The following is a 57,671-nucleotide window of genomic DNA, read 5'->3' on the forward strand; positions in this document are numbered from 1 at the left end:
TGGTAAGACCAATGTCGGCTGTGGCGTGGAATGCCCACGGGCCACACTGATCATCGGCAGCGCCGCAAGCGCCCCTCTCTTGCATGCCGCGCACCGGCATTCCAGCGCTCGGCGCCGCCTTTCACCATTGCCGCAAGGACACTTCCATGCGTTACGCCCCTGTCCGCCAACCCCGTATCGCCGATGTACTCACCGAGCGCCTCGAAAGCATGATCATCGAAGGCAGCCTGAAACCCGGCGAGCGCCTGCCACCGGAGCGCACCCTGGCCGAGCAGTTCGAGGTCTCGCGCCCCTCCGTGCGGGAGGCCATCCAGAAGCTGGCCGCGCGCGGACTGCTGACTTCACGCCAGGGCGGCGGCACCTACGTCTCTGAAGAGCTGGCGCGCGCCTGGTCGGACCCGCTCAGCGCGCTGCTGGGTCGCCACGGCGAGTTCAACCTCGACCTGCTGGAATTTCGCGATGCGCTGGAGGGCATCAGCGCCTACTACGCCGCCATGCGCTCCACACCTGCCGACAAGGCAATGCTGCGCCAGCGCTTCGAGGACCTGGAGAAGAGCTTCGAGGGACGTGACCCGGAGCGCGAGGCCGGTGCCGATGCCGCCTTCCACCTCGCCATCGCCGAGGCCGCGCACAACGTGGTGCTGCTGCACTCGATGCGCAGCCTGTTCCAGTTGCTGGAGAAGAGCATCGTGGCCAACCTGCGCCACCTGTTCGAGAAGCCGGAATCACGCCCGCGCCTGATCCAGCAGCACCGCAGCCTGTTCGAGGCGATCATGGAAGGCCGCGCCGAAGATGCACGCAACGCCGCCCATGAGCATCTGGTATTCGTCGAGGATTCACTGCTGGAACTGGAACGTGCCGAGACTCGTGCCCAGCGCGCCTTGCGCCGTGCCCAGGCGGCGCCGGATGGCTCATGACGCTCAGTCATGACGCTCTGGCTGAATATGAAGATCCGGATATGCAGAGCTTGAGATGAGGGCCTGAACATGAAGGCTTGCCGATGAAGGACACGCGCCTGCCCCAGCTGTGGCGTCTCGTTCTGGCGGTCGCGCTACCGCTGGGGCTGATGCTGTGCGTATGGCAGGCGGTCTCGATGGCGCGCAGCCAGGGTCTGGAGCGCCTGGGGCATGAGGCAGACAACGAACTGCGCCTGACCGCCGCCAGTCTGCGTGGCCAGCTGAATCGCCACGCCTATCTGCCCAGGCTGGTGGCAGAGAATGACCAGCTGCGCGATTTTCTCGATCACCCAGAAGACCCCAGCGCGGAAGTGGCGCTCAACCAGCGCCTGGACCGCATGCGTGAGCTGGCCGGCATCTCGGACCTCTATCTGGTCGATGACACCGGCACGACCATCGCCGCCAGCAACTGGCGCTCCGCCAACACCTTCATCGGTCAGAACTACCGCTTCCGCTCCTACTGGCAAGACGCCATCAATGGCGGCGAGGGGCGCTTCTACGGGCTGGGCACCAGCTCCGGTGAGCGCGGTTACTTCTTCAGCGCTGCCGTCACCAGCCCCCAGGGACGACGTGGCGTGGCCGTGGTCAAGGTGCAGATAGAGGCGCTGGAGGCGGCGTGGCTCGACCAGAATGCCGACATCATGGTCACTGATCCGCATGGCGTGATCTTCATCGCCAGCCAGGCGCAGCGGGTACTGCGCACGCTGGAGCCACTCAGCGAGGTGACACGCAACCGGCTGCTCGATACGCAGCGCTATGCCAATCAGCGCCTGCGTCCGCTGCGCCTGCATCATCGCGAGGCGCTACCGGAGCTGCTGGGCTCACCCCTTGAGTCGCGCCGCGACACGACCTCCATCGAACTGTTGCAGCTGACACCGGGGGATCTCTGGCAGCACGCCTGGTTGAGCCTGTCCCAGCCACTGCCGGACATCGGCTGGCGCCTGCATGTACTCAAGCCACTGGCTCCGCTGCGCAGCGGCATCTGGCAAGCGGCCGGACTCGCGGCCGGTGGTTATGCCTTGCTGTGTCTGCTGGCAGGGCTTGGCTGGCAGCGACTGCGCATCCTGCGTGAGCGTCGCCTGTTCGCAGAGCGCGAGCGCCAGAATCTCGCCAGCAGCCAGCAACGGGTGCGCGGCATCATCGACCGCACTCAGGCTGGCCTGTGCATCCTCGATGAGCGGGTGCGGCTGGTGTATCTCAATCCGACGGCCATTGCGCTGTTCGGCTCGCCCTTGAGTGCCGATGCCTCACCGGGCGACTCACTCCGCCAGCCCAGCGCCCGCGAAGGGCGTGATCTGCGCGAGCTTTTCCTGCCAGCCGAGCGCCACCTGCTGGACCGCCTGACCCAGGCCCGCTCCGTCGGGCCGCTGGAAGTGCATGGCCTGCGCGAGGGTGTCGCGGTACCACTGGAGCTTTCCTGCTCGCCGCTGCCCAGTCCCAACGGTCCGCGCTGGCTGGTCACGGTCTTCGATGTCAGCGAACGCCGTGCCCAGGCCGAACAGCTCGCCCAGGCACGCGATGCCTTCGAGCAACGGGTGGTCGAGCGCACCCGCGACCTCGCCGCCAGCAACACGCGCCTGAGTGCCGAAGTCGAGGAGCGCACCCGCGCCGAACGCGAGCTGCGCGAGACGCGTGATGAATTGATCCAGACCGCCAAGCTGGCGGTGCTGGGGGAACTGGCCGCCGGCATCAATCACGAGCTCAATCAGCCATTGGCCGCCATCCGCGCCTATGCCGAGAACGCCAGCGCCTTCCTCGCCCGCGCCCAGACCTCCCAGGTCGAGAGCAACCTGCGCCAGATCACCGAGCTGACCCAGCGCATGGGCGAGATCAGCGCGCAGCTGCGTCAGTTCTCACGCAAGAGCGGTGACCGCCTGGAGGCCATCGATCTCACCACCAGCCTCGACTATGCCCTGCGCCTGCTGCATGCACGCTGCGAGGCACTCGGCGTGACCCTCATTCGCGAAGCGAGTCCAAAGCTGGCGCGGGTGCGCGCCGAGCCGGTACGTCTGGAGCAGGTGTTGGTCAACCTGATCGGCAATGCACTGGATGCGCTGGCCGACTTGCCCCCCGAGCGCACGGAGCCCCCCAGCATCCAGCTCAACCTGCATGAGCAAGCGGGCAGCGCCGGCAGTCAGGTCGTGCTGGAAGTCCACGACAACGGCCCCGGCCTCGAGCCATCGCAACTGGTACGCGTGTTCGAACCCTTCTATACCCAGCGCGCCGACGGCCAGGGACTCGGGCTGGGGTTATCGATCAGCGCGCGTATCGTCGCCGACCTCGGCGGCACCCTCGAGGCGCATCCCTCGCCGCTGGGCGGCGCACTGTTCCGGCTGACGCTGCCGGCACTCTCGATGCCCTCACTGGCGATGCCCTCACAACCCCCGATGCCACCCACCGCCAACCATCCACAGGAGCCGTCATGAGCGACGTCACGAATACCGACATGCAGGTGCTGGTGGTGGATGACGAACCACACCTGCGCGACAGCCTGAGCCAGAGCCTGATGCTGGCCGATTACCGCACTCGCCCGCTGGCCAGTGCCGAGCAGGCACTGGCGATCCTGCGCGCCGAAGCGCCCTTCGAGGGTGTGGTGATCACGGACATTCGCATGCCGGGCATGGATGGCCTGAGCCTGCTGCACGCGGCGCATGCCGTGGATGACGAGCTGCCGGTGATCGTGATGACGGGACATGGCGACATCGATACCGCCGTCGCGGCCATGCAGGCCGGCGCCTGGGATTTCATCGAGAAGCCCTTCGATCGCGAGCGCATGCTCGATGGCGTGCGGCGTGCGGTGGCCGCCCGCCGGCTGGCGCTGGAGAACCGCTCGCTGCGCGAACAGCTGGATACCCAGCGCAACAGCGCCGGCCCCAGGCTGGTCGGCAGCAGTGACATCATGCAGCGCCTGGATGCTCAGGTGTCACGCCTGGCGGCGGTCGATGCCGACACCCTGCTGTATGGCGAGACCGGCGCCGGCAAGGACCGTGTCGCCCGCTGTCTGCACGAACGCAGCGCCCGCGCGAGCAAGCCCTTCGTGGCGCTCAACTGTGGCGGCATGCCGGAGACGTTGATCGAATCGGAACTGTTCGGCCATGAGAAAGGTGCCTTCACCGGTGCCAGCGAGCGCCGCATCGGCAAGCTGGAGCACGCCGACGGCGGCACCCTGTTTCTCGATGAGATCGAATCGATGCCGATGTCGTTGCAGATCAAGCTGTTGCGGGTGCTGCAGGAGCGCAGCATCGAGCGACTCGGCAGCAATACGCCACGCCCCATCGACATCCGCGTCATCGCCGCTACCAAGCGGGATCTGCGGGAAGCGGCCAGCGCCGGCGAGTTTCGCGAAGACCTCTACTACCGCCTGAACGTGGTCACGCTGTATCTGCCGCCACTGCGCGAGCATGCCGAGGATATCCTGCAGCTGTTCCGGCACTTCGCGATTCTGGCCAGCGAACGCACCAGCCTGGAAGTCCCGCCACTGGACGCCACCACCCTGCAGGCACTGCTGGCGCATGACTGGCCGGGCAACGTGCGTGAACTGAGAAACTGTGCAGAACGCCATGTGCTGCTGGGCGGACTGGAGGGCAACATCGGCGACAGCATGGCGGAAGGGCGACCGCTCACCGCGGGCACGAGTGGCCCGGCCGTGAACAGCACGGAAGCCGCAAGAGAGGCGGACAGAGAAGGCATCACCGCCGGCACGGGCGAGCGGCATGCTTCAGAAGCACCGAGGGAATCAGGCGAGCTGGGGGAACTGGAGCACAACGTGAAGGCAGCCACGCAGGCGCAATCGCTGCCGCAGCGCATGGAGGCGTTCGAGGCCGCGCTGATTCGCGAGGCCCTGGCGGCCAGCAAAGGTCAGGTGGTGATGGCCTGCGAACAGCTGGGGCTGCCGCGCAAGACGCTCTACGACAAGCTCAAGAAGCACGGCCTGAGCGCCGAGCCCTATCGTGCCTGATGCATCACAACCAAGGCATCACAACAGCAACTGAGATTCGCGCCGGCCTTCAGTCAGACGGTATCAGACGCCGGCCATCAGCCGTGACAGGCCTGCACCGAACACGGACAGCGGCCCCTGCAGATGCATGATGTCCACCAGTACCGACAATGGTGGCAGCCAGGGCGTCATGGCGGCGATCACCGCCACCATCGCCAGCGAGTTGCCCGGCTCACGATAATCGAACAGCTTGAAGGCGGTGCCGAAGCTGCGTTTCAGGCGTGCGCCGACCATGTCGACGCTGTACATCTCATCGAGCAGCAGGTGGATCATGGCACCGAACAACAGGGCCGCACCCTGCCACCAGGCCTGCTCTTCACTCTGGCCCAGCACATGCAGGCTGGCGGCCGTCACGCCCAGCGAGCACAGCAGTGACGCCAGCAGCGAGTGCCAGATACCGCGATGGACGGTGAAGCGCTTGAAGATGGCGCTGGCCACATAGCGCACGCCCAGATAGGTGGCGCCGCCCGCCATCATCAGCGGCCCCGCCAGCAGGCGGTCCTGCAGCAGCAGCACGCAGGCCATGGTCGCCAGTACCGCAAACAGCGTGAACAGGATACGGATGGCGCGCGAGTTGTCGGAGTCGATATCCGGCAGGATACCGCCGAAGGTGGTCAGGCTCGCCAGCGGAACCCCCTCCGCCAGCGACCACAGGCCGCCCTGCCAGCCCGCCGCCGCGACGATGCCGCCGGCAAAGGCCGCTACGGTGATATGGGTACGAAAATTGGCCATGAAATACGGGTCGCGAGCCCTCGACGATGTCACTGGACCAGACGCCACACGCTGGCACTGGATATACGTCCAGATTATGACGCAAGCATTTCATGAAAAACAATGGCTTGTCCTGGTTTGTGCGCGCCACTGCCACATCTGCCTTCTTAAGCTCGTGGAAAACCGACCCTGGCTTGCGGCAAATCCGCCCTTGGCTTGTGGAGAATCCGGCCCTGAAACGAGCACTCCCCCGCCGGCCTGAGCCGACGGGGGAGTGATCATTGCTGCGTCTGCCGCTCTGTGCGAGGGAGATTCAGTCGACGTAGTCTTCGGCCAGATGCTGATCCTTCAGCTTGACGTAGTTCACCGCCGAATAGGTGAAGAACTCACGCTCACTGTCCTTGATCGGGCGCAGTGCCTTGGCCGGGTTGCCGGCATACACATGTCCGCCCTCGAGGCGCTTGCCCGGCGGCACCAGCGCACCCGCCGCGATGATGACTTCATCTTCCACCACCACGCCGTCCATCACGATGGCGCCCATGCCGACCAGCACGCGGTCGTGAATGGTGCAGCCATGCAACACGGCCTTGTGACCGATGGTGACGTCATCGCCGATTTCCAGCGGATAGCCGCCCGGATTGAAATCACTGGCGTGGGTGATATGCAGTACCGCGCCATCCTGCACGCTGGTACGCGCACCGATGCGGATACGGTGCATATCGCCGCGAATCACCGCCAGCGGCCATACCGAGCTGTCATCCCCGAGGGCGACATCACCCAGCACCACACTGGCCGGATCGACGAAAACCCGCTCGCCCAGTCGCGGCGTCAGGCCCTTGAAGGATCTAATGCTCATGCCTTACCTCCTGAATTAGGCAACCAGCCTACTGCGCCAAACACCGGGATGCCAATAGCGCAACGGCCTGACTCGCGTTGCGATGTTTTCGACACCCCGTCCCGACGCCCCGCTTGCAGGCTCGCCATGCCCCGCGCATCGCGCCACGCCGTGCGCTGACTCAACGCCAGATTCACGTATCGATTGCGCAAGCGGGCTTACTTGAAGAAGCTCCAGCCCAGCACGACGACGACCAGCGGAATCGAGATCCAGCGCAGCACCCAGCGCCAGGTGCGGAAGAAGCCACGCGAGGTGCCGAGGCCTGCCAGCGCACGATTCTGCGGCATCACCCAGGCCGCGAAGATGGCGATCAGCAGCCCGCCGATCGGCAGGAAGAAGTCCGGCGGAATCGTCGTCACCGCATCGAAGACATTCATCTCGCCCAGCACGTGCACGTCCTTGAGGCTCGAGAAGGACAGCACCGACAACAGCCCCATCGCCCACACCGAGACACCGACCACCAGTGCCGCGTGGCGACGCTTGAGCCCCCAGCCCTCCAGCACCTCGACGATGGGCTCGGCGATGTTGATCGAGCTGGTCCAGGTCGCCAGCAGCAACAGCAGGAAGAACAGCGCCAGCAGCACGCTGCCGCCCGGCAGATTGGCGAAGGCGATCGGCAGGCTGACGAACATCAGGCCGGGGCCGGAGGCCGGGTCCATGCCCTGGCTGAAGACCGCCGCGAAGATGGCAATCCCCGCCAGCAGCGCCACGCCGATATCCAGTGCCGCCACGGCGATCGCGGCCGTCGGCAGACTCTGGCGCTCCGGCATGTAGGCGCCGTAGGCCATCAGGGCACAGGCCCCGACCGCCAGAGTGAAGAAGGCATGCCCCATGGCATTGAGCATCACGTCCAGCGTGATGGCACTCGGGTTGGGCATGAACAGCCAGCTCAGCGCGGGGCCGAAGCCGGGCGTGCTGATGCTGTAACCCGCCAACGCCAGCAGCAGCACGTAGAGCAGCGGCATCATCAGATTGTTGAGGCGCTCGAGCCCGGAAGAGATACCGGCGGCCACCACACTCATCGTCATCAGCATGAAGACGGTGTGGTTGAAGGTCATGGAAACCGGATCTTCGAGGAAGCCATTGAAGGCCGCTCCTACCTGCTCCGGTGCCAATCCATTGAAGTCGCCCTTCAATGAGTCCACCAGATACTCGATCGACCAGCCGGAGACCACCGAGTAGAACGACAGGATGAAGAACATGGTGATGGCACCGAACAATCCCAGCCAGCGCCAATGCGGGGTCTGCCCACCACTGGTAGCCAGGTGGGCGAGTGCCTGCATCGGTCCGCGGCGTCCGGCGCGCCCGATCATGATCTCGGCCAGCATCACCGGCAGCCCCAGCAACAGCACGAAGCCGATATACAGCAGCAGAAATGCCGACCCGCCGTTCTCACCGGTCATATAGGGGAAGCGCCAGATATTGCCCAGCCCGACGGCTGCGCCGGTCACGGCAAGAATGAAGGCTCGGCGACTGCCCCAGCGTTCGGTGGTTTCGCTCATGTCTGCTCTCGTGGTCAAGGAACGTTGGTAAAGAAAGGCGGGTCCAGCAACAGTGATCAAGGGCAGCAAGATAGCAGCCGTACCGGCCTCGGCCAATGCGACATGCGCGTGGCAGCGCCCGCCTATCGAGGCGATAGATTGAATAACGCGCGCCGAGGCCTCACATTCTAGGTATCCCCGCGGCAGCGGTGACGCCGTTTTCACGGCGCAATCGATGCGCAAGTTCTCCTTTACCGCTCACCGCTGCCGCCCACCCGAATGACGCGAGGTACATGATGTCGATCAATCCCCTGCTGGAACGCAACACCCTGCCCCCCTTCGACACCCTCAAGGCCGAGCACGTCGAGGACGCGATCAGCGAGCTGCTGGAGCACAACCAGCAGGAGATCGAACGCCTGATCGAGGCCACCCGCGATGACACGCGCTGGGACAACTTCGCCGCGCCGCTGGAAGCGCTGGGTGATCGCCTGAGCCAGGCCTGGTCGCCGGTCTCGCACCTCAATTCGACCATGAACTCGCCCAAGCTGCGTGAGGCCTATCAGGCCTGTCTCGCCAAGCTGTCGGCCTACTCCACCTGGGTGGGTCAGAACAGCGACCTGGCCGCGGCCTATCAGCGCCTCGCGGACAGCGATGAGTTCGCAAGCCTCGATGAAGCCCAGCAGAAGGCGATCACCAACAGCCTGCGCGACTTCCGCCTCGCCGGTGTCGACCTGCCGCAAGACAAGAAGCAGCGTTACGGCGAGATCCAGGCGCGCCTGTCCGAACTCTCCAACACCTTCTCCAACCATGTGCTGGATGCCACCCAGGCCTGGCACAAGGATGTCGGCGAAGAGGCGCTGGCGGGCGTACCGGAAAGCGGCCTTGAAGCGCTCAAGGCCAATGCCGAAGCCAAGGGGCTGGAAGGCTATCGCATCACCCTGGACTTCCCGAGCTTCTTCCCGGTGCTCAGCTATGCCGACAACCGCGAGCTGCGCGAGGAGGTCTACACCGCCTTCGTCACGCGCGCCTCGGAGAAGGGCCCCAACGCCGGTGAGTTCGACAACGGCCCGGTGATCGAGGAGATTCTGGCCCTGCGTCAGGAGCTGGCCGCGCTGATCGGCTTCGACGACTACGCCTCGCTGTCGCTGGCGACCAAGATGGCCGACTCGCCAGCGCAGGTCATCGCCTTCCTGGATGACCTCGCCACCCGCGCCGTGCCGCAGGCGCGTGAAGAGTTCAACGAGCTGGCGGCCTATGCCACCGAGAGCCTCGGCATCGACGACCTGCAGCCGTGGGATGTCGGCTACGCCAGCGAGAAGCTGCGCGAGTCGCGCTACGCGATCAATCAGGAGCAGCTGCGCCCCTACTTCCCGGCGCCGCAGGCCATCGACGGGCTGTTCGAGGTGGTCAACCGCCTCTACGGCATCACCTTCAAGCAGCGCGAGGTGCCGGTCTGGCACGAGGACGTCAGCTACTACGAGGTGATCGAGAATGACACCCCGATCGCCGGCTTCTATCTCGACCTCTACGCGCGTGAAGGCAAGCGAGGCGGTGCCTGGATGGATGAGTGCCGCGTGCGTCGTCGCCGCGAGGATGGCAGCCTGCAGTTGCCGGTCGCCTACCTGACCTGCAACTTCACCCGCCCGGTGGGCGATCGCCCGGCGCTGCTGACCCACGATGAAGTGGTCACGCTGTTCCACGAGTTCGGTCACGGCCTGCATCACATGCTGACCCGCCAGGAAGTCGCCGAAGTCTCCGGCATCAACGGCGTGGCCTGGGACGCCGTCGAGCTGCCCAGCCAGTTCATGGAGAACTTCTGCTACGAGCGTGAAGGGCTGGATCTGATCGCACGTCACGTCGACACCGGCGAGCGCCTGCCCGATGACATGCTCGAGCGCCTGCAGGCAGCCCGCAATTTCCAGGCAGCGATGACCATGGTCCGCCAGCTGGAGTTCTCGCTGTTCGACTTCCGCCTGCATCATGAGCTCGACAAGCCGTCGGCCAGCGATGTCCAGGCGCTGCTCGACGAGGTGCGCAGCAAGGTCGCCGTGGTGCCGGCGGTCGAGTTCAATCGCTTCCAGAATGGCTTCAGCCATATCTTCGCCGGCGGTTACGCCGCGGGTTACTACAGCTACAAGTGGGCCGAGGTGCTGTCGGCAGACGCCTTCAGTGCCTTCGAGGAAAGCGCGGTCTTCGATACCGCTACCGGCCAACGCTTCCGTGACGAGGTACTGGCACGCGGTGGCTCGCGTGACGCCGCCGAGCTGTTCCGCGCCTTCCGTGGCCGTGACCCGCAGGTCGATGCCCTGCTGCGTCACTCCGGCATCGGTGCCCAGGCGGCCTGATCTCGCCCCGTCTCGTGATGGCGCAAGCCTGACCACGAGCTGCTGGCCATGCGCCCCTGACCATGCGCCCCTGACCTTTACCGGTCGGGGGCGTATCATATGGCGCATCATCCGCCCGAGGCGGGATTGCCAGACCTACCCTGACCCTGACTGGAGGCACCATGTCTACCATCAAGCGCTTCATCGCCGGTGCCGTCTGCCCGCGCTGCGGAGCAATGGACCGCCTGCGCACCTGGGAGCAGAACGAGACCCGCTACCGTGACTGCGTGTCCTGCGACTTCTTCGAACAGCAAGCCATCGAGGAACCGCCGACCCTCGCCGAGATTTCCACGCGCGTGAGCGACCCTCGCGAGACGCCGGCGAGCGATGAGGTTCAGCCGGTGCGCATTCTGGATCCCGGCAAGCTGCACTGACATCTGCTGTAGCGCTGCGACATGAAAAAGCCCCGCCAATTGGCGGGGCTTTTTCATGTCATCTCGGCAGGTGGTTCAATTGACCACAGATCTGTCTACCACACATCAGTCAACTACACCGCAGGCAACGCGCGAGCCGCCACCGCCCAGCTTGGGCGTATCGGTGTAGTTGTCACCGCCGGAGTGGATCATCAGCGCATGGCCGCTGAGGTCGCTTTCCTTGAGGCGCGGTGCCAGCACCGGCAGCGAGATCTTGCCATCGGCATCGACGCTCAGCGCCGGAAGGTCACCGAGGTGGCCATTACCGTAGGGGCCCTGATGGGTACCGGTCTCTTCTGGATCGAAGTGGCTACCTGCCGCGGCGGCGGCGACGGTCTCGCCATCCTTCTCGGCCGGCTCGCAGCTGGCATTGGCATGCAGGTGGAAGCCGTGGATGCCGCTCTCGAGCCCCTCGATCTTCGGCGTCAGCAGCAGACCATCATCGGTATCCTCGGCCATGACACTGCCGACGGACTCACCGACGCCATCACTGCTGACGCGATGCATTTCCACCTCGGTGGCGGCCTGGGCGACACCGCCGAACAACCAGGCGCCGAGCGCCACCGTCGCGGCGGTCTTGAGGGGCTTTCTGGACGAGGTCGTAAAGGATGCCGTGTGCTGTGTCTCGTGATTCATGAGCAATCTCTCCATCACTGAGGCCGGCGTCACTGCCGACGCCTTGAGTGGCTTGCGGGCCGCTGTCACAAGCGGCTACCCGTCAGACCTCAGGGCGAGCGACGTCACATTCAATGCCGCTCTTCCAATTACTTGTCGTGCACGCCCGGCGCGCGTGACTCAACGAGAAGAGATCCCCAGATTTTCCAGCACCTTGAGACACGGCTCGGCCTGATTGAGAGTATAGAAATGCAGGCCCGGCGCGCCGCCATCCAGCAGACGCTGACTCATGCGCGAGATCACCTCGGTGCCGAAGGCCTGAAGGCTCTCGCTGTCATCGCCATAGCTCTCGAGCTGCCGACGGAGCCAGCGCGGGATGTCCGCCCCGCAGGAATCGGAGAAACGCGCCAGCCGGGTGTAGTTGGTGATCGGCATGATCCCCGGGATGATCGGCTGCTGGATGCCGGCGGCACGCGCGCGCTCCACGAAGTGGAAGTAGGCATCGGCATTGAAGAAGTACTGGGTGATGGCGATATCGGCGCCGGCCTGCATCTTGCGCACGAAGTTCTCGAGATCGCTGTAGTAGTTGTCGGCCTGCGGATGGCACTCCGGATAGGCCGCCACCGCGATCTCGAAGTGATCGCCGGTCTCCTCGCGCACGAACTCGACCAGCTCGTTGGCGTAACGCAGCTCGCTGCGCGAGCCCATCCCGGAGGGCAGGTCCCCGCGCAACGCCACCAGGCGCTTGACGCCCTGCTCGCGGTATTGCGCCAGGATCTCGCGCAGCTCACCGCGGTCACTGCCGACACACGACAGGTGCGGCGCGGTGCAGATGCCGCTGGCGCTGACCGACTGCACGGTGTTGAAGGTGCGCTCGCGCGTGGAGCCGCCCGCGCCATAGGTGACGGAGAAGAACTCCGGCTCAAGCGCCGCCAGCTGATCACGAACCCCCTTGAGCTTTTCACGCCCGGCCTCGGTATTCGGCGGGAAGAATTCGAAGCTGATCCCTGACGGATGTTCGCTTGCACTCATGGGGCGGCCCTCGTGGTCGTCGTGTCCGGCATTGATGTCGTTATCGCCGCACACTTCGCGGTGCGCGTGCAGCAATACACGTCCGGCGCGTCACGCCACCGCCCCTGTACTGCATGTCGAGCATTCTGACCGCCGCCGCCGACCCCGGCCAATGAAAGGTTTTCGCCTCAACTTCAATACCATTCATATAAGAAAGTGCGTGTTTATAACCATTGCTGACAGTGGCGTCCTGCCCCTCAGTCCTGTCCCTCAGTCCTGCCCCTCACCAGCCGCGCAACCACGCGATGCGCAGCCGGATAAGGAAAGACGCAATGCGCGTCATTCATGGGATGACGCTGACAGGGGCCACACGGCATGATGAGCCAAAAGGACAATGACGCTTCACAAGGAACCGTGATGGACCACATCGATCTGCAGCAACCGCTCTGGATGCTGATCACCTTCGTCGCCCTCGGCACCCTCTGCGCGCGCCGCCTCGCGATCGACCCGCGCCCCATCGCCACCTTGCTGATCTACGTGATCGCGCCGCTGACCTTCTTCCGCGGGCTGGTGCTCGGCGAGCCATCGCTGAGTGATCTGGGCCTGACGCTGGGGCTGTTCTCGCTGGCCAGCAGCATCTGCCTGCTGGTGCGCCCGCTGGCCGCGAAGTTCTTCCCGCCGCAGGAAGCCGCCCTGCTCGCCTTCTCCTCCGGCACCGGCAATACCGGCTACTTCGGCCTGCCGGTCGCGATGCTGTTGCTGCCGCCGGAAGGCGTGACCCAGTACCTGTTCTGCCTGCTCGGCATCACGCTCTATGAGTTCACGCTGGGCTTCTACGTCAGTGCGCGCGGGCAGTTCTCGATGCGCCAGAGTCTGGTCAAGATCGTGCGTCTGCCGCTGATCTACGCCTTTCTGGCCGCCCTGCTGGTGGGGACGCTGGGGCTCGAGGTACCGGGGGCGGTGATGGAGGGACTCGACTACTTCAAGTACAGCTACACGGTGCTGGGCATGATGATCATCGGCATGACGCTGGGCGGGGTCAGCCTGCGCGAGATCGACCCGCGCTTCATTCTGGCCGCGACCGGTCTGCGCTTCGTGATGTGGCCGCTGCTGAGTCTGGGCAGCGTGATGCTGCTGGGCAGCCTGTTCGCCCTCGACCCGGTGCTGGCGCAGGTGTTGTTGCTGCTGGGCGTGGTGCCGATGGCCGCCAATGTGGTCGTGCTGGCCATCGAGCTGAATATCCAGCCGGCCAAGGGCGCGATCGCGGTGATGCTGACCACCCTGGCGGCGCCGCTGATCATCCCGCTGTATTTGTCATGGATGCTGGCGATCAGCGGCCTGGGGTGAGGCTCAGGCGCCGGCCATCTCGGGCGTGACGGCGTCGGGCGTCGCGGCAGGTGCCGGACGCGGCATCAGATGGCGCGGCGCCGTCTCGATGATCTGGCCCTGCCAGTCGATCAGGTGCAGCGCGCCTTCGGCATCTTCCGCCAGCGCGGTGCAGTGCTCGACCCAGTCGCCATCGTTGCAATAGAGCACGCCTTCCTCGACCCGGAAGCCCGCCTGGTGGATATGCCCCCCGACATAGCCATCCAGCCCTTCGAGACGCGCCTGGCGCATGGCGGCTTCCTCGAACTGGGCCACATAGCGCTGGGCGGTGCCGCTACGACGCTTGAGCGCGCTGGCCAGCGACCAGTACGGCAGCCCGAACATGCCACGCGCGCGATTGCACCAGCGATTGAGTGACAGGATGAAGCCGTGCATGCCATCGCCCAGCTTGAGCAGCCACGGCGCGATGCGCACATGGGTGTCGAATTCATCGCCGTGGGAGACCAGCAGGCGACGACCGCTGCCGGTGGTATGGATCGCGCGCCGCTCGATGCTCACGTTGTGCAGCTTCAGGCCGCACAGGCGACGGAAGGCGGCATCATGATTGCCGGGAATGTAGATGACCTCGCAGCCACTGCGCGCCAGACGCAGCACCCGCGCCACCAGCGCCTGCTGGTCCTTGTCGAGCACCGCACGCTTGCGCATCGCCAGCAGGTCGACGATATCGCCGACCAGATACAGGCGTTCGGGGCGCACGCGACGCAGTAGCTTCGCAAGCAGCGCCGCCTGGCAGTCCGGGGTTCCCAGATGCACATCGGAGATGAACAGCGTGCGAACCTGACCGAGAGCGTCGGGAGCAGGCGGCATTTCAGCACGGGGAGCCGATTGCGGAGCGGTCATGTCAGTCACCTCTGGGTTGCCAGGCGGAATCGACAGGCGAGGCCCAGATGGCCCCTGTCGTTGCCCAGCAAGACTGAGGGGAGGCGATGACATACCCGTAACAGCGACATGAAAAAGCGATGACAGCCATTGCCATCAATCACTTGCAGCATGAATGAGGGGAAGATCGCGGGCTTTTTTACGCCTGAGGGTCGTTGGCGCCCGCCATGACCCGCCGCCGAGCGCGCTTCTGACGATACATGCGGTCATCCGCGATATGGATCAGATCATCGACATCCACATCGCCCTGCAATACCGGGTCGTGGGTGACGCGCCCGATGCTGACCTCGACCGGGAAGGGAATTTGCTGCTCCAGGCGTTGCTCCTGAAGATGGCGCATCAGCTGGGTCGTCGCCTGCTGGCTGGCCATATCACAGGCTCCGGGCATCACGACCAGGAATTCATCGCCGCCCAGGCGGCATGCCAGCCCGTCTTCACCAGCCGCCTGGGCGACACTCCGGGCCACCAGCTGGATCAGGCGATCCCCCTCGGCGTGCCCGAAGCTGTCGTTGACGTGCTTCAGGCGATCGACATCCACGAACAGGATCGACATGCATTGCCGGGTGCTCGTGCTCTCGGCCAGCATCCGCTCGAGAAAATCAAAGCCGAAACGGCGATTGGGCAGCCCCGTCAGCAGATCATGATTGGCGCGGTATTCCAGCTCGTTCTGCTGGGTGAGCAACCGCTGATTCATGTCGTGCAATTCGAGATTGCGCGCCTCCAGCGTGCGCTGCAGCCGGATGGTGCGATGGAAGGTCGAGGCTCGGGCGTGCGCCAGTGCCGGCGCGATGAAGAGGGTTCCCAGGATGTAGGCCCCACCCGCACCGGCCAATGTCGTCAACGACAAGGGACTCAGCCACACATAGATGGGCACATAACACAGTATCAGCGGCAGGCTGCTGGCCAGCTGGTAGCGCCAGCCCCACACCAGCCAGGCGGGCATGGCAATCAGCATGCAGGTCGAGAAACTCAGGTTCCACAACGTCAGCGTCAGTGCATCCGGAATCAGCGCGGCACCGAAGCAGAAGAACAGATTGGCGGGTATCGCCCCGGCCAGCAGGATCTTGTCCGAATGCACGCCGCCGCGGCGCAGCTGGAGGATGCATAGCAGGCAGCAGAGGAAGATGATCAGCCGCCCCACCCACAACGCCTGCCAGGCAGACGGTACCTGGAAATAGTCAAACAGCAGGAAGCAGGCGAAGCACGCCATGGCGAACATGATGAAGGTATTGTTGATTCGCGTGCGATAGTGCTGCGCTTCGATATCCGAACCGTCCCTGCCCGGCAATATCAGATGTTCATGAAGCAGCATGTTCCATCCTCGACACTCGGTAGCATCAACCAATGTTACACCGCGCGCAGAGCACACCTCACTGGAATAAAGAGTTGATCAGTAAACGCAAGAATACCGTCTGCCTGATAGAACAATGTGCTGTGTCATCAGGCCGGCCAGGCGAAGCAAGGGCAAAGAGGTGTCGGCAACAAGAATGTGCCGGCAACACGAACGAAAGCGCCCTGCTGTCGTCATCCACCTCGATGGCGACAGCAGGGCGCTGAAGGTAAAGCCAAGGCAATCCCAGCTCACGGCGAGTCAATGCGACCAGCCATCAGGGCTGGTCACCGCCATTGTCGTGGGGCTTGCGCTGACAGGCTCTGACTCAGTGCTTGTCGTTCGACTCTCCCGAGTGACTACGATCGCCGACCACCGCCGTCACCAGCTTGCCGATGCTCAACCCCTGCACGAGGATCGAGAACAGCACGATGATGTAGGTGGTGACCACCAGCGGCTCGCGGAAGTCGCCTTCGGGAATCGCCAGTGCCAGCGCCACCGAGATGCCGCCGCGCAGGCCGCCCCAGGTGAGCACGCGCGTGGTGGCGGGGCGGAAGGTGTACCAGCGACGCAAGAGGCTCAGCGGGAGGCCGATCAGCGCCAGCCGCGAGAGCAGGATCACCGCCACCAGCACCAGCGCGATGCCGATCGAGGTCAGCGTGATCGGCATCAGTACCAGTTCAAGGCCGATCAGCACGAACAGCACCGCGTTGAGAATCTCGTCGACCAGCTCCCAGAAGCCGTCCAGATAGCGGCGGGTGTTGTCGGACATGGCGCCATCACGCGCCATGTTGCCGATGATCAGCCCCGCCACCACCATCGCGATGGGGCCGGAGAAATGCAGCGCCGAGGCCAGCGCATAGCCGCCCAGTACCAGCGCCAGACTCAGCATCACCTCGACCTGATACTGGTCGATGCTGCGCATCAGCTGGTAGACCAGCGCGCCCAGCGCCAGCCCGAGCAGGATGCCGCCGCCGGCTTCCTCGAGGAACAAGAGCCCCATGTGGCCGAGCTCGACCTCACCGCTGCCGGCCGACGCCGCACTCAGCAGCGCGGTGAACAGCACCACCGCCACGCCATCATTGAACAGCGACTCGCCGACGATGCGGATCTCCATGTCGGCAGGCGCGCCGGCACTGCGCATGATGCCGAGCACGGCGATCGGGTCGGTGGGCGAGATCAGCGCACCGAACACCAGGCAATACAGGTAGGGCACCTCGATACCGGCCCACTGGAACAGCCACCAGGCGGCGGAGCCGATCACCAGCGTCGAGATCAGCACACCCAGCGTGGCCAGCAGGCCGATGGAGCGCCGGTAGGCCTTGAGGCGCGAGAGGTCCACGTGCAGCGCGCCGGCGAACAGCAGGAAGGACAGCATGCCGTCCATCAGCAGGCTGTTGAAGTTGATGCGGCCCAACCAGTCTTCCGCGGTATCGGCCACGACGGTGGTCACCGCGAAGTGATCGAGCCCGATCACGCCCAGCGACAGCACCAGGCCGATGGCCATCACGCCGATGGTCGGCGGCAGCCGCAGGACACGATGATTGAACCACATGCACACGGCAGTGATGGTGATGAACAGTGCAGCGAGATTGAGCATCCGAAAACGGTCCTTTGCAGTGGCGCCGATACCCCTGATGGCATGACGTCCTTGTCATTCTTTCCAGTTCTTCTGTCGCGTGAGCAGCCGCGTGGCTGTCTGAACTGAGCGTGACTGTCCAGAGCGGCTCATGGCTGCCAGAACGCATCGTGGCTACCAGAGATCACCATGGCGTTCACGGTGGCAGAGATAGAGACGCAGCTCGAACTCACGTTGATGATACTCCGGCTGCATGTGACAGCAGAGCCGGTAGAACGCCTTGTCGTGAGCCTTCTCGCGCAGATGCGCCAGCTCATGCACCACGATCATGTTGAGCAGTGGCTCCGGCAGGCGCCGGAACAGCGACGAGATACGAATCTCGTTCTTGGCCTTGAGCTTGTTGCCCTGCACCCGCGACACGAAGGTGTGCAGCCCCAGGGCGTTGTCGATGACGTGAATCCGGTCGTCGTAGATCACCTTGCTGATCGGCGCCGAGCTGCGCAGATACCGATTCTTCAGCGCCATGGTGTAGTCATGCAGCGCCCGTGCACCCTGCAGCTGATGAGGCTCGGGATACTTGCCGAGAAAGAAGGCTGCCGTCTTGCCCGACGCCAGCAGTTCACTCGCCTGCTGTTGGATCTCGGGGGCGTAGCCCTTGAGATAGCGTAGATCAGCCACTGGGCATCTCTCCTGTTGCTGTCCGAAGGAGGGCCAGAGACAAGAAAACCCGCCGAGGCGGGTTTTCTTGTCATGGCGCCGAAAGCGAGGGGCGAGACGTCCGCCACCTGCCAGGCCTGTCGAACTGGCGGATTTACAGGCCAGCGGCAGCCTTGAGGCCAGCGGCACGATCGGTCTTTTCCCACGGGAAGGCGGTGAAGGTTTCGGTCTTCTGCTCGCCGCTCACGTCGGTCCAGCTGTAGCTGTGCTCGAACGGCTCACGACCGAAGTGGCCGTAGGCAGCGGTCAGCTGATACATCGGGTGCGCCAGGTCCAGCATGGTGGTGATGGCGTACGGACGCAGGTCGAAGTGCTCGCGCACCAGCTCGACGATCTTGGCATCGCTGATCTTGCCGGTGCCGAAGGTGTTGATCGAGACGGAGGTCGGCTCGGCGACACCGATGGCGTAGGAGACCTGGATCTCGCACTTGTCGGCCAGGCCGCTGGCGACGACGTTCTTGGCCACGTAGCGACCGGCATAGGCGGCGCTGCGGTCGACCTTGGACGGGTCCTTGCCGGAGAAGGCGCCACCACCGTGACGGGCCATGCCGCCGTAGGTGTCGACGATGATCTTGCGACCCGTCAGACCACAGTCACCCACCGGGCCACCGATGACGAAGTTGCCAGTCGGGTTGATGTGGTATTCGGTGGTCTCGGACAGCCACTCGGCCGGCAGCACCTGCTCGATGATCTCGCGCTTGACCATCGCGCGCAGGTCTTCCTGGGACACTTCCGGGTCATGCTGGGTCGACAGCACGACGGCTTCGACGGCGACCGGCTTGCCGGCTTCGTCGTAGCGGAAGGTGACCTGGCTCTTCGCATCCGGACGCAGCCACGGCAGCATGCCGTTCTTGCGCAGTTCCGCCTGACGCTCCACCAGACGGTGGGCGTAGTGGATCGGCGCCGGCATGAAGGAGTCGGTCTCGTTGGTGGCGTAGCCGAACATCAGGCCCTGGTCGCCCGCGCCCTGATCTTCCGGCTTGGTGCGATCGACGCCCTGGGCGATATCGATGCTCTGCTTGCCGATCAGGTTGAGGACACCACAGGTCTCGCCGTCGAAGCCGACGTCGGAAGAGGTATAGCCGATATCGGTGATGACACGACGTACCAGCTCCTCGAGATCCACCCACGCGCTGGTGGAGATCTCACCGGCCACGATGGCAACGCCTGTCTTGACGAGCGTTTCGCACGCGACGCGTGCCTGCTTGTCGCGCGCGATGATGGCATCGAGCACGGCGTCGGAAATCTGGTCGGCAATCTTGTCCGGATGCCCTTCGGACACGGACTCGGATGTGAAGAGTGAGTATTCGCTCATTGGTCCTCGACCCTCTTTTCGGATGCGGGGATGATTCGGCCACTGACGGCAGACTGCGTTGACGACCGAGTAGAAACACGCTTGCGGCGCACGATGAAGCTCAACACGGGCGGTTGAGCCTCGGGGGGGCGAGTTTACACGCCACTTATGTGAGTTCCTAGCGCAATGGGGCCCGTGGGGCCGTCCAATCGAGACCTTTTTGCGACAAGCGCTGCACACAGGGTAATAAGCCGTTGCCACCTTTGGACGAGCGTACATCCCGGATGCGATTTGCCGCGCCCTGTCATCTCGGTGACAATACCCGCCCGGAGATCACGCTCGGACGCGAGTCCGCGCGTACAAGGTTCACGCGACGCACTGTCCTTTCCGGCGCACTGTTTCAGGCGCACAGTCCTGAAGGAGACCCAGGCAGCAGCATGCCCTGGCTCTCGGGATGCACTGAGCGTCCGGCGCAGCACGCCGTGATTCATTGCCCCACTCTTGACGCCCGCAGGCGAGGAGCTACTGCATGCCTTCCCGTTTTGACCTGGCCAACGCCATCCGTGCACTTTCCATGGACGCCGTTCAGAAGGCCAAGTCTGGCCACCCCGGCGCCCCCATGGGCATGGCCGACATCGCTGAAGTGCTCTGGAACGACCACCTCAAGCACAACCCGGCCAACCCGAACTGGGCCGATCGTGACCGCTTCGTGCTGTCCAACGGCCATGGCTCCATGCTGCTCTACTCCCTGTTGCACCTCTCGGGTTATCAGCTGAGCCTTGAAGACCTGCAGAACTTCCGCCAGCTGCACGCCAAGACCGCCGGTCACCCGGAATACGGCTACGCGCCGGGCATCGAGACCACCACCGGCCCGCTGGGTCAGGGTCTGGCCAATGCCGTCGGCATGGCGATCGCCGAGAAGACACTGGCGGCGCAGTTCAACCGCCCGGGTCACACCGTCGTCGACCACACCACCTGGTGCTTCCTGGGTGACGGTTGCATGATGGAAGGCATCTCCCACGAGGTCGGCTCGCTGGCCGGCACCCTGGGTCTGGGCAAGCTGATCGCCCTGTATGACGACAACGGCATCTCCATCGATGGCGAAGTCGAAGGCTGGTTCACCGATGACACCGCCAAGCGTTTCGAGTCCTACGGCTGGCACGTCGTCTCCAACGTCGACGGCCACAAGCCGGAAGAGATCAACGCCGCCATCGCGCTGGCCAAGAGCCACGACGACAAGCCGAGCCTGATCATCTGCAAGACCGTGATCGGCTTCGGCTCCCCGAACAAGGAAGGCACCGAGTCCTGCCACGGCGCACCGCTGGGTGACGACGAAGTCGCTGCCACCCGCGAGAAGCTGGGCTGGACCCACGCGCCCTTCCACGTTCCGGAAGACATCTATCAGGGCTGGGACGCCAGCGAGCGCGGCGCCAAGCTCGAGAGCGACTGGGATGCACGCTTCGCCCGTTACGCCGAAGCACACCCGGAACTGGCCGCCGAGTTCACCCGTCGCCTGGAAGGCAAGCTGCCGCACGCCCTGACCAGCGAGAAGATGATCGAGGATGCCCAGGCCGCCGGCGACAGCCCGGCCTCGCGCAAGGCGTCCTTCGAGTGCCTGAACCAGCTCGGCCCGCAGCTGCCGGAACTGCTCGGCGGCAGTGCCGACCTGGCCCCGTCCAACCTGACCTTCTGGAAGGGCGCCCAGGCGATCACCCGCGAAGACTTCAGCGGCAACTACCTGCACTACGGTGTGCGTGAGTTCGGCATGGGCGCGATCATGAACGGCGCCGGTCTGCACGGCGGCTTCATCCCGTACGGCGCGACCTTCCTGATCTTCATGGAATACATGCGCAACGCCGTTCGCATGGCCGCCCTGATGGGTCAGCAGGCCGTCTACGTCTTCACCCACGACTCCATCGGTCTGGGCGAAGATGGCCCGACGCACCAGCCGATCGAACAGCTGACCAGCCTGCGCACCACGCCGAACCTGTCCACCTGGCGTCCGGCGGATGCCGTGGAAACCGCGGCGGCGTGGGATGCGGCCATCAAGCGTCACTCCGGCCCGACCGCGCTGATCCTGTCGCGTCAGAACCTGCCGCACCAGAACCGCGACAAGGCCCAGCTGGCCAACATCAGCCGTGGCGGTTACGTGCTGAAGGACGCCGCCAACGGCCAGCCGGAAGTGATCCTGATCGCCACCGGCTCCGAAGTCGGCCTGGCGATGGATGCCGCCGCCGAGCTGGAAGCCGCCGGTCGCGCCGTGCGTGTCGTGTCCATGCCGGCCACCGACCTGTTCGATGCGCAGGACGCGGAATACCGCGAATCCGTGCTGCCGTCTTCCGTCACCGCGCGCGTGGCGATCGAAGCCGGTCATCGTGACTACTGGTTCAAGTATGTCGGCCTGAACGGCGACATCATCGGCATGGAGACCTTCGGGGAATCCGCGCCGGCTGGCGACCTGTTCAAGCACTTCGGCTTCACGGTCGAGAACGTGGTCGAACGCGCCAACAAGCTGCTGGGCTGATCACCGCCTGACCCACCCCGTCGATGACGGAGTGGGATGCAGATCGACGCCGCCGCCTCCCGCTGGGAGCGGCGGCGTTTTCGTCTGTGCGACACTCGAGGAGCCCTCAAGCGTCACCGGCTGTCGCCTGTAGTCGACGTGGCTCACACGAGTCGCAACTTGATGACACGATTCATCCTGCATGAGCGGTCATTCTCCGACGATCATGCCCACGACAGACAGCGCAGACGGCGACTACACAACCCCTCCAGTTGGGTAGTGTGACTACGTGTCCTTAGACGAAAAAAACCAGAAATCAGGCGCTTGCGCGCCTTTCGCTCCCTCCGCCCAGCAAAGCGATGCGCTACCATGGACCCCCTGAAAAACACTCGGAACTCAACATCCTTGAACCACCAACCGCCTCTGCCCACCGCCGACGCTCCCCAGGGAGACAAGGCGTCCCGACGCCAGGGAAACGCTCCCTTGCGAGTGGCCATCAATGGCTACGGACGCATCGGTCAGTGTGTGCTGAGAGCGCTGGTAGAACGTGAAGCACGCGGTGAGGCACTGCCGCTGGAAGTGGTCGCGATCAACGAGCTGTCAGATCTGGACACCATCACCTATCTGACCCGCTACGACACCACCCACGGCCGCTTCCCCGGCACGGTGGAACAGCGCGACGGCCAGCTGGTCGTCAACGGCCATGCGATCAACATCCTGTCCGAGGCCAATCCAGATTGCCTGCCCTGGCGGGCATTGGGGATTGACCTGGTGCTGGAGTGCTCCGGCAGCTTCAAGGACCGCGCCACCGCGGAGCGTCACCTGGCAGCAGGTGCCGGACGCCTGCTGTTCTCACAGCCCGGCGATACCGATGCTGATGTCGACGCCACCATCGTGTGCGGGATCAATCAGTCGGTACTGGCCGAGGCGGGGCAGGAAGGCAGCGGCATGCGCATCGTCTCGGCGGCGTCGTGCACCACCAATTGCCTGATTCCGATTCTGACGGTGCTGGAAGAGGCCTTCGGGCTGGAGCGCGGCGTCACCACCACGGTGCACTCGGCGATGAACGACCAGCCGGTGATCGACGCCTACCACCAGACGGACCTGCGCCTGACGCGCTCAGCGATGAGTTCGATCGTGCCGGTGGACACCGGCCTGGCCAAGGGCATCAACCGCCTGATGCCGCACCTGGAAGGACGCTTCGAATGTCTGCACCTGCGCGTGCCGACCATCAACGTGTCCTGCATGGACATGTCCATCGAGGTGAAGCGGGACGTGAGCGCCGATGAGGTCAATGACCTGCTGCGCGAGGCCTGCGCACAACGCCTGCAGGGCCTGATGGGATTGAGCGAGGAGCCGACGGCTTCCATCGACTTCAACCACGATCCGCGCTCGGGTATCGTGGATGCGACCCAGACCCGTGTTGCCGGCGGCCGGCTGATCAAGATGCTGTGCTGGTTCGACAACGAATGGGGCTTTGCCAATCGCATGCTGGACGTCGCCACCCATTGGCACGCCTGCGAGATGACAACGCCTCTGGCGAGGGAAGCTCTCTCCACCGATTCACGACCAAGGAACCCGTCATGAACGTGCAAACGATGACCGCCCTCGACCTGTCCGGAAAGCGTGTGCTGATCCGCGAAGATCTCAACGTGCCGATCCGCGACGGTCAGGTGACCAGCGACGCGCGCATCCGTGCCAGCCTGCCGACCATCAAGGCGGCACGTGACGCCGGCGCACGCGTGATGCTGATGAGTCATCTGGGCCGCCCCACCGAGGGTGAGCCGGAAGACCAGTTCTCGCTGGCACCGGTCGCGGCACATCTGGGCGAGCTGCTGGGCAGCCCGGTGCGCCTGATCAACGACTACCTCGACACGGCACCGGATGTCGCCGAAGGCGAGGTCGTGCTGCTGGAGAACGTGCGCTTCAACAAGGGCGAGAAGAAGGACGAGGAATCCCTGTCCCGCGCCTACGCCGCGCTGTGCGATGTCTACGTGATGGATGCCTTCGGCACCGCGCACCGTGCCCAGGCCTCGACCCATGGCGTGGCACGCTTCGCACCGGACGCCTGCGCCGGCCCGCTGCTGGCCGCCGAGCTGGAAGCCCTCGAGAAGGCACTCGCCGCACCGCGTGCGCCGATGGTCGCCATCGTCGGCGGCTCCAAGGTCTCCACCAAGCTCGACGTACTCAAGGCGCTGTCCGACAAGTGCCATCAGCTGATCGTCGGTGGCGGCATCGCCAACACCTTCATCGCGGCGGCCGGTTACAACGTCGGCAAGTCCCTCTACGAGGCTGACCTGCTCGATACCGCTCGCGCGCTGATGGACAAGGTCGAGATTCCGCTGCCGACCGACGTCGTCGTCGCCACCGAGTTCTCCGACAAGGCCGAAGCCGTCGTGCGCGCCGTCGCCGACGTCCAGGACGACGAGATGATCCTGGATATCGGTCCGGAGACCGCCTCGCGCTTCGGTGCGCTGCTCAAGGACGCCGGCACCATTCTGTGGAACGGCCCGGTCGGCGTGTTCGAGATCGAACAGTTCGCCAACGGCACCGAGCAGCTGGCGATGGCCATCGCCGAGAGCGACGCCTTCTCCATCGCCGGCGGTGGCGACACCCTGGCGGCCATCGACAAGTACGACGTCGAGTCGCGCGTCTCCTACATTTCTACCGGTGGCGGCGCCTTCCTCGAATACGTGGAAGGCAAGGTACTGCCGGCCGTTGCGGCATTGGAAGCCGCAGCAAGCTGAACCCGCCTGTGTCCTCATTGGCGCAGGCTTAGAGTCACGGCCACAAGGTCGCTCCCCGTCAGCTGACGGGGGGCACCCGACGCTTCTCCACTCGATTCCTCAAAAAGACAGGTGATGTCATGGCATTGATCAGCATGCGCCAGATGTTGGACCACGCAGCCGAGTACGGATACGGCATCCCGGCGTTCAACGTCAACAACCTCGAGCAGATGCGCGCCATCATGGAAGCCGCCGATCACACCGATTCTCCGGTGATCGTCCAGGCCTCCGCCGGCGCACGCAAATACGCGGGCGCGCCGTTCCTTCGCCACCTCATCCTGGCTGCGGTGGAAGAATTCCCGCATATCCCGGTGGTCATGCACCAGGATCACGGCACCTCGCCGGCAGTCTGCCAGCGCTCCATCCAGCTGGGCTTCAGCTCGGTGATGATGGACGGGTCGCTGGGCGAAGACGGCAAGACCCCGACCAGCTACGAATACAATGTCGATGTGACCCGTCGCACCGTCGAGATGGCCCACGCCTGTGGCGTGTCCGTCGAAGGCGAACTGGGTTGCCTCGGCTCGTTGGAAACCGGCATGGCCGGTGAAGAAGACGGCATCGGTGCCGAAGGCAAGCTGGACCACGACCAGATGCTGACCGACCCGGAAGAAGCCGCCGACTTCGTCAAGAAGACCCACGTCGATGCCCTGGCCATCGCCATCGGCACCTCCCACGGCGCCTACAAGTTCACCAAGCCGCCGACGGGTGACACCCTGTCCATCCAGCGCATCAAGGAAATCCACGCCCGCATCCCCGAGACTCACCTGGTGATGCACGGCTCTTCCTCCGTGCCGCAGGACTGGCTGGAAATCATCAACGAATACGGCGGCAAGATTCCGGAAACCTACGGCGTGCCGGTCGACGAGATCGTCGAAGGCATCAAGCACGGCGTGCGCAAGATCAACGTCGACACCGATCTGCGCCTGGCCTCTACCGGTTCCATCCGTCGCTTCATGGCGCAGAACCCGTCTGAATTCGACCCGCGCAAGTATCTGAAGGAATCCGTGAAGGCGATGCGCGACATCTGCATCGCCCGCTACGAAGCCTTCGGTGCCGCCGGTCATGGCAGCAAGATCGACCCGATCAACCTCGAAGCGATGTTCGAGCGTTACAACCGTGGCGAGCTGGACCCGAAGATCAACTGATCGGGCGGCACCCGCCAAGGTCTCCCTGCCAGCCTGCCCGCACGCAAGCAGGCCGGGAAAGAAGAGAAAGGCGACCCTTCGGGGTCGCCTTTTTTATGCGCCTCAGGGTGCCAGCCTCTCGCGCACGCAGGTATCCTTTCGAGATTCCGTTTGGCATTGATCATTCATCACCGTATCGCAGGAGACATCATGGCCTCGCTCAAGGATCAACTGTCCGGGCTTGTCTATTCCACCGAACATGGCGCAACCTGCCCTGAGTGTCGGCGTGCCGAAGCCGAGTGCGAATGTGCCGACCTCGCCGAGCGTGAACGCCTGGCAAGCCTCGATGGCGTGGTGCGTATCCGTCGCGAGACCAGCGGTCGCAAGGGCAAGGGCGTGACTACCGTGAGCGGGATTCCGCTCGCCGAGAAGGAACTCAAGGCGCTGGCCAAGACTCTCAAGCAGCGGTGCGGCACTGGCGGCAGCCTCAAGGATGGCATCGTGGAGATCCAGGGCGATCACCGCGAGACGCTCAAGGCTGAACTCACTCGGATGGGCTATACCGTCAAGCTGGCCGGTGGCTGACCGCCTGCTGCGCGCACCTTTGCCTTCCATCTCGCTGCACAAGGGATTTCCATGCTGAACTTCATCACGCCACGCCGGCCTTCGGCTCGCACGCTCTCGCTCTCTGGCCTGCTGCTGGCCACGCTCGGGCTGGGTGGCTGCATGACCGGCCCGGACTTCACGCAGCTGGAGGCGCGCGTGGTGCCACAGCAGGCCTTCACGGCACCGCCGGATGCGATGCTGGAAGTGCGCCTGGTGGATGTCTCCCGCGCCGACGCCAAGGCCGGGCTGATTGCCAGTACCCGCTATGGCGGCCTGCGTGAAGGGCCTTTCCCGGTCAGCCTGCAGTACGACCGCAATGCCATCGAAGAAGGCCATCGCTACGCGCTGCAAGCCGATGTGCGCAGCGAGGGTCGCCTGTATTGGATCAATGACAGCGCGGTGCCGGTGCTGGGTGACACCAGCACCTCACAGGGCGAGGTCGAGATCCCGCTCACGCCGCTGCCGCGTGCGCTGGGCCACTGATGGCGCGTGCGCCCGGCCCGATCAGTACGTTCGACTTGACCAGTACGCTCGACTTGACCAGTACGCTCGACTTGACCAGTAGGCCCGTCTCTCACCGATAGGACACCCCAATGGATTGGCTGGAATACCTGTTACCTGTCTTCTTCCTTACCCCTCTGGGTGCCATTGCACTGGTGGTGCTGGGCATGCGCGGCCTGCATGAGCGGCGCATCCAGTCGCCGCTGACCCGCCGCCAGCTGCGTGAACCGGGCCAGAGCCTGCGCGATCGTCTCGATGAGGCCTTCCAGGCGCTGTTTCTCGACGGGGCGCTCGGGCCGCTCATCACCTTGAGTCCGCTGGTCTACGGCATGGGGCGCATGGTGTTCGGCGAAGAGCAGAACTGGCTTGAGTGGGCCGCCTACGGTCTGGCCTGTGCGCTGCTGGTGCTGGTGTTCGCGCTGCGCCTGACGCGTCACTTCCAGCGTATCCGCAAGCTCAAGCTGGGGCTGGCCTGCGAGCTGTCCATCGGTCAGGAACTCGACCAGCTGATCCGCCCGGAACAGCTGACCAGCATGGTCTATCACGACGTGCCGGCCGATGGCTTCCATATCGATCATCTGGTGGTCACCCCCGCCGGCGCCTACGCCATTCGCACCAAGGCGCGCTCGCGGCCGCTGGATGCGCTGGGCGCACTCAAGGATGAGGTCAAACTCAAGGATGGTCGCCTGTACTTCCCGGGCTATCGCGAGCGCAAACCACTGCGCGAGACACGTACCGCACGCGACTGGACGGCCGCCTGGCTGAAGCGTGAATGTGGCGTCGACGTGCCGGTGCAGGGGCTGCTGGCACTGCCGGGCTGGCAGATCGTGCGCGAGGGAACCCAGCGCGAGAATGACCCCGAGGTCGTCAATGGCGAGGGCCTGGCCGAGTGGCTGAGCACCCATTGCATGGCCCCCGAAGAGGGTTGCCCGACCCTGGATGACGCCCTCAAGCAGCGCATCAACGAGGCGATTCTCGACCGCGTTCAGGCCGAGCGCCTCGCCACCAGTTGATCCTTTGCCATGCTCCGGCCCCTCGGAGCATGGCAGCGCCGGACAAAGGCTTGCCAAGGCGCCCCGCCCGGCGTTAAATACGCGCCGGTCCAGCCTTGGCAACCTTATCGCGCTATCGCAATGATGGCGCTCTTGGCGACATATCCCGCATGAAACTCATCACCTTCGACGCTTTTCGTACCCTCGGCATTCCCGGTGTTCGTTATATCAAGCCGGAGCGCATGCTGGATCACCTCGACGAGATCCGCGCCGCCGACATCCTGCTGTTTCCCGAATACTGGCAGATCACCACCCTGGTCTACGGCCTCGGCAAACGCATCTTCCCCAGCCTGCCCAGCTACGCGATCGGCCACGACAAGGTCGAGCAGACGCGCGTCTTTCAGGCCATCTGCCCGGACAACGTGCCACCGACCGAGATTCGCGGCGCCAGCCGTCAGGCAATCGACGATATCGAGGCGCGCTTCGGCTATCCGCTGATCGTCAAGGAAGTCAAAAGCTCGATGGGTGTCGGCGTGAAGCTGATCCAGTCGCGAGGCGAACTGGAAGCGCATGCGGCGGAGCATCCGGTGCTGTATGCCCAGCCGCGCCTGGAGATCGACCGCGACCTGCGCATCGTGGTGGTGGGTGGCGAAGTCATCACCGCCTACTGGCGCGTCACGCCGCTGGGCGGCTATCGCTCCAATGTCAGTCAGGGCGGCGAGACGGCCTACGACAATATCCCGGTCCCCGCCATCGCCCTGGCCCTGCACCTGGCCGAGGCATTGAGTGTCGATCATGCCGGCTTCGATATCGCGATGGTCGACGGCCATCCGCTCGTGTTCGAGTTCAACCGCCTGTTCGGCAATCAGGGCATCCCGGACAGCTCGCGGCGCATCGGTGCCGCCATCCTCCGCCATCTGGCGCTCGACAGCAGCGACAACGACCCGACGCCGCCGCTACTGACGCCGCGCCGGGTGCGCCGCGCGACACTCAAGGAGACCGGCTGACATCTTGCGGGTGCGTCATCACTCTGCGCCCTTGCCTGCCCTGAACGACAAGACGCCGCCCAATGGGCGGCGTCTTGTCGTCTGACACTGGCCGTTCAACCGGCCAGGCGGCTCATCTCCTCACAGGCGTGAGGGACGGCTGTGCGGGTCGCCTTCGATATGATCCTTGGGCGGGTCCTGCCGCGGCTTGCCTGCTGCCGGCACGTCCTCGTCGGGTATTTCCCAAGTGCCTTCTTCGGTCCAGGGGTCGTCTGCAGGGAACTCCTCGATGTTGATTTCCTTGACCGTGTAATCCGGCTGGTAGCGCAGGTCATAGTGCGCGGCACGCACGATGGAGATGCACAGCATCAAGGCCACCGCCAATAGCGGCACACCCCCGATGATGGAGGCCGTCTGCAGGGTCTCCAGCCCGCCGATGAACATCAGCACGATGGGCATGAACGACAGGGCGAAGGCCCAGAACAGGCGGTTCCAGCGCATCGGCTCTTCATCGACTTCCTTCTGGACCACAGCGGCCAGAATGTAGGAGATGGAGTCGAAGGTGGTCGCGGTGAAGATCAGCGCCAGCAGCGTGAAGGCGAAGATCACCACGTAGTCCAGCGGCAGCGTGTGCAGCATCGCGAAGATGGCCGCGGTCGGGCTCTGGTCATTGAGGATGGTGACCACGTCCAGCTCACCGGACAGCTGCAGGTAGAGGCCGTAGTTGCCCATCACCATGAAGAACAGGAAGCAGCCCATGGTGCCGAAGAACATCGAACCGGCGACCATGGCGCGGATGGTTCGGCCCCGCGAGATACGCGCGATGAACAGCCCCACGCTGGGCGCGAACACCAGCCACCAGGCCCAGTAGAAGATGGTCCAGTCCTGCGGGAAGTGCGTGTCCTCGAAGCCCTTGAACTCGGCGAACGGTTCAAGCCAGGTGGCCATGTGGATCAGATTGCTCATCACGCGGCCCAGCGCATCCAGCCCGGTATTGGCCATGAACAGGGTCGGCCCCGCGATGAAGATGAACAGCAACAGGCCGACCGCCAGCCAGAAGTTGATGTCTGACAGCAGCTTGATGCCCTTCTTGAGGCCCACGTAGGCGCTGTAGCCGAACAGGGCGGTACACACCAGCAGCACCACGATCTGCGTAGTCAGCGACTTGGGCACCCCGAACAGCTCGTGCACCCCCTCGTTGATCATCGGTGCCGCCAGACCCAGGGTGGTCGCACCGCCGCCCAGCATGCCGAAGATGAAGCTGATATCGATCAGCTTGCCCAGCCAGCCATGCGCCAGCTTTTCGCCCAGCACCGGCATCAGCGCCTCGGAAATCTTCAGCACGCTGTGGTGACGCACGTAGTAGAAGTAGGCGATCGGCACGGCGGGAATCAGGTAGATCGCCCATGCCAGCGGGCCCCAGTGGAAGATGCCGTAGGCCGCGGCCCATTCCGCTGCCTCCGGTGTCTGGCCTTCCACATGAAACGGAGGCGACTGATAGTAGTAGACCCACTCGATCATCGACCAGTACAGGATGGAGGCCCCGATACCGGCACAGAACAGCATCGCCGCCCATGAGACGATGGAGAATTCGGGCTTCTCCTCGGCATCACCGAGCTTTATCTGACCGATATCGCTGAAGATGATGTAGATCATGAAGCCGCCGGCCCCCACGCCGAGCAGCAGATAGAGCACACCGAGCTTGCTGGTGACGAAGTTCTTGGCCGCCGATACCCACATCGCGCCCTGCTCGGGGAAGATGACCAGGGGCAGCGTCACTGCCAACAGCAGGAAGATCGAGCCGAAGAAGGTCGGCTTGTCGATCATGTCGAAGGGCTTTTCCGGCCGATCCCCCGCCGTCTTGGCGGATACCTTTCGGGTTTCCTTGCTCATATATAAGCCTCATTTATCGTTATTGCCATGCATGATAACAGCTTATCATGAGTGATTGCGATACACGCATCCCCACTGCGTACAATCCTAGTACAACGATCCAAGCGCCTACGTAAAGTTAATTTAACGCAAGCAAGTCATTTATTAGCGCTTGGCAGGCCGTGACGTTCAGGCCAAGAGAAGAGCAGGAAGCACGACGACAGGGCTGGCAGCGACAGGCAAATCAGCAGGGAAGACACAGCCAGAACAGGCAGCGCAGAGGTGGATAGCAGCAGGATGGAAGGCGCAGAGAAGGCAGCAGGTGTCAGGCCGGAGAGCAGGCATCCACCAGGGAACGGCACGGCGCCGCTGCCGCTCCCTGGCTGGAAATGATGAGGCTGAAAGTAATGAAGCCTGCAGTAATCAGGCTTGAGATGATCGGACTGATGGCGCCTCGGGCTCAGTCGCCGCGCAGGCGCCCGCCCATCTCCTGGGCGAGATCCACCGCGAAGTGGTCCGTCATGCCGCCGATGAAGTCGAGCATGCGCCGATAGCTGCGGTAGAGATCCCAGTCCTTGGTCGGCGTGTTCTCGCCGATCAATGCCAGCACACGTTGATGCTTGAAGCTGGAGCGCCCCTTGGTATGCAGCTCATGCGCAGCGCCGATGAAGGCCTCGAGCAGGATACCCAGCGTGGTGTAGGCGCCGATCTCCAGCTTGGCCTTGCGCTCGTTGCGGAAGATCTTCTGACGCGCCAGATTCTTGGCTTCCCGCACGCCCCAGCCGAGGTCGGGGTGGCACAGGTCGAGCAGGTCTTCACTGAGCGTGCCGGCCAGCAGTTCCGTCTCGCGCTGCACGAAAGCCTCGGCGACATCATTGACGGCACGCTCCATCGCCGCGCCTCTCAGCGCCGCCACCTTGCGCCGCTGGGAGGTGCCGCGGGCGACCATCTCCTGGTATTCGCGCGGCTCGCCACCGCTGATGCCGGTGAGAATCTCGAACACTTCCTCGAACTGCAGAATGCCCATCTCGAGGCCATCTTCCAGGTCCAGCAACGCATAGCAGATGTCATCGGCGGCCTCGACCAGCCACGCCAGCGGGTGACGGCACCAGCGGCCATCGGCCCGTGCCAGCAGCCCGCAACGCTCGGCGACCTGATCCAGCAGCACGCGCTCGCTCTGATAGCAGCCGAACTTGCCGCCCGCCGTGGCGTGCTCCACCGTCCACGGGTACTTGAGCAGCGTGCCCAGCGTCGCCGCCGTCAGGCGCATGCCGCCATGGAACTGGTTGTACTCGATCTGGGTGACGATGCGAAAGCCCTGGGCATTGCCTTCGTAGGTGAGCAGGTCCTCGCGCTCGGCATCGCTCAGCCCGGCCAGCCGACCGTGATCACTGGCGGCCTCGGCGGCGAACCAGTCACGAATGGCGTACTCCCCGGCATGCCCGAAGGGCGGGTTGCCGATGTCATGCCCCAGGCAGCCGGTCTGGACGATGACGCCGAGATCCGATGGCGTGATCCAGTCGGGCAACTGCTCCTTGAGCTTCTCGCCGACCATCATGCCCAGCGAGCGACCGACGCAGCCGACCTCCAGCGAGTGGGTCAGCCGCGTGTGGATATGGTCGTTGTCGGTCAGCGGGTGCACCTGGGTCTTGCGCCCCAGGCGACGGAAGGAGCCCGCGAACACGATGCGGTCGTGGTCCTTGTGGAAGGGAGTCCGCCCCATCTCACGCGATACGGTGCCCGGTGCGTCATGCAGGCGACTCGGTTCCAGCAGTCGCTCCCAGCTCATCGATGACATCAGGCAACTCCTTGGCAGGCGCCGAGTACTGGCGCCGGCGAGCAGATAACAGGTGAATGACGCGCATAAAAAAAGAGAACAGGGATTGTGGCACCCTGTTCTCCTTGTCTCCAGCCCGCTCAGGCCTTCCTCAGCTCGCCAAGGCTATCCCCAAACCTGCTCAGGCTGTCCTCAGTCCTCGGCCAGCGCCGGCAGCAGCACCTTGAGCTTGCGGGTCAGGGTGTTGCGGCCCCAGCCCAGCAGCTCGGCGGCTTCGCCCTTGCGGCCACCGGTATGCTTGAGAGCCGTCTCGATCAGGATGCGCTCGAAGTCGGGCACCGCCTCTTCCAGCAGATGGGTGTGGCCGGCGGCGAGTGCGCGGTCCGCCCACTCGCGGAAGGCACCACGCCAATCGCCGGAGGCCGCCTCGGTGCCGCTGGCATCGCGCAGCTCCGGCGGCAGGTCCTCGATCATCACTTCACGCCCCGAGGCCATCACCGTCAGCCAGCGACAGGTGTTCTCGAGCTGGCGCACGTTGCCCGGCCAGTCGAAGCGCGTCAGGTGCTTCTCCGCGGCCTCCGTCAGCACCTTGGGCTCGGTCGACAGCTCACGCGCGGCCTCGCCCAGGAAGTGGCTCATCAGGCGCGGAATGTCTTCGCGGCGCTCCGACAGGCGCGGCAGATGCACGCGAATCACGTTGAGGCGGTGGAAGAGATCCTCACGGAAGCGCCCATCCTCGACCAGCTTTTCCAGGTGCTGGTGCGTCGCGGCGATGATGCGCACGTCGACCTTGACCGGCGTGATGCCACCGACACGATAGAACTCGCCATCGGCCAGCACGCGCAGCAGGCGGGTCTGGGTCTCGGCGGGCATGTCACCGATCTCATCGAGGAACAGCGTGCCGCCATCGGCCTGCTCGAAGCGCCCGCGGCGCAGCGCCGTGGCGCCGGTGAAGGCGCCCTTCTCGTGGCCGAACAGCTCCGATTCCATCAAGTCCTTGGGAATCGCGGCCATGTTGAGCGCGATGAACGGCTTGGCGGCGCGCGGCGAGTGCTGATGCAGCGCCTGGGCCACGCGCTCCTTGCCGGTGCCGGACTCGCCGTTGATCAAGACGGTGATATGCGACTGTGACAGGCGGCCGATGGCGCGAAAGACTTCCTGCATCGCCGGCGCTTCGCCGATGATTTCCTTGGTCAGCCCTTCCGGCACGGCGGCGGGCGCCTTGGATTCACGGGCATGAGCCACGGCGCGCCGTACCAGCGCCAGCGCTTCATCGACATCGAACGGCTTGGGCAGGTATTCGAAGGCGCCGCCCTGATAGGAGGCCACGGCGCTGTCGAGGTCGGAATGCGCCGTCATCACGATGACGGGCAGGTCCGGGTACTTCTCGCGCACGCGCGCCATCAGGTCCAAACCATCGGTTCCGGGCATGCGGATATCGGTGATCAGGACATCCGGGCACTGACGCATGATGCTGGCTTCGGCCTGATCGGCACGCTCGAAGGTTTCCACCTCGAGGTCGGGTTGTGCCAGAGCGCGCTCCAGCACCCAGCGAATGGCACGGTCGTCATCGACGATACAGACGCGGGCAGTCTCGCTCATGTGTGATCTCCAGAAGTGCCGGCTAGCGGAATGAGTAAACGGAATTCGGTATGGCCGGGGCGCGAGTCACACTCGATCAGCCCCTGATGCTGGTGCAGGATGCCCTGGGCGATCGACAGCCCGAGCCCTGAGCCTTCGGCGCGCCCCGAGACCATCGGGTAGAACAGCGTCTCGCGCAGGCTCTCCGGTATGCCGGGGCCGTTGTCGATGATCGCCAGCTCGCAGACCAGCCGGTGGCGCTCATGGCCCAGCGTGAACTGCCGGCGAGCGCGGGTCCGCAGCGTGATCTCGTAGGGAGCGGCGTCAGGCTGCGGTGAATCGGGCTGTGGCTGCTCATTGAGGGCCTGGGTGGCATTGCGCGCGATGTTGAGCACCGCCTGGATCAACTGACCTTCGTCGCCGATCACCTCCGGCAGGCTCGGGTCGTAGTCGGCGCTCAAGGTGATGGCGCTGCCTTCCGCCTGCAGCAAGGCCCGCACCCGCTCGGTCACCGCATGCACATTGACCGGCGCCTGCAGCGGTGGCCGGTTCGGCCCGAGCATGCGATCGACCAGATCACGCAGGCGGTCCACCTCCTCGATGATGATGCGCGTGAACTCCACCATCTGCGGTTCGGGCAGGTCACGTTCGAGCAGCTGGGCGGCGCCACGAATGCCGCCGAGTGGATTCTTGACCTCATGCGCCAGACCACGCGTCAGCACCTTGACCGCCTCCTGGCGGGCGATCAGCGCTTCTTCGCGCGAGATCTGCATCAGGCGGTCACGCGGTTCTATCTCGACCAGCAGTTCATTGGCGCTGATGGGCGTCGCGGTGAAATCCACCGTCAGCGCTTCATTGGCCGCGTTGATGATCTCGGCCTCACGCTGGGTGTAGGGGTGCTGTTCCTCCAGCGCCTTGCGCAGCACATTGATCAGGGTGTCATCCAGCCCGGTCATGTTGTCGGGCGTACTGCCCTTCACACGCACCAGACTCACCGCCAGCAGCGTCTCCGCGGCGGGATTCATCCAGACCATCTGCAGCTGTGAGTCCAGCACCACCACGGCAGTGTTCAGGTGTTCGAGCAGTCGTTGATGCATGGGTTTGTTCGCCATCTGCAGTACGTCTCCCTGTTCTGCAATAACCGCGCCAGTCTGGTGCAGGCACCGAGAACACGGCGTCCGATGCTGTGCAACCATTTCTGGCCCCTCATATTGGCACCAAAATGGTGCAGGCGAAAAATCGCGCTCGAATCCGCGTTGCTTCACTTCACCGCCAGGCGGCCCGAAATCGACTGGCCCGGACACGAAAAAGCCGCCCGAAGGCGGCCTGTCAGCGAAGGAGAAACGCACGAAGCAAAAGGCCGCCCAGACGCTGCTAGCCACCGCCAGCATTGGCAGGATTGTTGGGGTTGCGAGGCAGATTGACGCTGGCGCGCTGCACATAGACCACCTTCGGCTCACTGGTCTGGCGCACGCGGCCGGTGGAATCCAGTAGCTCCGCCTGGATGACATGCTTGCCACGCTCCAGCGCCGGCACCATGAAGACGGTGCTGTGCATGGCGGATTGAGACGGCGCACCGTCCACGGTCACGCGCACCTTGTCTTCCGGGCGCAGCTTGGGCTCGATCCCCAGGCGCACCGCCAGATTGCCCGCCTGCCCGGTCTGCAGCGTCTCCTCGTTGGACGGGCTCTGGATGGTGAAGGTGGTATAGCCACGGAAGGCCACATCCACCGCAGGCGCCCGGGTGCGGGTGCTCTCGCTGGATGAGGAAGAAGTCACGCGCGACGGCGTGCTGCGCCGCGGCGGCAGGGATTCCGTCGACGGCACCACGCTGAGCGGCGTCAGCTGCACCTTGCTGCCGCCCGCAGGCTGATCACTGAAGACCACGTTGCCGTTGGCATCGACGTGACGATAGACCTGGGCCGCCTGTAGTTCGAACGACAGGCTCGACAGCATCAGCGTCGCTGCCAGCAGCAGGCACTGCAGTGGCTCGGGGCGCGCTGCTGGCAGGGCACGCGAGTCAGTCGCGGGGTTCGCGACGCGCAGGGAGGATACGAAGGGCCACATCCGAAGATTCCTGAGGAGAGTCATGGGAGGCCAGAAGCCGCAGGCAGCTCCAGCGGGTTGGGTCTATCGACAGGCGATCCTGCTGCCTGAAGACAAGGCTAACAAGTTACAAAGCTTACCGCGTTGATGCCAGCATTTGGGGCCTTCGACAAGACGCCTGTGTGCATTGACTGTCACGCAAGGCTACCACCGCGCCCTGCAGGTCTGTCAGCAGCATGGCGGATCTCAGGGAAAAGGATCAGGGGCAGAGCAAAGGATCAGAGCAAAGAGATAGAACGAAACAGGGCCATAATGAAAAACAGGGCCACACCTGTCGGTATGGCCCTGCTGTCGTCAACCTCCGGGACTTGCCTTCACCGGGAAGGCACTCCGTCAGATGGCGTGGCTAGCGAATGGCTGCCTCAACCTCTGCAGTACTTAGACGCTGTAGTACATGTCGAATTCGAGCGGGTGAGTCGCCATGCGCAGGCGCTGGACGTCTTCGCCCTTCAGCTCGAGGTAGGCATCGATCATGTCGTCGGTGAAGACGCCGCCCTGGGTCAGGAACTCACGATCGCCGTCCAGCGCGGTCAGGGCCTGTTCGAGGCTCTCGGCCACGGTCGGGATGGACTTGGCTTCTTCGGCCGGCAGGTCGTAGAGGTTCTTGTCCATCGCGTCGCCCGGGTGGATCTTGTTCTTGATACCGTCGATACCGGCCATCAGCATCGCGGAGAACGCCAGGTACGGGTTGGCCGTCGGATCCGGGAAACGCGCCTCGACACGCTTGCCTTTCGGGCTGGCGGTGTACGGGATACGGATGGAAGCGGAACGGTTGCGGGCAGAGTAGGCCAGCATGACCGGCGCTTCGAAGCCCGGCACCAGACGCTTGTAGGAGTTGGTGGACGCATTGGTGAAGGCGTTCAGGGCACGAGCGTGCTTGATGATGCCGCCAATGTAGTAGAGGGCCATTTCGGACAGACCCGCGTACTCGTCACCGGCGAACTGGTTGTCGCCATCCTTCCAGAAGGACTGGTGAACGTGCATGCCGGAACCGTTGTCACCGACCAGCGGCTTGGGCATGAAGGTCGCGGACTTGCCGTAGGCGTGAGCCACGTTGTGGATCACGTACTTGAGTTCCTGAACCTCATCGGCCTTCTTGACCAGGGTGTTGAACTTGACGCCGATCTCGTTCTGGCCGGCGTTCGCCACTTCGTGGTGGTGAACTTCGACTTCCTGACCGATGGCTTCCAGGGTGTTGCACATGGCAGCACGGATATCGTGGAAGCTGTCGATCGGCGGGACCGGGAAGTAGCCGCCCTTCAGACGCGGACGGTGACCCAGGTTGCCGCCTTCCGGCGTGGAATCGGTCGCCCAGGCACCTTCTTCGGAAGAGATCTTGAACATGGAACCGTTCATCTCGTTCTTCCAGTGCACTTCGTCGAAGATGAAGAATTCCGGCTCCGGACCGAAGAAGGCGGTGTCGCCCAGACCGGTGGACTTCAGGAATTCCTCGGCACGCTTGGCGACGGAACGCGGATCGCGCTCATAGCCCTGCATGGTGGCCGGCTCGATGACGTCGCAACGCAGCACCAGGGTGGTGTCTTCGGTGAACGGGTCGAGGAAGGCAGTGCCGTCGTCCGGCATCAGGATCATGTCGGATTCGTTGATGCCCTTCCAACCTTCGATGGAGGAACCATCGAACATCTGGCCGTTCTCGAAGAATTCCTCATCCACTGTACGCGCCGGGATGGAGACGTGCTGCTCCTTGCCCTTGGTGTCGGTGAAGCGCAGATCAACCCACTTGACTTCGTGTTCTTCAATCAGGGCAAGTGTCTTCTCAGCCATGGTAATTCTCCGATGGAGCCGGCGGCTCTGGTTACAGTTGGTGTCAGCGTTGTCTGGGGTTATTGCTCTATTTTGTAAGCCTTTTCTCTCATGGTCGGCGTCGTTATGCCAGCCATCAGACAGGATGCTCTAACAATGCAGCGAGCGTGCCAGAATGGCGCACGCCGCATCGCTCATTTCAGTAAGCTCATGAATATGCTGAAAAAAAACATCACCATCTTCATGCATGCAGCACGAAAACCCGACCAAAGATGGGCCGACAAGGTGCAAAAATTCTTGCCGCGCAGTGCAGATTCATCATTTGAGTGCACCAAAAAACGCCATTGCTCCACATTGGTGCAAAGTGCTGAATCCCGGGAATTTTTCCGCTCACACCCGATGATCACGTCAGCATCACATTGCGGTCATTTCTTCCTTTCATCCTCATGTTTGCCTCGACTCACAAGTTTTTTTCATCCGCGACAAGGGCGCGGAAAAGACTTGAGAGACAACCATTTGGGCACTTCAGGCCAATTGAAGGCACTCGCTGACTCGCCTCGTGAATGCACGATGCTGGCAGGAGGCATGCCATGCCCCCTATAATGCGCCCCAAATCACAAGCGCCCGGTACGCGAGCGCCCATTTTCCGCACAGGTTCCCGTCGTGATCGAGAAACTTCGCAACATAGCCATCATCGCCCACGTTGACCACGGTAAAACTACCCTGGTCGACAAGCTCCTGAGTCAGTCTGGCACCCTGGACCGCAAGGCCGAGGGTCAGGAACGCATCATGGATTCCAACGACCAGGAAAAAGAGCGCGGCATCACCATTCTCGCGAAGAACACCGCGATCCAGTGGAACGACTACCACATCAACATCGTGGATACCCCTGGGCACGCTGACTTCGGTGGCGAAGTCGAGCGCGTGATGTCCATGGTCGATTCCGTGCTGCTGCTGGTCGATGCCGTCGATGGCCCGATGCCGCAGACTCGCTTCGTGACCCAGAAGGCATTCGCCCAGGGCCTGAAGCCGATCGTCGTCGTCAACAAGATCGACCGTCCGGGCTCTCGTCCTGACTGGGTCGTTGACCAGATCTTCGATCTGTTCGACAACCTGGGCGCGACTGACGAGCAGCTCGACTTCCCGATCATCTACTGCTCTGCCCTCAACGGCATTGCCGGTATGGATCCGGAAGACCTGAAAGACACAATGGACCCGATGTTCCAGTCCATCGTCGACATCGTCGAGCCGCCGAAGGTCGAGCTGGACGGTCCGTTCCAGATGCAGATCTCCGCACTGGACTACAACAGCTACGTCGGCGTCATCGGTCTGGGTCGCATCAAGCGCGGCGCCGTCAGCCCGGGTCAGCAGGTTTCCATCATCACCAAGGAAGGCGCTGTCCGTAAGGGCAAGATCGGCCAGGTCATGACTCACATGGGTCTGGACCGCGTGCAGACCGACAAGGCGACTGCCGGCGACATCGTCTGCATCACCGGTATCGAGAACCTCGCGATCTCCGACACCATCTGCGACACCGCCACTGTCGAGGCGCTGCCGCCGCTGACCGTCGATGAGCCGACCGTCTCCATGACCTTCCAGGTCAATGACTCTCCGTTCGCCGGTCAGGACGGCAAGTTCGTCACCAGCCGCAACATCCGTGAGCGTCTGGACCAGGAACTGATCCACAACGTCGCACTGCGCGTCGAACAGGGCGAGACTCCGGAGAAGTTCGTCGTCTCCGGTCGTGGTGAGCTTCACCTCTCCGTTCTGATCGAATCCATGCGTCGTGAAGGCTTCGAACTGGCCGTGGGCCGTCCGGAAGTCATCATCAAGGAAATCGACGGCAAGAAGCAGGAGCCGTACGAAGAAGTCATCATCGACTGTGAAGAGCAGCACCAGGGCTCCATCATGGAAGAGCTGGGCTACCGCAAGGGCGAGCTGACCAACATGAACCCGGATGGCAAGGGTCGTGTGCGTCTGGACTTCATCATCCCGTCTCGCGGTCTGATCGGCTTCCGTGGTCAGTTCCTGACCCTGACCTCCGGTACCGGCATCCTGACCAGCCGCTTCGATCACTACGGTGATCTGAAGGAAGGCGCAGGCGTCGAGCGTCGCAACGGCGTCATGATCTCCATGGTGCCGGGCAAGGCGCTGTCCTACGCCCTGTACACCCTGCAGGAACGTGGCAAGCTGATCATCGGTCACGGTACCGAAGTCTATGAAGGCATGCTGGTCGGTATCCACAACCGCGCCAACGACCTGGTCGTGAACCCGACCAAGGCCAAGAAGCTCGATAACATGCGTTCTACCGGCAACGATGAAAACATCGTGCTGACGCCGCCGATTCGCTTCACCCTGGAACAGGCGATCGAGTTCCTGGATTCCGATGAGCTGGTGGAAGTCACTCCGCTGCACATCCGTATCCGCAAGAAGTACCTGAAAGAGAACGAGCGCAAGCGCGCCAGCAAGTAAGCTGGCCCAGCCTGCCCCCTGCCTGATGGCAGGGGGAGTGCTCAAACGCAAAAGACCCGCCAACTCGGCGGGTCTTTTGCGTTTGAGCACTTTTCGCTGTTGCCGCAAAGGGCAGCATGACCATCTCTCTAATACTTATGAATGTCATTGCAGGAAGTGCGTCGCTATTAGGGCTCGCAAAATAAGGGAACTTTGCGCGATACCTTGGCCTGAGGCATCTCTAACACTTAAATGAGGGTTATATGAGGCATATTCGTGTTGCGCATATAGCGTCTTCATTCAGAGCATGCCACACGCGGCCAACGCCCCTGCGCAACGTAATGTCTTGATCTATTGATAGCGCGCAATCACACGTCACCGAGCGAGGATAAATCGTCGAATTCTAATGATGCGTCGCGTTTGGACGACGCAAAAACGAGACGTCGATGCGCAGTCACTAGGGTCAACGCAACGGAGCAGGTATCTTCTGCCGGAGCTTTCTTTATGCATATCCTGCAGTTAACGAAGACTTGTTCGCCACACGCCACCCGGAGCAGGGTCCTCTTACCGATCCTCGTGAGCACTCGCCATGTGTCGCCATTGCCAAGCCCGGTGTGTGCAATGCGTCACGAATACGCTCCAGAAGACCCGTATGAAAGGATTCAGCAATGAGCATCAAGCAACGCCTCGAAGTCCTGCCATGGGACACGCTGGCGCGTTACCGCCTGATCGAGATCATCGCCTTGTGGGAGGGGCGAGTCACTTCGCGCCATCTGGGCAACGCCTTCGGTATCGCCAGACAACAAGCCTCGCGCGTCATGAAGACCTACCGCGAGACGGTCGCCGAGAACAATCTCGAGTATGACCCCGTCATCAAGGGCTACCGTCCGTCGGCGAATTTCTGCCCCATGCTGACGCGGGGTGAGGTCGATGAATACCTGCAATTGCTGGGCAATCACGACAATCTGAATCCGCATTTCACCGGGTTGGGGCTAGGCCAGGCAAACACCGAGGCCCTGCGCCTGCCGTCACGCAGCGCCAGTCCGCCGGTGGTCAGGGCCTTGATCGAAGCCGCCAGTCAGGGCGCGCGTCTCGAAGTGACCTATGCCTCTCTCAACTCTCCCCAGGGGGAGGAGCGCATCCTGTGTCCGCATACGCTGGTCTACGCCGCTGGCCGCTGGCATGTGCGCGCCTTCTGCGAGAAGAACCGGGCTTTTCGTGACTTCGTGCTGTCTCGATTCCGCGCGGTGCCGGAGCTGTTCGGTGAAGCCCTCGAGGGCAGCCAGCGCGAGTGCGATGAAGGCTGGGAGACGCGAGTCACCTTGAAGCTGGGCGCCGATCCGCGCCTGACGCCCGCCGAGCGCGGCCTGATAGAGCAGGACCACGGCATGGTGGATGGCGAGCTGCACCTGCCGACACGCGGCGCTCTGGTGCAGTACGTCCTGCGCGAGCTGGGCATCAATCCGGACCATCTGGAAGAGTCTCCGCGCGCCCAGCAGCTGGTGGTGCTCAATCGCGACGAGATCACTGACTGGCTGTTCGTCAGCTCCAGCGCCTGACGCGGGAGTGAGCTGGTCGTGCTCAATCGCGACGAGATCACTGACTGGCTGTTCGTCAGCTCCAGCGCCTGACGCGGGAGTGAGCGGGTCTGCCCTCGCGCTGACCTCAGTTGCCTGAATGGGCTATCCATCGCCGAGCGAAGTTTATATGATGACTTCTGCACACAGTCCTTCGCCCTTCCCGGCGGAGGGCTGTTTTTTTGGTGTCCAGCAAGGCCTTGCTCGCAAGGGGCTGACACCACGACTGACAGGAGGTCTCATGGCCACACTTCCCTCGATCATCATCAATCGTCTGGACGCCGAACGCCTCGAGCGCCTGATTGATCGCGTTGCCGCCGCCGACCGTCAGGTGGCAGAACAGCTTGAGGATGAGCTGGAGCGCGGCGAGGTCGTCGAGCCTCACGAGGTGCCCGCCGATATCGTCAGCATGAACAGCCGCGTGAAGTTCACGGACCTGACCCGCCAGCAGACTCTGGTGCGCACGCTGGTCTATCCGCACGCGCTGCCCGGCCAGCAGGATGGCCTGTCGGTGCTGGCGCCACTGGGAGCTGCCCTGCTCGGCCTCAAGGTCGGCAGCCTCATCGAGTGGCGGCTGCCGGATGGCAGCCTGCACGAGGTGCGTATCGAGGCGCTGCATTACCAGCCGGAAAGTGCCGGCGACCTGCACCGCTGACAGCGCCTAGCGCATCAGCAGGCGGCGGATAAGACCATGGATGGCGCGCGCTGTCGGCCCGTCGGCATAGGGCGGATACATCAGTCGCGCGCCATTCATGCGTCCCTTGGCGAAGATTCCCTTGGCCTTGCTGAGCGTCTGGAAGCCTTCCTTGCCATGATAATGGCCCATCCCGGACGGCCCGATACCGCCGAACGGCATGTCATCCTGCGCCACATGCAGCAGGGTATCGTTCAGACACATTCCGCCCGCATGCGTGCCTTCGGTGACCCGCTGCTGTTCATGCTTGTCGTGGCCGAAGTAATAAAGCGCCAGCGGCCGGGGCCGGGCGTTCACATAGGCCATCGCGACGCATAGCGTATCCGCCGGTGCCTCCAGCAACTTGCCCTTCACACTCGTCTCGCCCTCCGCCTCATCCGTTGCCCCCGGGTCCGCCAGGCCGACGATCGGCAGCAGCGGGCCGAAGATTTCCTCCTGCATCACGCGCATCTCATCCGTCACATCGAGCAACGCCAGCGGTGGCATCAGACGCTTCTCGACCAGCTCCGGGTCATTCCAGTCGGGACTGTCGACCAGAGGCCTGAGTGTCGCACCCTTCGCCAGGGCGTCCTCGAGCACCTCTCGCAAGCGCTGGTACTGACGCTGATTGATGATGCGCGAATAGTCCTGCGTCTCGCAGAAGCGCGGATAGAAGCGCTGGAAGGCCTCGCCCAGTGCCGTGACCAGCAGCGGGACCTGGTCGTCACGGCACAGCACATAGTCCGGCGCGACGCAGGTCTGGCCGGCGTTCATGCCCTTGCCGAAGGCCAGCCGCCCCGCCGCTTCACGACGCTGGGCCTCATCCGCCATCAGTTCACGCGACATGATCACCGGCGACTTGCCGCCCAGCTCCAGCGTCACGGGGGTCAGGTTGTCCGCCGCGGCGCGCATCACATGCTTGCCGACCGCCGTGCTGCCGGTGAACAGCAGGTGGTCGAAGGGCAAGGCCGAGAAGGCCGCCGCCACATCGGCCTCACCGATCACCACGGCCACCTGCACCTCATCGAAGGCATCGAGCAGCATCACGCGCAGCGCCTCGGCGGTCTCGGGGGTGAACTCGCTCATCTTGATCATCACCCGATTGCCGGCACTCAGGGCGCTGATCAAGGGGCCGATCGCCAAATAGAGGGGATAGTTCCAGGGCACGATGATGCCGACCACGCCCAGCGGCTGATAGACGACGCGCGCAGAGGCCGGCTGGAAGGCGGCGCTGACATGGCGCTTGGAGGGCTTCATCCAGCCTTTCAGGTGACGGCGTGCATGACGAATGCCCTCGTAGCTCGGTACCAGTTCGGCCAGACGCGTCTCATGGGCGCTGCGGTGACCGAAATCGGCGCTGATCGCCGCGATCAAGGCCTCCTCGTGTGACTTGAGTGCATCACGCAGCGAAGTCAGCCAGGCCTGGCGCTCGTTGGCGCTGGGCATCGGCGACAGGCCGTAGGCGGCGCGCTGGTCTTCCAGCAGCGCCTGCATGCGCGTGATCTCCCGGGTAGCAGCCTCGCTGCTCTCATTAGACGAGCCAGCAGACGAGACAGCAGACGAGGTAGCAGATTCAGGCGAAGCAGGATCAACAGGGGCGGCAGTCGTCATGAGAACATCCAGTGAGGGCCGGCGAAGCCAGCAGCGAAGGCAGACAGCCACGAGTATGGCGTACCAGTCGGTAGCGACCGGCGCGAGGAGAATCACCGGCGTGGCTCATCCCGTTTTAGAACACTCGTTTGATGACGTCAAAGAAAGTCGCCTGCGCCGCTGCTGCGCGCCGCAATGCAAAAAGCCCCCGCACCGTGAGGTACGAGGGCTTTTCGGGTGTCGACCGGCGATGGCGCCGGTGACGGGAATTCGTTGGCGCGCCCAGCAGGATTTGAACCTGCGACCCCTGCCTTCGGAGGGCAGTACTCTATCCAGCTGAGCTATGGGCGCGCATGCCAAGGTTGCAGTGAACCGAGGCGCGCTTATGGTAACGTCTTGATTCTACGATGTCGAGATATCCCGCCAGCCACGCGGTTGCTGCGCCTCCGGCGAGCGCTATACTGGCTCGATACACAGCCCCAAAAGGTGCACGCCATGCAAGCTCGCCGGCCAGCTGCTTTTCCCCTCAAGCGCTCTTCCCTGTCACTCTCGTTGAGCGCGATGCTGTTCAGCGTGCTTGTCAGCGCGTCCGCACAGGCCGCAGACAACTCCCGCGAGGCGATTGCCGAGCGGCTCAAGCCGGTGGGCGAGCTATGCGTGAAGGGCGATGCCTGCGCCGGTGATGGCTCGGCAGCGAGCTCGCAGCCGACGGACAGCGGCGCTGGCGGGCAAGCCAGTGCCGCCAGCGCGATAGACGGCGAGAAGGTCTACGGTGGCATCTGCATGGCCTGTCACACCACTGGCGCCGCCGGTGCCCCGCGCCTGGGCGAGGCCGGCGACTGGGAAGGCCGCCTCTCCAAGGGCGACGAGACGCTCTACACCCACGCCATCGAAGGCTTCAATGCCATGCCGGCCAAGGGCGGCAACCCGGCGCTTTCCGATGAGGAAGTGAAGGCCGCGGTGGATTACCTGCTCGACTCCGTGCGCTGAGTCTCAGCGCACAGTACCCGACAGTAAACATCAGCCCAGCAGCGAACGCAGGCCCGCGATGGCATCCCGCCCGCGGGCCACTTTCTTCTCCTGATCCTGCGGCTTGTCGGCCCGCCCTTCCCACTCGAGGTCTTCGGGCGGCAGCTCATCCAGGAAGCGGCTCGGCACGCAGTCCATCATCTCGCCGTAGGTCTTGCGCTGGCGCGCCAGCGTCAGCACCAACGTACGGCGGGCACGAGTGATACCCACGTAGGCGAGGCGGCGCTCCTCCTCCACCGTTTCCATCTCGATGGAGTTGCGGTGCGGCAGCAAGTCTTCCTCCAGCCCCAGCACGTAGACATGCGGGAACTCCAGACCCTTGGAGGCATGCAGCGTCAGCAGCTGCACGCGGTCGGAGTCATCTTCCTCGGCCTGCTGCTCGAGAATGTCGCGCAGCACCAGGCGTGAGATGGCCGCCGCGACATCGCCGGTCTCGGTATCGCCGATCATCGCCTCGCTGCCCTCCAGCTCCTCCACCTCTTCCTGCGGATTGCCGCTGATCGACTTCTCGAGCTGATCGACCAGAATCCAGACGTTGGCCATGCGCCGCTCAGCGATCTTGGGCGCACTGGCGTTCTGGTATAGCCAGCCTTCGTAATCCACCTCGCGGAACAGCTCGCGGATGGCACTGATCGACTGGCCGGCGTCCATCTCGCGGCGCACGCGGTCCAGCGTGTGGGTGAAGCGGCCGAGGCGGTCCAGCGCACGCTCGCTCAGCTGCTCGCGCAGGCCCATCTCGCTGCAGGCGGCGTAGAGCGACACGCCACGCCCGGTGGCGTAGTTGGCCAGCTTCTCCAGCGTGCCCGGCCCGACTTCGCGCCGCGGCACGTTGACGATGCGCAGGAAGGCGTTGTCATCCGCCGGATTGATCAGCAGACGCAGGTAGGCCATCGCGTCCTTGATCTCGTTGCGCCCGAAGAAGGAGGTGCCGCCGGAGAGCTTGTAGGGAATCTGGTAGTGCTGCAGCTTCAGCTCCAGCAGGCGTGCCTGGAAGTTACCGCGATAGAGCACCGCGAAATCACGCCATTCGGCGCCTTCCTTGATGCGCCGCGTGAGAATCTCGCCCGCCACACGCTCGGCCTCGGCCTCTTCGTTGCGATTCATGATGATGCGGATCGGGTCGCCATCGCCCATCTGCGACCACAGCGTCTTGTCGTAGACGTGGGGGTTGTTGGCGATCAGGGTGTTCGCCGCGCGCAGGATGATGCCGGTGGAGCGATAGTTCTGCTCCAGCTTGATCAGGTTCAGGCGCGGGAAGTCCTCACCGAGGGTGACGAGGTTCTCCGGGCGCGCGCCGCGCCAGGCGTAGATCGACTGGTCATCGTCGCCCACCACCGTGAAGGTCTGACGCTCCTGCATCAGCATCTTCACCAGCAGATACTGGCTGATGTTGGTGTCCTGATACTCATCGACCAGCATGTAGTGGATGCGCCGCTGCCAGCGCGCCAGCACCTCGGGGTGATCACGGAACAGCACCACCGGCAGCAGGATCAGGTCATCGAAGTCGACCGCGTTGTAGGCCTTGAGGTGCCGGTTGTAGGCCTCGTAGATCACCGCGGCGTACTGGGCGTCTTCATCCTCGGCATGCGACAGCGCCGCCCCGGGCAGGATCAGGTCATTCTTCCAGGTGGAAATCTGACTCTGCACCGCGTTGATCTGCTCGGCGTCGGTGTCGGCTTCCTTGTGCATCAGCTCCTTGATCAACACCTTGGCGTCATCGGTATCGAACAGCGAGAAGCCCGGCTTGTAGCCCAGTGTCTTCAGCTCGCCGCGGATGATGGTCAGGCCGAGGGTGTGGAAGGTCGAGACGATCAGCCCGTGGCCCTCGCGGCCCTTGAGCATCTTGCCGACACGCTCCTTCATCTCGCGCGCCGCCTTGTTGGTGAAGGTCACGGCGGCGATGTTGCGTGCCTTCATGCCGCATTCCTGCACCAGATAGGCGATCTTAGTCGTGATCACGCTGGTCTTGCCTGATCCGGCACCGGCCAGCACCAGACAGGGGCCATCGATGGCGCGCACGGCTTCCTGCTGGCGGAGGTTGAGCTTGGCGAGGCGATCACGGATCTCGGTCATCACGGTGTCCTGCTGGGCGAAGAAAGGGAGCGGAAATGCATCTCACGCGGGCGATGGTCGGTCAATCGAGGGCTGGCCGATCAGTCGAGGGCTGGCCGATCAATCGAGCATTGCGGCGCCGGCGAAATCGAGCTGACGCCAGCTTTCATAGACGACCACGGCGACGGCATTCGACAGGTTCATGCTGCGGCTGTCGGCCAGCATCGGCAGGCGCAACACCTGCTCGCGGGGCAGGCTGTCGAGCATCGCCTGTGGCAGGCCGCGGGTCTCGGGGCCGAACACCAGCGCATCACCGGCCTGGAAGCTGGCCTCATGCGGCGCGGTGCGCCCACGCGTCGAGAGCGCGAAGACCCGCGAAGGTTTCACGCTCGCCACGAAATCATCGAGGCTGGCATGGCGCTGCACATGTGCCCACTCATGATAATCGAGACCGGCACGGCGCAGGCGCTTGTCATCCAGCTCGAACCCCAACGGCTCGATAAGATGCAGGCGGTAACCGGTGTTGGCACACAGCCGGATGATGTTGCCGGTATTGGGCGGAATCTCGGGCTGATAGAGCACGATATCGAGCATGAGCAGACTCGCGGCAGAAGGCGAAAACAGGGGGCTGGCCGGCGATGCTCACCTGGCCATGACAACGCAAAGCGGGCCCCGAAGGGCCCGCCATCTTACCGCAATGCGTGACTCACGCGGAGCACGCGTTGCCGAGAACCACCTTCAGAACTGCAGACGCATGCCGACCAGCGGGCCGGAATCCAGCGTGCGTTCGTCACGGTTCTCGAAGTCGGCCTTCACCTTGCGGTAGCCGACATAGCCTTCGACGTTGTCGATGACCTGATACCGTGCGCGCAGGCCGTATTCGTAGCTGTGCTCGAGGTCGTTGCTGGTCGCCACGTCCGGGGTCACGTAGCCGTAGCCACCCAGCGAGACGCGCGGTGCGCCCGGCAGGTAGTAGTAGCCGTAGCCGCCGAGGCCCAGACCGCCGCCGTCACCGTGGTCGGTGTCGTACTGGCTCCAGCGTGCGCCGAGGCCCACGTCGTATTCGCTGGTGCGCTCGGTGCCCAGCAGCTGGACGTGACCGGCCGTGACGTCATCGTGGTCATCGCTGGACAGGATACCGCCGCCGAGCTGGACGCCATTGCCGATCTCGCCATTGATTTCGCCCTGAACGGCTTCAGTATTCAGGTTGAGGTCAGCGTTGCCGGCCATGGCCGGGGCGGACAGACTGGCAGCGAGGATGGCTGCCGAAAGGCCGAGAATGTTACGGTGAGCTGTCATGTATGCACCTCTGTACGTGACTGGGAAGGTAATGCTGCGCGGGTCATGAACGCTCTCAGGCGCCCTGGAGACCGTATTGCGCACGGTAGTCGCGAATCGCGACCGCATGCCCAGACAGTTCCTGCTGTGCGTATTGTTCCAGATATTCGAGCACCTGGTCGAGCGTCACGATACTGACCACGGGCATGGAGAAACGTGCCTCCACTTCCTGAATGGCGCTGTTCGCCTTCAGGCCTCCCTGACCATCGGGAGCGCGCTCCTGACGGTCCAGTGCGATCACGACGCCCGCCGCCTTGGCACTCTCGGCGTGGATGATCTCCATCACTTCGCCGATGGCGGTACCGGCGGTGATGACATCGTCGATGATCATCACGCGGCCTTCGAGGGGCGCGCCGACCAACGAGCCCCCTTCACCGTGGGTCTTGGCTTCCTTGCGATTGAAGGTGAACGGCATGTCACGATCATGATGATCAGCCAGCGCCACGGCCGTCACGGCACCCAGCGGGATACCCTTGTACGCCGGGCCGAACAGTACATCGGCCTCCAGGCCTGATTCGACGATGGCACGCGCATAGAAGCGTCCCAGACGCGCCAGGGCCTGTCCGGAGCGGAATAGACCAGCATTGAAGAAGTAGGGGCTCACCCGCCCGGACTTGAGCGTAAACTCGCCAAACCGCAGCACGTCCTGCTCGATGGCAAACTCAATGAACTCCCGCTGGTAGTCCTGCATCCGATATCACCTTTGAATTCGTTAGCCATTTACCAAATCGTCTAAAGCTCGGGTATCATACAGGCGCGACGAACCAGGGACCACGTATGAAAATCGCTACAGTTAACGTCAATGGTATTCGAGAAGCGGTCAGCCGCGGCTTCCTCGACTGGCTTGCCAGTCAGGACGCCGACGTCGTCTGCATCCAGAACCTCAAGGCCAAGAGCTTCGAGCTCGACGACAGCATCCTCTACCCGGAAGGGTACGAAGGCTACTTCCTGGACGCCGAAAAAGACGGCTTCTCAGGGGTTGGCCTCTATTGCCGCCAGATCCCCAAGGCCATCATGTATGGGCTGGGCTTCGAGCAGTGCGATAACGAAGGCCGCTACCTGCAGGCCGATTACGACCGCTTCAGCATCTGCTCTTTCCTGATGCCTGACGGAAGTGATCCGGCTGCCAAGGGCGCCTTCATGGAGCAGTATCAGGAATACCTCAGCAAGCTGCGCCGCAAGCGTCGTGATTACATGATCTGCGGCACCTGGCATGTGGCCCACAAGACTGTCGACCTCGCCAACTGGTCCGACAATCAGATGACGCCGGGCTTCAAGCCGGAAGAACGCGCATGGATGGATCAGGTCTTCGGCCCGATCGGCTTCATCGACGCCTTCCGCGAAGTCAATCGCGATGCCGACCAGTACTCCTGGTGGCCAGCGCTGGACAGTGACCAGCCGCGCGCCCGTCAGGAAGGCTGGCGCCTCGACTATCAGGTCATCGACCCGAACCTGCGTCGTCACATCAAGGACGCCTGGATCGACACCGATGCCACCTTCAGCGAGTTCGCACCGGTCATCGTCGAGTACGACCTCGAGCTGTGACGCACGCTGTCACCCCTTGAGCGTTCGGCCTCGGGCCACCCTGCCAGTCGCATGATGTGCCTTCGCGCACTGACGAAAACGCCCCCATCGCGCAAGCGGTGGGGGCGTTTTCTGTCTGGCATCAAGCGCTCATGACGCAGCGCTCATGGCATGACACTCATGACACAGCACTCATGGCACAGCGGCCGTGCCGCAGGGCTCAGGCGTCGGCCGGCATGCCGAGTGCGGCGCGCTGCGCGGCGAACAGCTGCTCACCGGTACGCTCGGCGAGATCCAGCAGGGCATTGAGCTCGGCGCGATCGAAGGCCGCGCCTTCGGCCGTGCCCTGCACCTCGATCAGCCCCTTGCCTTCGGCCATCACGACATTCATGTCGGTATCGGCCTTGCTGTCTTCCGGGTAGTCGAGATCGGTGACCGGCACACCCTTGTAGATGCCGACCGACACGGCGCTGACCAGACTCACCAGCGGGTCGGTCTTGATCTTGCGCTCACGCTGCAGGCCCTGCAGCGCATCGACCAGTGCCACACAGCCGCCGGTGATCGCCGCGGTACGCGTGCCGCCATCGGCCTGCAGTACATCGCAATCGATGGTGATGGTGTATTCGCCCAGCTTCTTGAGATCTACCGCGGCGCGCAGCGCACGGCCGATCAGCCGCTGGATCTCCACCGTGCGGCCACCCTGCTTGCCACGTGCCGCTTCACGATCATTACGGGTATGGGTCGCACGCGGCAGCATGCCGTACTCGGCGGTCAGCCAGCCCTTGCCGGAACCGCGCAGCCAGCGCGGCACGCCCGCCACGACAGAGGCGGTGCACAGCACGCGGGTCTCCCCGAACTCCACCAGCACCGAACCCTCGGCGTGACGAGTGAACTCACGGGTCAGGCGGATCTCGCGCGGCTGCTCCGGGGTACGGCCACTGGGACGGGTCACGTTGGCTTCGCTCATGGGGATTCCTTGTTGCAGTATTCGGGAGGCCAGAGTCTACACGCCGCAGCCACGGGCGACGACCTTCGCGCCGCGCGGGCCAGACCTGCTCCTGATCACTGGGCGCTCAAGAGCGGCACGCGTACACTTCAGGCTATCAGCGCGGTCGCTCTTGCACCGCCTCTTTTCTGACAGCCAACCGACAAGGAGCACGTCATGGTCCACAGCATGACCGCCTTCAGCCGCCAGACCCATGAAGCCGACTACGGCACCCTGACGCTGGAGCTGCGCTCGGTGAACCAGCGCTATCTCGAACCGCACTTCCGCCTGCCCGACAGCCTGCGCGAACTCGAAAGCGCCTTCCGCGAAGGCCTGCGCAAGCGCCTCAACCGCGGCAAGGTCGAACTCTCGCTGCGCTTTGACGCCGAAGCCGGTGCCGACAGCCTCGCCGTCGATGCCAGACGCCTGGGTGAACTCAGCCGCGTGCTCGCCGAAGTCGGCCAGCACTGCCCGGACGCCCCGCAGCCCTCACGCCTCGCCCTGCTCGACTACCCCGGTGTGCTGGTGCGCGAAGGTGCCGATCAAGAGCGCATCAAGGCCGATGCCCTCAGCCTGTTCAAGCGCGCGCTGGACGAGCACATCGAAGGCCGCGCCCGCGAAGGCGAACGCCTCGCCGAGCTGATCAGCGCACGCCTCGATGGCGTCGACACCCACGTCGCCGAAGTCCGCCGCCTGATGCCCGACATCCTCGCCCGTCAGCGCGAGAACCTGCTCGCTCGCCTCGAAGAAGTCCGCGCCACCCTCGACCCGCAACGCCTGGAAGCCGAACTGACCCTGATGGCCCAGAAGGCCGACGTCGACGAAGAGCTGGACCGCCTCGACACCCACGTCGGCGAAGTCCGTCGTCAGCTCACCCAGAAAGGCCCCATCGGCCGCCGCCTCGACTTCCTGATGCAGGAACTCAACCGCGAAGCCAACACCCTCTCCTCCAAATCCGTCGTCGCCGACACCACCCGCTGCGCCGTCGAGCTCAAGGTGCTGATCGAACAGATGCGCGAGCAGATTCAGAATATCGAGTGATATCCCGCCAAAGGAGTTAGCCGGATGAGCAGACCCGAACCATGGAGTGGTGAAGAAGTCACAGCGATTGTCGAAACCTACAAGAAGATGCTGGTTGCAGAACTTTGCGGCCAGCATTACGTGAAAACGGACCACAATCGTGAGCTTGTCGAGAAATTAAATAATCGCTCAAAGGCTTCTATCGAATTTAAGCACCAAAATATCAGTGCCGTGCTGCGCGATGCCGACTGCCCCTATATCAACGGCTACAAGCCGATGAGTAACTATCAGGGCATGCTGGTCGATGTTGTTGAGCGCCACCTACTGCGTACTGAGCTATTCGATCAGGCAGCACGCAATGCAGCAGACCGGCCGGTCATTGATGCGCCGGCCCCCAAAGATACCTCCATCATTGTCACGCCACCGCAATCCAAGGCACCTCAGACCAGCGTGCAAGAAGCCAAGCAGGGTTACGCGACGCCCACGCCGGTTAAGCGCGACTACCTGGCGCGAGAAGCCCGCAACCATGCACTAGGGAGTGCCGGCGAACGCTTTGTGGTGGCCTTTGAGAAGATGCGCCTCAGAAAAGAAGGCCACACATCACTGGCCGAGAAGGTCGAGCATGTGGCGGAAACCCAGGGCGATGGCTTGGGCTATGACGTCCTGTCCTTTGATGCGGATGGACGAGAGCGTTGGATCGAGGTGAAGACGACGGCATTTGCCAAAGAGTGCGCTTTTTTCATCACGCCAAATGAACTCAAATGCTCGCAAGCCAATCCTGAGCACTACCATCTTTTCCGCATCTTTAGCTTCTTAACCCAGCCCAACATGTACTGCTTGAGGGGCGACCTCTACCCGCAATTGACGCTCAATCCGCAAAGCTATCGCGCGCACCTGCTGTGAATGTCTGACGCCCACCCCTCAGCAATTGAAACTCTGCCCGACAAGCGCCATCTTGTTTCCATCCCTCGACTGAGGGCTTTTCCGCTCAAGGAGTCAGGCATGTCTATCGAACAAGTGCTGTACCGTGCAGAAGCCACTACCACTGGGGGTCGTGAAGGCAAGTCGCGTTCTTCCGATGGGGCGCTGGATGTCACCCTGAGCACGCCGAAGGAGCTGGGCGGTGGTGGCGGTGAAGGTACCAACCCGGAGCAGCTGTTCGCGGCGGGTTACTCTGCCTGCTTCATCGGTGCCATGAAGCATGTGGCCAGCACTGACGGCGTGACACTGCCGGAAGGCCTGGAGATCACCGGCAAGGTGGGCATCGGCCAGATTCCGGCCGGTTTCGGTATCGAGGTGGCGCTGGATATCAGCCTGCCGGGCATGGACAAGGCCGAGGCGGACGCGCTGGTCGAGAAGGCGCACCAGGTGTGCCCGTACTCCAACGCGACGCGTGGCAACATCGATGTGACGCTGAACGTCAGCGTCTGATGACTGATCGCCAGACACGAAAACGCCGCCCCTCGGGGCGGCGTTTTTGATGGTGCGACACGCTCATTGCTTTCGAACGAAGTCGATCAAACGCCCTGCTCGCGCGCCATGCGCCGGGCAATCAGCGGAGCGTTCCACAGGCTGGGCAGCAGAATCAGCGACACCGGCACGGCGGTGACGACGATGAAGGATTGCAGCGCATTGATGCCGCCATCGCCCATCGAGATCAGCAGCGCCGCGACCACGCCCATCATCAGGCTCCAGAACACGCGCACGCCGCGCGGCGGATTGTCGTGACCGCTCATCACCATCGAGACCGCGTAGGTCATCGAGTCACCGGTGGTGGCGACGAACAGCGTGGTCAGCACCAGGAACAGCACCGAGATGGTGAAGCCGAACGGCAGCTGCTGGGTGATGGCGATCAACGCTGCCGGCAGGTTGAAGCCGGTGAACGGGCCGGAGACGCTGCCCGGGTTGCTCAGCTCGAAGGCCAGACCGCTACCACCGATGATGGTGAACCACAGGCAGGTGACCAGCGGCGAGATGACCGCGATCAACAGCACCATCTGACGCAGGGTGCGGCCACGCGAGATACGCGCGACGAACATCGCCATCAGCGGACCATAGCCGATGAACCAGCCCCAGAAGAACAGCGTCCAGCCATTCAGCCAGCCATCGTCACCCCGGAAGGAAGACATGGCGACGAAGTCACCGACATAGCGCACCAGGCCCTGCGGGAAGGCTTCGAGCAGGAAGCCGGTCGGGCCCATGATCAGGATGAACAGCAGCAGCGCGCCGCCGAGCAGGACGTTGGTGCTGCTCAGGAACTGGATGCCACGGGTCACGCCGCTGACGGCGGACAGGGTGTAGATGACGGTCAGCACGAGCAGCAGCGTGAGCTGGGTCGCGTAGGTATCGGGAATGCCGAACAGCGCATTGAGGCCATAGCTGACCTGCAGACCGAGGAAGCCGATGGGACCGACGGTACCGGCCACCACTGCCAGCACGCAGCAGGCATCGACCAGCGCACCGATGGGGCCACGCATGACGCGGTCGCCGAACAGCGGATAGAGCAGCGTGCGCGGCTTGAGCGGCAGGCCCTTCTCGTAGTGCAGGTACATGAAGATGATGCCGGTCAGGCTGCCGAGCATCGCCCAGGCCAGAAAGCCCCAGTGCATGAAGCTCTGCGCCAGCGCGTTGTAGGCGGCATCGGCATTGCCTGTCGGAGCATCCGCGCCGAACACCGGCGGCGGCGAGGTGAAGTGAGCGATCGGCTCTGCCGCTGCCCAGAAGACACCACCACCCGCCAGCAACGTGCACAGGATGATGGCCATCCAACGCAGCGTCGAGATATCCGGCGCCGCCAGCCCGCCCATGCGCACCCGTCCGGTACGGCCGATGGTCAGCACGATGGCGATGACGAAGGTCGCCAACATCAGCGCTTGCCAGTAGGCACCGAAGTATTGGGTCGAGACACCGAAGGCACTCTGGATGAGCGCGGAGACAGCGTCGAGATCCACCAGTGCGGCGATGGCAAACACTGCCAATACGCCACCACTGATGATGAAGACGGGCCAGTCGATACCTTGCGGGGTGTGTGCGGGTTCAGCGGGGGGATTTACCGGTGTGGCGGAGCCGGACGAAACAGTCCGGGAAGAATCCGTCATTAGTCAGCCTCTGGGCATGATCTGAGTGACGGTGCAGTGTATCAGCCGTAAAACGCTGAACTATGACACAAGCCGTTGTTTTTACACCTATGTAACGCGACGTATCACCAAGCCTACAGCCGTTTTACATCCGGGCATCGGTGATAACAACTCATGACCTCCCTCGGCTGCCATCTTCGGGCCATGCCAGACTGATCCGTGCATGACGACATGCAAAGGCCGCCCGAGTGGGCGGCCTTTTTCACATCAGCCAGTTACAGCCCTTGCTCACGCGCCATCTGCCGCGCGATACGTGGGGCATTCCACAGACTGGGCAACAGCACCAGCGAGACAGGCACCGCGGTCACCACGATGAAGGATTGCAGCGCATTGATGCCGCCATTGCCCATCGAGATCAAAATCGCCGCCACGACACCCATGATGAGGCTCCAGAACACGCGGACGCTGCGTGGCGGATTGTCGTGCCCGCTCATCACCATCGAGATGGCGTAGGTCATCGAATCCCCGGTCGTGGCCACGAACAGCGCCGACAGAATCAGGAACAGCACCGACATGATGAAGCCGAACGGCAGCTGCTGGGTGATGGCGATCAAGGCCGCCGACAGATTGAAGCCGCTGAACGGGCCCGAGACGCTGCCCGGATTTTCCAGCTCGAAGGCCAGGCCGCTGCCGCCGAGAATGGTGAACCAGAGACAGGTCGCGAGCGGCGACAGGATGGTGATCAACAGCACCATCTGACGCAGGGTGCGCCCCCGCGAGATACGCGCGACCAGCATCGCCATCAGCGGACCGAAGCCGATGAACCAGCCCCAGAAGAACAGCGTCCAGCTATCCAGCCAGCCGCTGTCGCCGCGGAAGACCGCCATCGGCACGATGTTGTCCAGGTAGTCGACCATGCCCAACGGGAAGGCCTTGAGCAGGAATTCGGTCGGCCCGAAGAGCACGATGAAGAACAGCATCGCGCCGCCGATCAGTACGTTGGCACTGCTCAGGAACTGGATGCCGCGCATCACGCCACTGACGGCGGACAGGGTGTAGACGAGGGTCAGGATGGCCAGCAGCACCAGTTGCGTCGCATAGGTATCGGGAATGCCGAACAGCGCATTGAGCCCGTAACTGACCTGGATACCGAGGAAACCGACCGGCCCCACGGTGCCCGCGATGACGGCCAGTACGCAGCAGGCATCGACCAGTGCGCCGATCGGCCCACGCATCACGCGCTCTCCGAGCAGCGGATAGAGCAAGGTGCGCGGCTTGAGCGGCAAGCCCTTCTCATAGTGCAGGTGCATGAAGACGACACCCGTCAGGCTGCCCAGCACCGCCCAGCCGAGAAAGCCCCAGTGCATGAAACTCTGCGCCAGGGCATTGTAGGCCGCATCGAGATTGCCGACCGGTGCCTCCGGCCCGAAGACGGGCGGCGGCGAGGCGAAGTGCGCGATGGGCTCAGCGGCGGCCCAGAACACGCCACCACCGGCGAGCAGGGTGCACAGGATGGTCGCCATCCAGCGCGGCGTGGAGATGTCAGGCGTCGCCAACCCGCCCAATACCACGCGCCCCGTGCGCCCGAAGGTCATGCCGACGGCGACGAGGAAGGTCACGATCATCAAGCCCTGCCAATAGGCACCGAAGTAGGTGGTCGAGAAGTCGAAGGCGTGATTGATCAGGGCCGACACGCCGTCCAGGTCGATGAGCGCGGCGGCGACGAACAGCGCCATCACGCCTCCACTGAGGAGGAAGACCGGCCAGTCCAGACTGCGGGAGCTGTTGAGCGCGGTGAGCTCGGAATCAGGAAGTGATGCGGCTTGATCGGGAGAGGATGCGGTGTGATCAGCAAGAGATGCGGCGTGATCGGAAAGGGGAGCTGCTTGGGTTGCGGAGCCGGACAAGGCAGTCCGGGTGGTATCCGTCATTAGTCAGCCTCGGGGCATGATCTGAGTGACGGGGCAGTCTAACAGGCGAGAAAGCGCCGAATATGACACAAGTGATTGTTTTTACACCCATGTAACGCGACGTATCATCAAGCCAACAGCCTCATTACATGCCTGCCACCCCGTAACCGCCAGCGAGAGGCTCGCCGCGGGAGCGTGC

Annotated in this window: 46 protein-coding genes and 1 tRNA gene; 22 read left to right on the forward strand and 25 right to left on the reverse strand. The window is 63.5% G+C overall.

What is annotated here, in order from left to right; all coding sequences use genetic code 11:
• Nucleotides 1–146: 146 nt before the first annotated feature.
• From HA399_RS16715 to HA399_RS16725, 3 genes are all read left to right on the forward strand, one after another.
• Nucleotides 147–917 (forward strand): FCD domain-containing protein, encoded by a 771-nt coding sequence (locus HA399_RS16715; RefSeq protein ID WP_054556318.1) that lies wholly within the window; start codon nt 147–149, stop codon nt 915–917.
• 83 nt (nt 918–1,000) lie between these two features.
• A complete protein-coding gene (locus HA399_RS16720; RefSeq protein ID WP_404325543.1) occupies nt 1,001–3,382 on the forward strand; it encodes an ATP-binding protein in 2,382 nt (793 codons plus the stop codon).
• Nucleotides 3,379–4,914 (forward strand): sigma-54-dependent transcriptional regulator, encoded by a 1,536-nt coding sequence (locus tag HA399_RS16725; protein WP_404325544.1) that lies wholly within the window; start codon nt 3,379–3,381, stop codon nt 4,912–4,914. Before HA399_RS16720 ends, HA399_RS16725 begins: the two co-directional genes overlap by 4 nt.
• A 63-nt stretch (nt 4,915–4,977) precedes the next feature.
• Here the strand turns inward: HA399_RS16725 and HA399_RS16730 are convergent, their stop codons facing one another.
• From HA399_RS16730 to HA399_RS16740, 3 genes are all read right to left on the reverse strand, one after another.
• Nucleotides 4,978–5,685 carry a metal-dependent hydrolase gene (locus HA399_RS16730; RefSeq protein WP_052384803.1) on the reverse strand — a complete coding sequence of 236 codons (708 nt, stop codon included), beginning with the start codon at nt 5,683–5,685 and terminating at the stop codon, nt 4,978–4,980.
• A 292-nt stretch (nt 5,686–5,977) separates the two neighbouring features.
• Nucleotides 5,978–6,520, reverse strand: a complete 543-nt coding sequence (locus tag HA399_RS16735; RefSeq protein WP_043335714.1) for a gamma carbonic anhydrase family protein — start codon at nt 6,518–6,520, stop codon at nt 5,978–5,980.
• 197 nt (nt 6,521–6,717) lie between these two features.
• Nucleotides 6,718–8,061 (reverse strand): sodium-dependent transporter, encoded by a 1,344-nt coding sequence (locus tag HA399_RS16740; RefSeq protein ID WP_404325546.1) that lies wholly within the window; start codon nt 8,059–8,061, stop codon nt 6,718–6,720.
• Nucleotides 8,062–8,336: 275 nt separating this feature from the next.
• Here HA399_RS16740 and prlC point away from each other — a divergent pair, with 275 nt between their 5' ends.
• Both prlC and HA399_RS16750 read left to right on the forward strand, forming a co-directional pair.
• Nucleotides 8,337–10,385 carry an oligopeptidase A gene (gene prlC / locus HA399_RS16745; RefSeq protein WP_192838979.1) on the forward strand — a complete coding sequence of 683 codons (2,049 nt, stop codon included), beginning with the start codon at nt 8,337–8,339 and terminating at the stop codon, nt 10,383–10,385.
• A 161-nt stretch (nt 10,386–10,546) separates the two neighbouring features.
• Nucleotides 10,547–10,798, forward strand: coding sequence for a YheV family putative zinc ribbon protein (locus HA399_RS16750; RefSeq protein ID WP_043335719.1), 252 nt, complete (start codon nt 10,547–10,549; stop codon nt 10,796–10,798).
• A 105-nt stretch (nt 10,799–10,903) separates the two neighbouring features.
• On the opposite strand, the gene sodC is transcribed toward HA399_RS16750, so the two are convergent.
• On the reverse strand, nt 10,904–11,473 hold the full coding sequence (gene sodC, locus HA399_RS16755) for a superoxide dismutase [Cu-Zn] SodC (protein WP_404325547.1): 570 nt from the start codon (nt 11,471–11,473) through the stop codon (nt 10,904–10,906).
• A gap of 159 nt (nt 11,474–11,632) precedes the next feature.
• Entirely contained in the window at nt 11,633–12,484 is an 852-nt protein-coding gene (gene metF / locus HA399_RS16760; protein ID WP_404325548.1) for a methylenetetrahydrofolate reductase [NAD(P)H], read from the reverse strand.
• A 396-nt stretch (nt 12,485–12,880) separates the two neighbouring features.
• On the opposite strand from metF, the gene HA399_RS16765 reads away from it, so the two are divergent.
• Entirely contained in the window at nt 12,881–13,810 is a 930-nt protein-coding gene (locus HA399_RS16765) for an AEC family transporter (RefSeq protein WP_216061192.1), read from the forward strand.
• A 3-nt stretch (nt 13,811–13,813) separates the two neighbouring features.
• Here HA399_RS16765 and HA399_RS16770 read toward each other — a convergent pair whose 3' ends face one another.
• The 5 genes from HA399_RS16770 to metK all read right to left on the reverse strand — a co-directional run bounded on the left by HA399_RS16770 (nt 13,814) and on the right by metK (nt 19,669).
• Nucleotides 13,814–14,689 (reverse strand): UDP-2,3-diacylglucosamine diphosphatase, encoded by an 876-nt coding sequence (locus HA399_RS16770; protein WP_284892923.1) that lies wholly within the window; start codon nt 14,687–14,689, stop codon nt 13,814–13,816.
• Between the two features lie 178 nt (nt 14,690–14,867).
• Entirely contained in the window at nt 14,868–16,040 is a 1,173-nt protein-coding gene (locus HA399_RS16775; protein ID WP_404325550.1) for a GGDEF domain-containing protein, read from the reverse strand.
• A gap of 346 nt (nt 16,041–16,386) precedes the next feature.
• Nucleotides 16,387–17,658, reverse strand: coding sequence for a cation:proton antiporter (locus HA399_RS16780; RefSeq protein WP_404325552.1), 1,272 nt, complete (start codon nt 17,656–17,658; stop codon nt 16,387–16,389).
• Nucleotides 17,659–17,811: 153 nt separating this feature from the next.
• Nucleotides 17,812–18,315, reverse strand: coding sequence for a M48 family metallopeptidase (locus HA399_RS16785; protein WP_216061197.1), 504 nt, complete (start codon nt 18,313–18,315; stop codon nt 17,812–17,814).
• Between the two features lie 133 nt (nt 18,316–18,448).
• Entirely contained in the window at nt 18,449–19,669 is a 1,221-nt protein-coding gene (metK, locus tag HA399_RS16790; RefSeq protein WP_043335733.1) for a methionine adenosyltransferase, read from the reverse strand.
• A gap of 508 nt (nt 19,670–20,177) precedes the next feature.
• Between metK and tkt the strand changes: the two genes are divergently transcribed.
• The 8 genes from tkt (at nt 20,178) to HA399_RS16830 (ending at nt 29,167) form a co-directional block, all read left to right on the forward strand.
• Nucleotides 20,178–22,172, forward strand: a complete 1,995-nt coding sequence (tkt, locus tag HA399_RS16795; RefSeq protein ID WP_043335737.1) for a transketolase — start codon at nt 20,178–20,180, stop codon at nt 22,170–22,172.
• 462 nt (nt 22,173–22,634) lie between these two features.
• Complete coding sequence (locus tag HA399_RS16800) at nt 22,635–23,738, forward strand: type I glyceraldehyde-3-phosphate dehydrogenase (protein WP_404325554.1); 1,104 nt, start codon at nt 22,635–22,637, stop codon at nt 23,736–23,738.
• Nucleotides 23,735–24,898 carry a phosphoglycerate kinase gene (locus HA399_RS16805; RefSeq protein WP_043335739.1) on the forward strand — a complete coding sequence of 388 codons (1,164 nt, stop codon included), beginning with the start codon at nt 23,735–23,737 and terminating at the stop codon, nt 24,896–24,898. Before HA399_RS16800 ends, HA399_RS16805 begins: the two co-directional genes overlap by 4 nt.
• 119 nt (nt 24,899–25,017) lie before the next feature.
• The gene (fba, locus tag HA399_RS16810) at nt 25,018–26,082 is read left to right on the forward strand and encodes a class II fructose-bisphosphate aldolase (RefSeq protein WP_043335741.1); all 1,065 of its coding nucleotides are present in this window, start codon (nt 25,018–25,020) and stop codon (nt 26,080–26,082) included.
• Nucleotides 26,083–26,271: 189 nt separating this feature from the next.
• Nucleotides 26,272–26,646, forward strand: a complete 375-nt coding sequence (locus tag HA399_RS16815; protein WP_043335744.1) for a translation initiation factor Sui1 — start codon at nt 26,272–26,274, stop codon at nt 26,644–26,646.
• Nucleotides 26,647–26,697: 51 nt separating this feature from the next.
• The gene (locus tag HA399_RS16820) at nt 26,698–27,150 is read left to right on the forward strand and encodes a YbaY family lipoprotein (protein ID WP_404325557.1); all 453 of its coding nucleotides are present in this window, start codon (nt 26,698–26,700) and stop codon (nt 27,148–27,150) included.
• 110 nt (nt 27,151–27,260) lie between these two features.
• Nucleotides 27,261–28,181, forward strand: coding sequence for a nuclease-related domain-containing protein (locus tag HA399_RS16825; RefSeq protein ID WP_043335750.1), 921 nt, complete (start codon nt 27,261–27,263; stop codon nt 28,179–28,181).
• Nucleotides 28,182–28,330: 149 nt separating this feature from the next.
• Nucleotides 28,331–29,167 (forward strand): RimK family alpha-L-glutamate ligase, encoded by an 837-nt coding sequence (locus tag HA399_RS16830; RefSeq protein WP_404325558.1) that lies wholly within the window; start codon nt 28,331–28,333, stop codon nt 29,165–29,167.
• A 120-nt stretch (nt 29,168–29,287) separates the two neighbouring features.
• On the opposite strand, the gene HA399_RS16835 is transcribed toward HA399_RS16830, so the two are convergent.
• The 6 genes from HA399_RS16835 to glnA form a co-directional block, all read right to left on the reverse strand.
• On the reverse strand, nt 29,288–31,039 hold the full coding sequence (locus HA399_RS16835; protein ID WP_404325559.1) for a BCCT family transporter: 1,752 nt from the start codon (nt 31,037–31,039) through the stop codon (nt 29,288–29,290).
• 439 nt (nt 31,040–31,478) lie between these two features.
• Nucleotides 31,479–32,816 (reverse strand): deoxyguanosinetriphosphate triphosphohydrolase, encoded by a 1,338-nt coding sequence (locus HA399_RS16840; protein WP_043335753.1) that lies wholly within the window; start codon nt 32,814–32,816, stop codon nt 31,479–31,481.
• Nucleotides 32,817–32,987: 171 nt separating this feature from the next.
• Nucleotides 32,988–34,397, reverse strand: coding sequence for a nitrogen regulation protein NR(I) (ntrC, locus tag HA399_RS16845; protein ID WP_043335756.1), 1,410 nt, complete (start codon nt 34,395–34,397; stop codon nt 32,988–32,990).
• Complete coding sequence (glnL, locus tag HA399_RS16850; RefSeq protein ID WP_264158090.1) at nt 34,394–35,488, reverse strand: nitrogen regulation protein NR(II); 1,095 nt, start codon at nt 35,486–35,488, stop codon at nt 34,394–34,396. The genes ntrC and glnL overlap by 4 nt, the downstream gene beginning before the upstream one ends.
• Before the next feature lie 262 nt (nt 35,489–35,750).
• A complete protein-coding gene (locus tag HA399_RS16855; protein WP_404325560.1) occupies nt 35,751–36,443 on the reverse strand; it encodes a DUF4124 domain-containing protein in 693 nt (230 codons plus the stop codon).
• Between the two features lie 417 nt (nt 36,444–36,860).
• A complete protein-coding gene (glnA, locus tag HA399_RS16860; protein WP_043335758.1) occupies nt 36,861–38,267 on the reverse strand; it encodes a glutamate--ammonia ligase in 1,407 nt (468 codons plus the stop codon).
• Between the two features lie 642 nt (nt 38,268–38,909).
• On the opposite strand from glnA, the gene typA reads away from it, so the two are divergent.
• The 3 genes from typA to rnk all read left to right on the forward strand — a co-directional run bounded on the left by typA (nt 38,910) and on the right by rnk (nt 42,929).
• Nucleotides 38,910–40,718, forward strand: a complete 1,809-nt coding sequence (gene typA / locus HA399_RS16865; RefSeq protein WP_043335760.1) for a translational GTPase TypA — start codon at nt 38,910–38,912, stop codon at nt 40,716–40,718.
• A gap of 647 nt (nt 40,719–41,365) precedes the next feature.
• A complete protein-coding gene (locus HA399_RS16870; protein WP_043331776.1) occupies nt 41,366–42,256 on the forward strand; it encodes a WYL domain-containing protein in 891 nt (296 codons plus the stop codon).
• 259 nt (nt 42,257–42,515) lie between these two features.
• Nucleotides 42,516–42,929, forward strand: coding sequence for a nucleoside diphosphate kinase regulator (gene rnk / locus HA399_RS16875; RefSeq protein ID WP_404325562.1), 414 nt, complete (start codon nt 42,516–42,518; stop codon nt 42,927–42,929).
• A 6-nt stretch (nt 42,930–42,935) separates the two neighbouring features.
• Here the strand turns inward: rnk and HA399_RS16880 are convergent, their stop codons facing one another.
• The gene (locus HA399_RS16880; RefSeq protein WP_404325564.1) at nt 42,936–44,441 is read right to left on the reverse strand and encodes a coniferyl aldehyde dehydrogenase; all 1,506 of its coding nucleotides are present in this window, start codon (nt 44,439–44,441) and stop codon (nt 42,936–42,938) included.
• Between the two features lie 370 nt (nt 44,442–44,811).
• A tRNA-Arg gene (locus HA399_RS16885) sits at nt 44,812–44,888 on the reverse strand.
• 144 nt (nt 44,889–45,032) lie between these two features.
• Between HA399_RS16885 and HA399_RS16890 the strand changes: the two genes are divergently transcribed.
• Nucleotides 45,033–45,527, forward strand: coding sequence for a c-type cytochrome (locus HA399_RS16890; protein ID WP_404325565.1), 495 nt, complete (start codon nt 45,033–45,035; stop codon nt 45,525–45,527).
• A 30-nt stretch (nt 45,528–45,557) separates the two neighbouring features.
• On the opposite strand, the gene rep is transcribed toward HA399_RS16890, so the two are convergent.
• From rep to pyrE, 4 genes are all read right to left on the reverse strand, one after another.
• Nucleotides 45,558–47,639: a DNA helicase Rep gene (gene rep, locus HA399_RS16895; protein WP_404325566.1), complete on the reverse strand. Its 2,082-nt coding sequence runs from the start codon at nt 47,637–47,639 to the stop codon at nt 45,558–45,560.
• A 99-nt stretch (nt 47,640–47,738) separates the two neighbouring features.
• Complete coding sequence (gene trmL / locus HA399_RS16900) at nt 47,739–48,212, reverse strand: tRNA (uridine(34)/cytosine(34)/5-carboxymethylaminomethyluridine(34)-2'-O)-methyltransferase TrmL (protein WP_404325568.1); 474 nt, start codon at nt 48,210–48,212, stop codon at nt 47,739–47,741.
• A gap of 144 nt (nt 48,213–48,356) precedes the next feature.
• On the reverse strand, nt 48,357–48,917 hold the full coding sequence (locus HA399_RS16905) for a YfaZ family outer membrane protein (RefSeq protein WP_043331768.1): 561 nt from the start codon (nt 48,915–48,917) through the stop codon (nt 48,357–48,359).
• 55 nt (nt 48,918–48,972) lie between these two features.
• A complete protein-coding gene (gene pyrE / locus HA399_RS16910; RefSeq protein ID WP_107335804.1) occupies nt 48,973–49,647 on the reverse strand; it encodes an orotate phosphoribosyltransferase in 675 nt (224 codons plus the stop codon).
• Nucleotides 49,648–49,733: 86 nt separating this feature from the next.
• Here pyrE and HA399_RS16915 point away from each other — a divergent pair, with 86 nt between their 5' ends.
• A complete protein-coding gene (locus tag HA399_RS16915; protein ID WP_043331765.1) occupies nt 49,734–50,501 on the forward strand; it encodes an exodeoxyribonuclease III in 768 nt (255 codons plus the stop codon).
• A gap of 199 nt (nt 50,502–50,700) precedes the next feature.
• On the opposite strand, the gene rph is transcribed toward HA399_RS16915, so the two are convergent.
• Nucleotides 50,701–51,447 (reverse strand): ribonuclease PH, encoded by a 747-nt coding sequence (rph, locus tag HA399_RS16920; RefSeq protein ID WP_043331764.1) that lies wholly within the window; start codon nt 51,445–51,447, stop codon nt 50,701–50,703.
• Between the two features lie 195 nt (nt 51,448–51,642).
• Here rph and HA399_RS16925 point away from each other — a divergent pair, with 195 nt between their 5' ends.
• The 3 genes from HA399_RS16925 to HA399_RS16935 all read left to right on the forward strand — a co-directional run bounded on the left by HA399_RS16925 (nt 51,643) and on the right by HA399_RS16935 (nt 53,916).
• Nucleotides 51,643–52,506, forward strand: coding sequence for a YicC/YloC family endoribonuclease (locus tag HA399_RS16925; RefSeq protein WP_107335803.1), 864 nt, complete (start codon nt 51,643–51,645; stop codon nt 52,504–52,506).
• A 24-nt stretch (nt 52,507–52,530) separates the two neighbouring features.
• Nucleotides 52,531–53,388, forward strand: a complete 858-nt coding sequence (locus tag HA399_RS16930) for a DUF3883 domain-containing protein (RefSeq protein WP_404325570.1) — start codon at nt 52,531–52,533, stop codon at nt 53,386–53,388.
• A gap of 99 nt (nt 53,389–53,487) precedes the next feature.
• A complete protein-coding gene (locus tag HA399_RS16935; RefSeq protein ID WP_054556341.1) occupies nt 53,488–53,916 on the forward strand; it encodes an organic hydroperoxide resistance protein in 429 nt (142 codons plus the stop codon).
• A gap of 86 nt (nt 53,917–54,002) precedes the next feature.
• Here the strand turns inward: HA399_RS16935 and HA399_RS16940 are convergent, their stop codons facing one another.
• Together HA399_RS16940 and HA399_RS16945 are read right to left on the reverse strand one after the other, a co-directional pair.
• Nucleotides 54,003–55,583 (reverse strand): BCCT family transporter, encoded by a 1,581-nt coding sequence (locus HA399_RS16940; RefSeq protein WP_153636711.1) that lies wholly within the window; start codon nt 55,581–55,583, stop codon nt 54,003–54,005.
• A gap of 254 nt (nt 55,584–55,837) precedes the next feature.
• Nucleotides 55,838–57,493: a BCCT family transporter gene (locus HA399_RS16945; protein ID WP_324690880.1), complete on the reverse strand. Its 1,656-nt coding sequence runs from the start codon at nt 57,491–57,493 to the stop codon at nt 55,838–55,840.
• Nucleotides 57,494–57,671: the final 178 nt, after the last annotated feature.

Source organism: Cobetia sp. UIB-001 (assembly GCF_044789135.1).
GTDB lineage: Bacteria > Pseudomonadota > Gammaproteobacteria > Pseudomonadales > Halomonadaceae > Cobetia > Cobetia amphilecti.

Bases quoted from the DNA above. Each gene is read 5' to 3' on its own strand.
- HA399_RS16855 (WP_404325560.1), bottom strand. From the start codon at position 36,443: ATGTGGCCCTTCGTATCCTCCCTGCGCGTCGCGAACCCCGCGACTGAC.
- HA399_RS16765 (WP_216061192.1), top strand. From the start codon at position 12,881: ATGGACCACATCGATCTGCAGCAACCGCTCTGGATGCTGATCACCTTC.
- metF (WP_404325548.1), bottom strand. From the start codon at position 12,484: ATGAGTGCAAGCGAACATCCGTCAGGGATCAGCTTCGAATTCTTCCCG.
- prlC (WP_192838979.1), top strand. From the start codon at position 8,337: ATGTCGATCAATCCCCTGCTGGAACGCAACACCCTGCCCCCCTTCGAC.
- HA399_RS16720 (WP_404325543.1), top strand. From the start codon at position 1,001: ATGAAGGACACGCGCCTGCCCCAGCTGTGGCGTCTCGTTCTGGCGGTC.
- glnA (WP_043335758.1), bottom strand. From the start codon at position 38,267: ATGGCTGAGAAGACACTTGCCCTGATTGAAGAACACGAAGTCAAGTGG.
- HA399_RS16815 (WP_043335744.1), top strand. From the start codon at position 26,272: ATGGCCTCGCTCAAGGATCAACTGTCCGGGCTTGTCTATTCCACCGAA.
- HA399_RS16780 (WP_404325552.1), bottom strand. From the start codon at position 17,658: ATGCTCAATCTCGCTGCACTGTTCATCACCATCACTGCCGTGTGCATG.
- HA399_RS16825 (WP_043335750.1), top strand. From the start codon at position 27,261: ATGGATTGGCTGGAATACCTGTTACCTGTCTTCTTCCTTACCCCTCTG.
- HA399_RS16935 (WP_054556341.1), top strand. From the start codon at position 53,488: ATGTCTATCGAACAAGTGCTGTACCGTGCAGAAGCCACTACCACTGGG.
- HA399_RS16740 (WP_404325546.1), bottom strand. From the start codon at position 8,061: ATGAGCGAAACCACCGAACGCTGGGGCAGTCGCCGAGCCTTCATTCTT.
- HA399_RS16805 (WP_043335739.1), top strand. From the start codon at position 23,735: ATGAACGTGCAAACGATGACCGCCCTCGACCTGTCCGGAAAGCGTGTG.
- HA399_RS16890 (WP_404325565.1), top strand. From the start codon at position 45,033: ATGCAAGCTCGCCGGCCAGCTGCTTTTCCCCTCAAGCGCTCTTCCCTG.
- HA399_RS16725 (WP_404325544.1), top strand. From the start codon at position 3,379: ATGAGCGACGTCACGAATACCGACATGCAGGTGCTGGTGGTGGATGAC.
- HA399_RS16840 (WP_043335753.1), bottom strand. From the start codon at position 32,816: ATGTCATCGATGAGCTGGGAGCGACTGCTGGAACCGAGTCGCCTGCAT.
- HA399_RS16870 (WP_043331776.1), top strand. From the start codon at position 41,366: ATGAGCATCAAGCAACGCCTCGAAGTCCTGCCATGGGACACGCTGGCG.
- HA399_RS16775 (WP_404325550.1), bottom strand. From the start codon at position 16,040: ATGCTGCTTCATGAACATCTGATATTGCCGGGCAGGGACGGTTCGGAT.
- pyrE (WP_107335804.1), bottom strand. From the start codon at position 49,647: ATGCAGGACTACCAGCGGGAGTTCATTGAGTTTGCCATCGAGCAGGAC.
- HA399_RS16925 (WP_107335803.1), top strand. From the start codon at position 51,643: ATGGTCCACAGCATGACCGCCTTCAGCCGCCAGACCCATGAAGCCGAC.
- HA399_RS16715 (WP_054556318.1), top strand. From the start codon at position 147: ATGCGTTACGCCCCTGTCCGCCAACCCCGTATCGCCGATGTACTCACC.
- HA399_RS16830 (WP_404325558.1), top strand. From the start codon at position 28,331: ATGAAACTCATCACCTTCGACGCTTTTCGTACCCTCGGCATTCCCGGT.
- rep (WP_404325566.1), bottom strand. From the start codon at position 47,639: ATGACCGAGATCCGTGATCGCCTCGCCAAGCTCAACCTCCGCCAGCAG.
- fba (WP_043335741.1), top strand. From the start codon at position 25,018: ATGGCATTGATCAGCATGCGCCAGATGTTGGACCACGCAGCCGAGTAC.
- HA399_RS16750 (WP_043335719.1), top strand. From the start codon at position 10,547: ATGTCTACCATCAAGCGCTTCATCGCCGGTGCCGTCTGCCCGCGCTGC.
- tkt (WP_043335737.1), top strand. From the start codon at position 20,178: ATGCCTTCCCGTTTTGACCTGGCCAACGCCATCCGTGCACTTTCCATG.
- sodC (WP_404325547.1), bottom strand. From the start codon at position 11,473: ATGAATCACGAGACACAGCACACGGCATCCTTTACGACCTCGTCCAGA.
- rph (WP_043331764.1), bottom strand. From the start codon at position 51,447: ATGAGCGAAGCCAACGTGACCCGTCCCAGTGGCCGTACCCCGGAGCAG.
- HA399_RS16940 (WP_153636711.1), bottom strand. From the start codon at position 55,583: ATGACGGATTCTTCCCGGACTGTTTCGTCCGGCTCCGCCACACCGGTA.
- ntrC (WP_043335756.1), bottom strand. From the start codon at position 34,397: ATGAGCGAGACTGCCCGCGTCTGTATCGTCGATGACGACCGTGCCATT.
- HA399_RS16730 (WP_052384803.1), bottom strand. From the start codon at position 5,685: ATGGCCAATTTTCGTACCCATATCACCGTAGCGGCCTTTGCCGGCGGC.
- rnk (WP_404325562.1), top strand. From the start codon at position 42,516: ATGGCCACACTTCCCTCGATCATCATCAATCGTCTGGACGCCGAACGC.
- HA399_RS16915 (WP_043331765.1), top strand. From the start codon at position 49,734: ATGAAAATCGCTACAGTTAACGTCAATGGTATTCGAGAAGCGGTCAGC.
- HA399_RS16820 (WP_404325557.1), top strand. From the start codon at position 26,698: ATGCTGAACTTCATCACGCCACGCCGGCCTTCGGCTCGCACGCTCTCG.
- HA399_RS16770 (WP_284892923.1), bottom strand. From the start codon at position 14,689: ATGACCGCTCCGCAATCGGCTCCCCGTGCTGAAATGCCGCCTGCTCCC.
- trmL (WP_404325568.1), bottom strand. From the start codon at position 48,212: ATGCTCGATATCGTGCTCTATCAGCCCGAGATTCCGCCCAATACCGGC.
- HA399_RS16880 (WP_404325564.1), bottom strand. From the start codon at position 44,441: ATGCAGGCGCTGCTGGAAGACCAGCGCGCCGCCTACGGCCTGTCGCCG.
- HA399_RS16735 (WP_043335714.1), bottom strand. From the start codon at position 6,520: ATGAGCATTAGATCCTTCAAGGGCCTGACGCCGCGACTGGGCGAGCGG.
- HA399_RS16930 (WP_404325570.1), top strand. From the start codon at position 52,531: ATGAGCAGACCCGAACCATGGAGTGGTGAAGAAGTCACAGCGATTGTC.
- HA399_RS16835 (WP_404325559.1), bottom strand. From the start codon at position 31,039: ATGAGCAAGGAAACCCGAAAGGTATCCGCCAAGACGGCGGGGGATCGG.
- HA399_RS16945 (WP_324690880.1), bottom strand. From the start codon at position 57,493: ATGACGGATACCACCCGGACTGCCTTGTCCGGCTCCGCAACCCAAGCA.
- glnL (WP_264158090.1), bottom strand. From the start codon at position 35,488: ATGGCGAACAAACCCATGCATCAACGACTGCTCGAACACCTGAACACT.
- metK (WP_043335733.1), bottom strand. From the start codon at position 19,669: ATGAGCGAATACTCACTCTTCACATCCGAGTCCGTGTCCGAAGGGCAT.
- HA399_RS16905 (WP_043331768.1), bottom strand. From the start codon at position 48,917: ATGACAGCTCACCGTAACATTCTCGGCCTTTCGGCAGCCATCCTCGCT.